Annotated in this window: 55 protein-coding genes, 1 tRNA gene and 2 pseudogenes (1 of these 58 running past the window's edge); 30 read left to right on the forward strand and 28 right to left on the reverse strand. The window is 63.9% G+C overall.

From position 1 onward, the window contains the following. Positions 1-385: 385 nt before the first annotated feature. The gene (locus EN859_RS23680; protein WP_127855243.1) at positions 386-1330 is read right to left on the reverse strand and encodes an AraC family transcriptional regulator; all 945 of its coding nucleotides are present in this window, start codon (positions 1328-1330) and stop codon (positions 386-388) included. A gap of 138 nt (positions 1331-1468) precedes the next feature. On the opposite strand from EN859_RS23680, the gene EN859_RS23685 reads away from it, so the two are divergent. Next, positions 1469-2323: an NmrA family NAD(P)-binding protein gene (locus EN859_RS23685; RefSeq protein ID WP_127855242.1), complete on the forward strand. Its 855-nt coding sequence runs from the start codon at positions 1469-1471 to the stop codon at positions 2321-2323. Positions 2324-2457: 134 nt separating this feature from the next. After that, positions 2458-2889 carry a nuclear transport factor 2 family protein gene (locus EN859_RS23690; RefSeq protein WP_127855241.1) on the forward strand — a complete coding sequence of 144 codons (432 nt, stop codon included), beginning with the start codon at positions 2458-2460 and terminating at the stop codon, positions 2887-2889. Between the two features lie 292 nt (positions 2890-3181). On the opposite strand, the gene EN859_RS23695 is transcribed toward EN859_RS23690, so the two are convergent. The 3 genes from EN859_RS23695 to EN859_RS23705 form a co-directional block, all read right to left on the reverse strand. Next, positions 3182-3994 (reverse strand): YiiX/YebB-like N1pC/P60 family cysteine hydrolase, encoded by an 813-nt coding sequence (locus EN859_RS23695; RefSeq protein ID WP_127855240.1) that lies wholly within the window; start codon positions 3992-3994, stop codon positions 3182-3184. A 67-nt stretch (positions 3995-4061) separates the two neighbouring features. After that, entirely contained in the window at positions 4062-5003 is a 942-nt protein-coding gene (locus tag EN859_RS23700; protein WP_127855239.1) for a CHAD domain-containing protein, read from the reverse strand. After that, a complete protein-coding gene (locus EN859_RS23705; protein WP_127855238.1) occupies positions 5000-5473 on the reverse strand; it encodes a CYTH domain-containing protein in 474 nt (157 codons plus the stop codon). Before EN859_RS23705 ends, EN859_RS23700 begins: the two co-directional genes overlap by 4 nt. Positions 5474-5565: 92 nt before the next feature. On the opposite strand from EN859_RS23705, the gene EN859_RS23710 reads away from it, so the two are divergent. Genes EN859_RS23710 through EN859_RS23725 form a run of 4 tightly spaced genes read left to right on the forward strand, consistent with a single transcriptional unit; the run spans position 5566 to position 9261 of the window. Next, positions 5566-6261, forward strand: coding sequence for a CerR family C-terminal domain-containing protein (locus tag EN859_RS23710; protein ID WP_127855237.1), 696 nt, complete (start codon positions 5566-5568; stop codon positions 6259-6261). Next, positions 6258-7211 (forward strand): HlyD family efflux transporter periplasmic adaptor subunit, encoded by a 954-nt coding sequence (locus EN859_RS23715; protein WP_127855236.1) that lies wholly within the window; start codon positions 6258-6260, stop codon positions 7209-7211. The genes EN859_RS23710 and EN859_RS23715 overlap by 4 nt, the downstream gene beginning before the upstream one ends. Then, positions 7208-8128, forward strand: coding sequence for an ABC transporter ATP-binding protein (locus tag EN859_RS23720; protein WP_127855235.1), 921 nt, complete (start codon positions 7208-7210; stop codon positions 8126-8128). The genes EN859_RS23715 and EN859_RS23720 overlap by 4 nt, the downstream gene beginning before the upstream one ends. Continuing rightward, entirely contained in the window at positions 8125-9261 is a 1137-nt protein-coding gene (locus EN859_RS23725; RefSeq protein ID WP_127855234.1) for an ABC transporter permease, read from the forward strand. Before EN859_RS23720 ends, EN859_RS23725 begins: the two co-directional genes overlap by 4 nt. 96 nt (positions 9262-9357) lie before the next feature. On the opposite strand, the gene EN859_RS23730 is transcribed toward EN859_RS23725, so the two are convergent. After that, positions 9358-10341 (reverse strand): threonine/serine dehydratase, encoded by a 984-nt coding sequence (locus tag EN859_RS23730; protein WP_127855233.1) that lies wholly within the window; start codon positions 10339-10341, stop codon positions 9358-9360. A 167-nt stretch (positions 10342-10508) separates the two neighbouring features. Continuing rightward, a complete protein-coding gene (locus tag EN859_RS23735; protein WP_127855232.1) occupies positions 10509-10832 on the reverse strand; it encodes a hypothetical protein in 324 nt (107 codons plus the stop codon). A gap of 177 nt (positions 10833-11009) precedes the next feature. Between EN859_RS23735 and mbfA the strand changes: the two genes are divergently transcribed. Further along, positions 11010-11993, forward strand: coding sequence for an iron exporter MbfA (mbfA, locus tag EN859_RS23740; protein ID WP_127855231.1), 984 nt, complete (start codon positions 11010-11012; stop codon positions 11991-11993). 184 nt (positions 11994-12177) lie between these two features. Here the strand turns inward: mbfA and EN859_RS23745 are convergent, their stop codons facing one another. The 3 genes from EN859_RS23745 to EN859_RS23755 all read right to left on the reverse strand — a co-directional run bounded on the left by EN859_RS23745 (position 12178) and on the right by EN859_RS23755 (position 13164). Further along, positions 12178-12522, reverse strand: a complete 345-nt coding sequence (locus EN859_RS23745) for an antibiotic biosynthesis monooxygenase (RefSeq protein ID WP_127855230.1) — start codon at positions 12520-12522, stop codon at positions 12178-12180. Next, the gene (locus EN859_RS23750; RefSeq protein WP_127855229.1) at positions 12519-12851 is read right to left on the reverse strand and encodes an NIPSNAP family protein; all 333 of its coding nucleotides are present in this window, start codon (positions 12849-12851) and stop codon (positions 12519-12521) included. The genes EN859_RS23745 and EN859_RS23750 overlap by 4 nt, the downstream gene beginning before the upstream one ends. A gap of 94 nt (positions 12852-12945) precedes the next feature. Beyond that, a complete protein-coding gene (locus EN859_RS23755; protein WP_127855228.1) occupies positions 12946-13164 on the reverse strand; it encodes a DUF1127 domain-containing protein in 219 nt (72 codons plus the stop codon). Positions 13165-13232: 68 nt separating this feature from the next. On the opposite strand from EN859_RS23755, the gene EN859_RS23760 reads away from it, so the two are divergent. Continuing rightward, the gene (locus tag EN859_RS23760) at positions 13233-13907 is read left to right on the forward strand and encodes a winged helix-turn-helix domain-containing protein (protein ID WP_127855227.1); all 675 of its coding nucleotides are present in this window, start codon (positions 13233-13235) and stop codon (positions 13905-13907) included. Positions 13908-13979: 72 nt separating this feature from the next. On the opposite strand, the gene ligD is transcribed toward EN859_RS23760, so the two are convergent. The 3 genes from ligD to EN859_RS23775 form a co-directional block, all read right to left on the reverse strand. After that, positions 13980-16481 (reverse strand): DNA ligase D, encoded by a 2502-nt coding sequence (ligD, locus tag EN859_RS23765; RefSeq protein WP_127855226.1) that lies wholly within the window; start codon positions 16479-16481, stop codon positions 13980-13982. Between the two features lie 12 nt (positions 16482-16493). Further along, on the reverse strand, positions 16494-17360 hold the full coding sequence (locus EN859_RS23770; protein WP_127855225.1) for a Ku protein: 867 nt from the start codon (positions 17358-17360) through the stop codon (positions 16494-16496). Positions 17361-17528: 168 nt separating this feature from the next. Beyond that, positions 17529-18032 carry a ferritin-like domain-containing protein gene (locus EN859_RS23775; protein ID WP_127855224.1) on the reverse strand — a complete coding sequence of 168 codons (504 nt, stop codon included), beginning with the start codon at positions 18030-18032 and terminating at the stop codon, positions 17529-17531. Positions 18033-18445: 413 nt separating this feature from the next. On the opposite strand from EN859_RS23775, the gene EN859_RS23780 reads away from it, so the two are divergent. Both EN859_RS23780 and EN859_RS23785 read left to right on the forward strand, forming a co-directional pair. Continuing rightward, entirely contained in the window at positions 18446-18592 is a 147-nt protein-coding gene (locus tag EN859_RS23780) for a hypothetical protein (protein WP_127855223.1), read from the forward strand. A gap of 236 nt (positions 18593-18828) precedes the next feature. After that, complete coding sequence (locus EN859_RS23785) at positions 18829-19209, forward strand: DCC1-like thiol-disulfide oxidoreductase family protein (protein WP_245525677.1); 381 nt, start codon at positions 18829-18831, stop codon at positions 19207-19209. A gap of 67 nt (positions 19210-19276) precedes the next feature. Here the strand turns inward: EN859_RS23785 and EN859_RS23790 are convergent, their stop codons facing one another. From EN859_RS23790 to EN859_RS23800, 3 genes are all read right to left on the reverse strand, one after another. Further along, positions 19277-19666, reverse strand: coding sequence for a DUF1850 domain-containing protein (locus tag EN859_RS23790; RefSeq protein ID WP_127855222.1), 390 nt, complete (start codon positions 19664-19666; stop codon positions 19277-19279). Beyond that, positions 19663-21765, reverse strand: a complete 2103-nt coding sequence (locus tag EN859_RS23795) for a TRAP transporter permease (RefSeq protein WP_127855221.1) — start codon at positions 21763-21765, stop codon at positions 19663-19665. The genes EN859_RS23790 and EN859_RS23795 overlap by 4 nt, the downstream gene beginning before the upstream one ends. Positions 21766-21923: 158 nt before the next feature. Beyond that, entirely contained in the window at positions 21924-22883 is a 960-nt protein-coding gene (locus tag EN859_RS23800; protein WP_127855220.1) for a TAXI family TRAP transporter solute-binding subunit, read from the reverse strand. Between the two features lie 252 nt (positions 22884-23135). On the opposite strand from EN859_RS23800, the gene EN859_RS23805 reads away from it, so the two are divergent. Beyond that, positions 23136-23504 carry a YciI family protein gene (locus EN859_RS23805; RefSeq protein ID WP_127855219.1) on the forward strand — a complete coding sequence of 123 codons (369 nt, stop codon included), beginning with the start codon at positions 23136-23138 and terminating at the stop codon, positions 23502-23504. A gap of 7 nt (positions 23505-23511) precedes the next feature. Continuing rightward, complete coding sequence (locus EN859_RS23810) at positions 23512-24786, forward strand: DUF6596 domain-containing protein (protein ID WP_127855218.1); 1275 nt, start codon at positions 23512-23514, stop codon at positions 24784-24786. 186 nt (positions 24787-24972) lie between these two features. Here EN859_RS23810 and cysK read toward each other — a convergent pair whose 3' ends face one another. From cysK to hrcA, 5 genes are all read right to left on the reverse strand, one after another. Then, positions 24973-25953 carry a cysteine synthase A gene (gene cysK / locus EN859_RS23815; RefSeq protein WP_127855217.1) on the reverse strand — a complete coding sequence of 327 codons (981 nt, stop codon included), beginning with the start codon at positions 25951-25953 and terminating at the stop codon, positions 24973-24975. Between the two features lie 178 nt (positions 25954-26131). Continuing rightward, positions 26132-26749 carry a LysE family translocator gene (locus EN859_RS23820; protein ID WP_127855216.1) on the reverse strand — a complete coding sequence of 206 codons (618 nt, stop codon included), beginning with the start codon at positions 26747-26749 and terminating at the stop codon, positions 26132-26134. Positions 26750-26882: 133 nt separating this feature from the next. After that, complete coding sequence (locus EN859_RS23825; protein ID WP_127855215.1) at positions 26883-28232, reverse strand: sorbosone dehydrogenase family protein; 1350 nt, start codon at positions 28230-28232, stop codon at positions 26883-26885. Positions 28233-28383: 151 nt separating this feature from the next. Next, positions 28384-28581 (reverse strand): hypothetical protein, encoded by a 198-nt coding sequence (locus EN859_RS23830; RefSeq protein WP_127855214.1) that lies wholly within the window; start codon positions 28579-28581, stop codon positions 28384-28386. Between the two features lie 21 nt (positions 28582-28602). Next, complete coding sequence (gene hrcA / locus EN859_RS23835) at positions 28603-29688, reverse strand: heat-inducible transcriptional repressor HrcA (RefSeq protein ID WP_127855213.1); 1086 nt, start codon at positions 29686-29688, stop codon at positions 28603-28605. 138 nt (positions 29689-29826) lie between these two features. Between hrcA and rph the strand changes: the two genes are divergently transcribed. The 7 genes from rph to EN859_RS23875 all read left to right on the forward strand — a co-directional run bounded on the left by rph (position 29827) and on the right by EN859_RS23875 (position 34864). After that, a complete protein-coding gene (gene rph, locus EN859_RS23840; RefSeq protein WP_127855212.1) occupies positions 29827-30543 on the forward strand; it encodes a ribonuclease PH in 717 nt (238 codons plus the stop codon). Between the two features lie 183 nt (positions 30544-30726). Further along, positions 30727-31137: a VOC family protein gene (locus EN859_RS23850; RefSeq protein ID WP_127855210.1), complete on the forward strand. Its 411-nt coding sequence runs from the start codon at positions 30727-30729 to the stop codon at positions 31135-31137. After that, positions 31137-31799, forward strand: coding sequence for an RdgB/HAM1 family non-canonical purine NTP pyrophosphatase (gene rdgB, locus EN859_RS23855; protein WP_127855209.1), 663 nt, complete (start codon positions 31137-31139; stop codon positions 31797-31799). The genes EN859_RS23850 and rdgB overlap by 1 nt, the downstream gene beginning before the upstream one ends. Then, on the forward strand, positions 31796-32959 hold the full coding sequence (gene hemW, locus EN859_RS23860; RefSeq protein ID WP_127855208.1) for a radical SAM family heme chaperone HemW: 1164 nt from the start codon (positions 31796-31798) through the stop codon (positions 32957-32959). Before rdgB ends, hemW begins: the two co-directional genes overlap by 4 nt. 58 nt (positions 32960-33017) lie before the next feature. After that, positions 33018-33152: a hypothetical protein gene (locus tag EN859_RS39560; protein WP_348632942.1), complete on the forward strand. Its 135-nt coding sequence runs from the start codon at positions 33018-33020 to the stop codon at positions 33150-33152. Between the two features lie 415 nt (positions 33153-33567). Continuing rightward, positions 33568-34494 (forward strand): 16S rRNA (cytidine(1402)-2'-O)-methyltransferase, encoded by a 927-nt coding sequence (gene rsmI / locus EN859_RS23870; RefSeq protein ID WP_127855206.1) that lies wholly within the window; start codon positions 33568-33570, stop codon positions 34492-34494. Then, entirely contained in the window at positions 34487-34864 is a 378-nt protein-coding gene (locus EN859_RS23875) for a YraN family protein (RefSeq protein ID WP_189502194.1), read from the forward strand. Before rsmI ends, EN859_RS23875 begins: the two co-directional genes overlap by 8 nt. Positions 34865-34971: 107 nt before the next feature. Here the strand turns inward: EN859_RS23875 and EN859_RS23880 are convergent, their stop codons facing one another. The 4 genes and pseudogenes from EN859_RS23880 to EN859_RS23895 form a co-directional block, all read right to left on the reverse strand. Continuing rightward, the gene (locus EN859_RS23880; protein ID WP_127855204.1) at positions 34972-36222 is read right to left on the reverse strand and encodes an NAD(P)/FAD-dependent oxidoreductase; all 1251 of its coding nucleotides are present in this window, start codon (positions 36220-36222) and stop codon (positions 34972-34974) included. Between the two features lie 301 nt (positions 36223-36523). Continuing rightward, a complete protein-coding gene (locus tag EN859_RS23885; RefSeq protein ID WP_245525678.1) occupies positions 36524-37789 on the reverse strand; it encodes an Ig-like domain-containing protein in 1266 nt (421 codons plus the stop codon). A gap of 857 nt (positions 37790-38646) precedes the next feature. Next, positions 38647-39686, reverse strand: a pseudogene (locus EN859_RS23890) (zinc-dependent alcohol dehydrogenase family protein). 22 nt (positions 39687-39708) lie between these two features. Further along, positions 39709-40287: pseudogene (locus EN859_RS23895) on the reverse strand (MFS transporter); the annotation flags it as partial. A 155-nt stretch (positions 40288-40442) separates the two neighbouring features. Here EN859_RS23895 and EN859_RS23900 point away from each other — a divergent pair. Then, positions 40443-41336, forward strand: coding sequence for a LysR family transcriptional regulator (locus tag EN859_RS23900; protein ID WP_127855201.1), 894 nt, complete (start codon positions 40443-40445; stop codon positions 41334-41336). Between the two features lie 119 nt (positions 41337-41455). Here the strand turns inward: EN859_RS23900 and EN859_RS23905 are convergent, their stop codons facing one another. Then, complete coding sequence (locus EN859_RS23905; protein WP_127855200.1) at positions 41456-42262, reverse strand: undecaprenyl-diphosphate phosphatase; 807 nt, start codon at positions 42260-42262, stop codon at positions 41456-41458. 161 nt (positions 42263-42423) lie between these two features. Here EN859_RS23905 and EN859_RS23910 point away from each other — a divergent pair, with 161 nt between their 5' ends. The 9 genes from EN859_RS23910 (at position 42424) to EN859_RS23950 (ending at position 51114) form a co-directional block, all read left to right on the forward strand. After that, positions 42424-43116 (forward strand): glutathione S-transferase family protein, encoded by a 693-nt coding sequence (locus EN859_RS23910; protein ID WP_127855199.1) that lies wholly within the window; start codon positions 42424-42426, stop codon positions 43114-43116. After that, on the forward strand, positions 43097-44257 hold the full coding sequence (gene queG, locus EN859_RS23915; RefSeq protein WP_127855198.1) for a tRNA epoxyqueuosine(34) reductase QueG: 1161 nt from the start codon (positions 43097-43099) through the stop codon (positions 44255-44257). The genes EN859_RS23910 and queG overlap by 20 nt, the downstream gene beginning before the upstream one ends. Continuing rightward, positions 44254-45162, forward strand: a complete 909-nt coding sequence (locus tag EN859_RS23920) for an SDR family NAD(P)-dependent oxidoreductase (protein ID WP_127855197.1) — start codon at positions 44254-44256, stop codon at positions 45160-45162. The genes queG and EN859_RS23920 overlap by 4 nt, the downstream gene beginning before the upstream one ends. A gap of 59 nt (positions 45163-45221) precedes the next feature. Continuing rightward, entirely contained in the window at positions 45222-46304 is a 1083-nt protein-coding gene (gene mepA / locus EN859_RS23925; RefSeq protein WP_127855196.1) for a penicillin-insensitive murein endopeptidase, read from the forward strand. 149 nt (positions 46305-46453) lie between these two features. Then, positions 46454-47473 carry a glucokinase gene (locus EN859_RS23930; RefSeq protein ID WP_127855195.1) on the forward strand — a complete coding sequence of 340 codons (1020 nt, stop codon included), beginning with the start codon at positions 46454-46456 and terminating at the stop codon, positions 47471-47473. Between the two features lie 137 nt (positions 47474-47610). Further along, the gene (locus EN859_RS23935; RefSeq protein WP_245525679.1) at positions 47611-49446 is read left to right on the forward strand and encodes an ABC transporter ATP-binding protein; all 1836 of its coding nucleotides are present in this window, start codon (positions 47611-47613) and stop codon (positions 49444-49446) included. Then, positions 49443-50255, forward strand: coding sequence for a 4-hydroxy-tetrahydrodipicolinate reductase (gene dapB / locus EN859_RS23940; RefSeq protein WP_127855193.1), 813 nt, complete (start codon positions 49443-49445; stop codon positions 50253-50255). The genes EN859_RS23935 and dapB overlap by 4 nt, the downstream gene beginning before the upstream one ends. 33 nt (positions 50256-50288) lie before the next feature. After that, entirely contained in the window at positions 50289-50912 is a 624-nt protein-coding gene (locus EN859_RS23945; protein ID WP_127855192.1) for a 2,3-bisphosphoglycerate-dependent phosphoglycerate mutase, read from the forward strand. Positions 50913-51029: 117 nt separating this feature from the next. Beyond that, positions 51030-51114: transfer RNA gene (locus EN859_RS23950), tRNA-Leu, on the forward strand. Positions 51115-51253: 139 nt separating this feature from the next. Here the strand turns inward: EN859_RS23950 and EN859_RS23955 are convergent. Next, positions 51254-51496, reverse strand: a complete 243-nt coding sequence (locus EN859_RS23955; protein WP_127855191.1) for a DUF1127 domain-containing protein — start codon at positions 51494-51496, stop codon at positions 51254-51256. Positions 51497-51645: 149 nt separating this feature from the next. Here EN859_RS23955 and EN859_RS23960 point away from each other — a divergent pair, with 149 nt between their 5' ends. Next, a complete protein-coding gene (locus tag EN859_RS23960; protein ID WP_245525680.1) occupies positions 51646-53667 on the forward strand; it encodes a BTAD domain-containing putative transcriptional regulator in 2022 nt (673 codons plus the stop codon). A 75-nt stretch (positions 53668-53742) separates the two neighbouring features. Here EN859_RS23960 and EN859_RS23965 read toward each other — a convergent pair whose 3' ends face one another. Together EN859_RS23965 and EN859_RS23970 are read right to left on the reverse strand one after the other, a co-directional pair. Next, positions 53743-54561: an aspartate/glutamate racemase family protein gene (locus EN859_RS23965; RefSeq protein WP_127855190.1), complete on the reverse strand. Its 819-nt coding sequence runs from the start codon at positions 54559-54561 to the stop codon at positions 53743-53745. A 74-nt stretch (positions 54562-54635) separates the two neighbouring features. Next, positions 54636-55028, reverse strand: the 3' portion of a protein-coding gene (locus EN859_RS23970; protein WP_127855189.1) for a D-amino acid dehydrogenase. It continues 849 nt past the right edge of the window; the window shows 393 of its 1242 coding nt (coding positions 850-1242); its start codon lies beyond the right edge, outside the window — the gene reads right to left on this strand; the stop codon is at positions 54636-54638.

Genomic DNA, 55028 nt, shown 5'->3' on the forward strand with positions numbered 1-55028 from the left:
GACCCGCTAATCGAAGGCTTCAGACATTTCGTCTCCTCCATGCCTGCTCCGATTGCTTCCGGCTGGAGCGGTTGCCGGGTGGGGTTTGCACCCACTGGAAAGTGCCGCCTTGTCACGGCGCACACCCAAAGCGGTCACTCACCGGCGGCTGATGCACAACGGCCGAGCGACGGCGCAGACTTGGCTCTGATGCCTAAGAGCATCCGCGCAGGCAGCGATCGCGAGGGCAGCCGGTCGCCTGTTCGGGTGGAGAAGGTAATAGCCGGAAACCGGTCCGGCGTTGCTTCTATGACGCCTTCTCGCAAGGCGCAGCAACTGAGCCCCTCGGGCCGGCGGCATCACTTGGTGACCTCCGATCCGGGTGGTAAGCCGAGGCGTGCGCGCGTTAGCCGAGGTGGATCTGGTCGCTTGCTCCCGGCCCGCTGCTGTGGATCGACTGCTGTTGCCGCCATGCTCCGGGCGGGTATCCGTGGTGACGTCGGAAGGCTGCGGCGAACGCATATGGCGAGCCGTAGCCGATCAAGTTGGCGATGTCGGCCAGGTCCATTTCGCTACTACGCAGGTAGTCACGAGCCAAGGTCATTCGCCAATCCGTCAAATATTGCATGGGGGTCTGGCCGAGCGCATCGCCGAAAGCTCGTGCAAAGGCGGCGCGGGACAGTCCGCTGATCTTGGCGAACTCGGGTACCGACCATGGACGCCCGGGGTCCTCGTGTATCACCTGCAACGCCGCTTTCAGCCGGGGATCGGCCGACGCTCGGTACCAGCGGGGCGTGGTGGCGCTCTGGCGGAAAATGGCACGGATGGCGAGAACAAGAAGTATATCTAGGAGCCGGTCCAGCACTGTATTCTGGCCAGGCTCAGGGGAAGCCAGCTCGCGGGACAGCAGGCTAGTCACGTCGCGCAAAGGATCGCCGATTGGTGGCGAGAGTGGCATAACTTGGGGCAGCGCACTGAGCAGGCCGCTGCCGATGTCCCCCAAAAGCCGGTAGGTGCCGCACAGGAACACCGTTGCCTGCGGGTCATCCGAGAGGCGGTCAGCTCCATGGCGCGCCCGGAACTCCTCGGGTTCGAGGCAGTCGGCGCCGGGTTCATGCCCGATGTAGTGATCGGGCCCGCCGCGAACGAGTATCACATCGCCCGGCGAGAGCTGTATCGGGCTCTGCGAGGGATCGTCAAACCACAACCATCCCCGCCCCTGTGCGACAGCATGTACGGCGAGCTGGATAGAGCCGCCGAGCCGCAGCCCCCAAGGGGGCTTGGCGACGGTTCGAGCGAAAACGGCACCGGAGGCGCGCGCTCTCGTGAGGTGGTCAACTAGCAAATCCATGTTTCAATCACTAAGCAGGACAATCACCTCTGTCAACTGTATGAGCGTTTGAATTAAAAAAATGAGAGTTTGACGCATTGATCCGCTCGACGTTCGTTCTCATCATGCATTCACAACTGACAAACGGAGGAACGACATATGACAGCTTCACAGCGGACAGCCCTTGTGCTCGGCGGTACCGGACGAACCGGAGCGCTCGTGGCGCAAAAACTTATCGAGCGAGGCCTGAATGCACGCACGGCCTCGCGCCGTGGCGCAGACGTGGTGTTCGACTGGGATGACAAGACGACGTATGCCCCGGCGCTGGACGGCGTTGACCGTGTCTACCTCGTCACGCCCATCATGCGGATCAAGTTCGCCCGCCAGACTGCGGAATTCCTCGACCTTGCCGCCGTCGCCGGGGTTCGCCACGTGACGTATCTCAGCACCTACCGCAGCGACCAGGCACCCCCGGAGGTCGACATCCGGGCCGTCGAGCTAGACCTTGCGCGCCGGGGGAGCTTCACCCATTCCATACTGCGTCCGTCATGGGTAATGCAGAACTTCAGCGACGAACATTTGCCCCTCATCGACGGTGCGATCACGGTGCCTACCGGCGACGGGACGGAAGCCTTCGTTGATGCCGCGGACATTGCGGCGGTCGCGGTTGAGACGCTGGTCAACCCTCACGCCCATGCCGGCGCGGTATACGCGCCAAGTGGCCCTCAATCGATTACGATCAGCGAGGTCGCCGGCATCATTGCCAGCGTAATCGGCCGGCCCGTCACCCATAACGACATTGATCCGGACGTGTGGATCAGCGGTGCGGTCAAAGCTGGCATCGTGCCTGCCGACTATGCAGTCATGCTTCGCTGGCTGACCGGGACGATCATCGCCGGCAACGGTTCACGACCGAACGACGACATTGAAAAGGTCACGGGCCGGGCGGCAACCAGCTTCCAGGACTTCGCCCGGCGAAGTGCAGCTGCGTGGGCACTGGAAGCGGCCAAGTGACCCTGCCCGTAATGACCGGGACGACTTCGCAGCGTCGGGCCTGTTTCCGCATCATTCATCGGGCAAAGGCACGCCGGTTTCGTCGACAGGCGGCACCTTGACAAGTAACCAGCAAAACACATGGAGAGATCAGAATGCCTAGCAAGAAATATTCTGCCTATGAGGGTGCCGAGCCCTATTTCGAGCTGGTCCGAAGGGCACTGGGGGACCTCGTCGACGGCGAGCACTTCTTCGACATCGCCGCCGACGATATCGCCTACGAGGTCCGCTACGACTTGGGCTGGCCGCGTGTGGTCCGGGGACGCGCCGATCTGATGGGCCAGTTCGGCGGATATGTCGGCAGTATCAGGATCCGGTCCGCAGACAAGTTGATTGTCAACAGAGCGGACAACGGCCGCGTCGTCGTCATCGAATACGAAGTCCATGGGACGATTCTCGCGACGGGTGCCAAGTATGAGAATCGGTTCTGCTCGATCATCGAACTTGAAAACCGGAAGATCACGCACTGGAGAGACTACATGGACTCGCACGCGGCCTGGAACGCATTGACGGCGAGCATTGCCTGACTGCGGCATGGATAGCTATTAGGTTCTCGACTGCGATTGCTTCAAGCTACTGGGTGTGGCCCACTCGCTTCGCATTGACAAGGCGATCCAGCGCCTCAGGCGACTGCGGTTCTGCTCGTGCGAAATGTCTGCTGTTGGCACTCTGTGCTCGTTGCCGCAGGCCGATTCAAGCGGCAAGGTTCCGTGCATCTCGGCTATTGGCGGCTGATTGAGTTTTGACCTCAGAGCATCGGTCCAAAAAGTGGAAATCGGTTTTCGGAAGATCCGATGCTCAAACAAAAAGATCGAGCTGCTATTCGGCGGCCTTCGTCTCCGTAGCGGCAGCCGTCGCCTTGTCGTCCCAGATCATCTGCCGGTAGTCGAAACCGTATTCCAGCGTCGGCTTGACGATGCGGAAATAGGGCGACAGGTCGAAGTCGCGCGGGGTGTAGAGCGAGTGATGACGGATGTGCAGGATTTCCTTGCGCATATAGGTCGACTGCGCCGAGGCGCGGCCGGGCGCCTGGGTGATCTCGGGCAGGATCGGATAGCGGATCTGGCCATAGGCCTCGGCAATGAGCGAGGAGCAGATTGCCCGCGTCGGATCGCCTGAGCCGAAAGCCAGCATGCGGCGGCGCCAGCGCACCGGTACCGGCGGCGTCGGGAAGAAATAGCGCAGCATGTCGAAGATGTTCTTGAGATCGTATTTCAGGCCAAGCTTGCCGATCATGAAGGCAACGACCTTGTCGCGATCTTCGGGCGACAGGCCGCTCGCCCGGCAGATGCGCGTGTTGTAGGTGCGGTAGCGCGACAGCGGCACGGCGATGCAGCCTTCGCCGAGCGTGACCTCGATCAGGCGCCGCCGTTCCGATCCGTCCTCCGGTTCAGCCAGGGCATCGCCGACATAGAAGGCCGCATGCGACCAGGTCGACTGGGTGAGGTATTTAATTGCCGCCGAGATCTTCTGGTTGCCCTCGATGAGCAGGATGTCGCCGGGCTCGAGCGTCCGGCGCAGCGTTTCGGCATCGGACGGCGTGTAGGGCTCATAGCCGGAGGATTCTTCCTGCAGCCGGCCGGCAAGCCAGCGGCCAAGTCGATCCAGAAGCGTGTCGCTGGTCTCGGTCATGCCAGACGGCGATTACCATAGGCAGGCAGCAGGACGCCAGCCGCGCCTGTTCTTCGCACTTTGTCCGTCAGCCGGCTGCAGGCGCGCTTGCGTCTTCTTGCGGCGGCACCAGATCGTCGCGCATCTTGCGGGCGAGTTTCTTCGTCGAGCGCTTGGGGCTGTCGCCAAACACGTCGGCTGCCTCGGCGAGACAGGCCTTTTTTAGGGCTTTTTCCGAACGCTTCAGAAGTTTGTCCAGAAGCCGCGTTTCTTCCGGGGCACCGAGCGGCTGGCCGTCGGCGTCAAGAAGCGCACGCATGACGAATACGTCGTGCAGTTCGCCCAGCTGTTCGCCCAGTTTGTCGACCACCTTGCGCCGGGTCTTGATCGGCGTCGGCCAAAGCCTCCCGAGCAGCGACAGGTGCATGCCGTGGGTCTTGGCCGCCTTGCGCAGGTTGTGGAAATCGTCGGCTTCGCCACGCGATCCGGCCTTGTCCAGCGCCTTCCTGGCGCGGCGCAGCGTAATGCGGGCGCCTTCGGCGAGCACGTCGGCGGCCTGCTCCGGCTGATCGGGCAGGAGAAGCGTGTCGATCCGGCTTATACCCTCCTCGCAGGCGGTGATCGCGGTGTCTATCGCGGCACCGAGACCCACATCGCCATGCACATGTTGCTGGCGGGCGACGAGCCTGTCGCGCACAGCATCGAGACCGCCGCCGGCGCTCTGTTCAGGGAAGCTCGCCGCCAGCCGGTCGATGGTTTCAACCAGCGCGGTCGCCTCGCGCGGGCCGGCAAGCAGGGCAGCAACGTCGCGATAGCATCGGTTCTCCGCCCCGTAGAACGTTTCGTTTCCGGAACGGACGAGGCGAAGCAAGGCGCGGGCGTTCTTCAGCCGCTTGCGGCATTTGTGCAGCGCCTGTTCCGGCCTGCCGGACGCGGCGTGCAAATGGAAAAGGGCCTTGCCGACCTCCTCGGCAAGGATACGCCTGACCTCGCCGGTCAGCGGCAGGCGCGGATCGATGCGAAAGCTCATGCGGCGATCTCCGGAATCCCCCCAAGGGCGAGCGACGCGTTGTAGAATCTCTGCTCGCCGGTGACTTCACGGCCGAGCCAATCAGGCAGCTTTTCGTCCGGAACATCCTCCGGCGTCTCGAGCTCGGCGACCACCAGCCCCGCAAGCATCCCGCCGAAGACATCGACTTCATAGAGATAGCCGCGATGCCTAACATGATGGCGTGTCTTCTCGATGACATGTCCGATGGCGAAGGCCTGCATCTGCTGCGCCTCGGCCAAAGGGATCGGATATTCGAATTCGTCGCGCTCGCGGCCCGTGCCACCGAATTTGAGCGTCAACTCCGCCGAGGCGTCATCGCTGATGCGCACACGCACGGTACGGCCGGCCTCGGCCGTGAGATAAAACTGGCGAATGCGGATGTCCGCCTCGACCAGATTTCGCCATTCCGCACCGGAGACTAGGAACTTGCGCTCGACTTCCTTGCCCATGGCCAAACACTACGCGCGCGACGCCTGCCATGGCAAGCCGAGATCAAGCAGGAGGCTTGACTTTAATCATTCGATTGATTAAATCACCTATCATGAACCGGTCACCGAAAGCCAGAACCCCGCGTCGCGAGACATCTCCTGCCGACTTGACGCGCGCCGCACTTGTCCGCGCGGCGTTGAAACTGTTCGGGCGGCAGGGTTTCGACGGCACCTCGACGCGCGAAATCGCAGCCGAGGCCAAGGCCAATATCGGCTCGATAGCCTATCATTTCGGCGGCAAGGAGGGACTTCGGGCAGCTGCCGCCGACTATATCGTCGACACCATCCAGACCATTGCCGGCCAGGCGATCGGCAATCTCAAAGCACCCGCGGCGGCAATGAACGACCCCGAGGCGGCGCGCGCGCAATTGTTTGTCGCATTGGAGCGGATGGTGGCGTTCATCGTGGCACAGCCGGAAGCCGGCGAGATCGTACAATTCGTACTGCGCGAGCTGTCCCACCCGACCGCAGCCCTCGACCGCATCTATGACGGCGTATTCGAGCCGGCGCATCGCCGGCTCTGCCTGCTCTGGGAACAGGCGACTGGCGAGGCGGCCGAAAGCGAGCGTACCAAGCTCACCGTCTTCACGCTGATCGGCCAGGTCGTCTATTTCCGCATCGGCCGCGAGGCGGTGATGCGCCGCATGGGCTGGCACAAGATCGGCGATGCCGAGGCCACCAGGATGGCGGCGGCGGTGACGGCCAATCTCGGCGCAATCCTGGCCGCCCGGAAGGATCCGAAACCATGAGCTTGTTGTGTTCGCTGCCGCTCGCCGCCCAGCTTTTCAGCGCCTGTGCGCCGTCGGCGCCGCTCGCCGTCGGTTATGTCGAGGGCGACTATGTGCTGCTTGCGCCGATCGAGGTAGCGCAGGTCGAGACGATTTCGGTCAAGCGCGGCGACCGCGTCGAGCCCGGCACGCCGGTGGTGACGCTGGAAAGCGCCGACGCCGAGATCGCCGTCGCGCAGGCCGAAGCGGCGCTTGCCCAGGCCAAGGCGCAACTTGCCGACCTGCAGGTTGGCAAGCGGCCGGAAGAGATCGCGGTGCTTAAAGCGCAGGTCGACATGGCAAGGGCGCAAGCCGCCGATGCCAAGCGGAAATACGACCGCGCCAGCGACCTGTTCAAGCGCGGCACCGGCACGCAGGCCGATTACAACACCGCCTCGGCGACGCTGGAGACGGCCAACGCTCAGGTCGGCCAGGCGGAGGCCAATCTCGCCGTTGGCGGCCTGCCGGCGCGGGCCGAGACCATCAAGGCCGCCGACAACCAGGTCAGGCAAGCGCAATCGGCACTGGAGCAAGCACGCTGGCGGCTGTCGAAGCGGGTGCTGGCGGCGCCTTTGCCCGGCCGCGTCAACGACGTGATCCGCAATCCGGGCGACACGGCCGGGCCGACGGCGCCGGTCATTTCGATGCTGCCGGACGGCGCCGTGAAGCTCAGCGTCTACGTGCCGGAAAGCGCATTCCATTCGGTGAAGGTCGGCACGCTGCTCAACGTCCATTGCGACGGTTGCGGAACGGACCTGAAGGCGCGGGTCCGCTACGTGTCGCCGGATCCGGAATTCACGCCGCCGGTGATCTACTCGCTCGAGACGCGGCAGAAGCTGGTCTACCTGGTCGAGGCGCGACCCGAGGGCAATGCGAGTGCGTTGCAGCCCGGTCAGATCGTCGACGTCGAACTGGCGGATGTCGGAAAATGAACGTCATCGACGTCCACGGCCTGGTCAAGCGCTTCGGCGACAAGACCGTCGTCGATCATGTGACGATGACGGTGGCCGAAGGCGAGATCGTCGGCTTCCTCGGCCCGAATGGTTCGGGCAAGACGACGACCATCCGCATCATGTGCGGCCTGCTGACGCCGGACGAGGGCGAAGGCACGGTTCTGGGTTTCAACATCCGCACCGACAGTCTGAGAATCAAGCGCGAAGTCGGCTACATGACGCAGAAATTCTCGTTCTACGAGGACCTGACCATCGCCGAGAATCTCGAATTCGTGGCGCGGCTTTATCGGTTGAAGCCGCTTAACGAGTATGTCGGCAGGACGCTGGAGGATCTCGGCCTCACCTCGCGCAAGGACCAGCTGGCAGGAACACTGTCCGGCGGCTGGAAGCAGCGGCTGGCGCTGGCCGCCTGCATCATGCACCAGCCGAGATTGCTGCTGCTCGACGAACCGACGGCGGGCGTCGATCCGAAGGCGCGGCGCGAATTCTGGGATGAGATCCATCGGCTGGCTAACGGTGGGCTGACCGTGCTGGTCTCCACCCATTACATGGACGAGGCCGAGCGCTGCCACCGTATCAGCTATATCTCCTACGGCAAGATGCTGGCCACCGGCACGGTCGACGAGGTGGTGAGGAATGCCGGGCTGACGACGTTCATCGTGCAGGGGCCGCGTCTCGACCTGGTCGCGGCGGCGCTCGACGGTCGCCCCGGCGTCGACCAGGTGGCGCCGTTCGGCGCCACGCTGCATGTCGTCGGCTCCGACAAGCAGGCGCTGCAGGCGGCACTTGCCGACGTCGAGAAGCAGCACAAGGGCGTAACGGTGACGCCGGGCGAAACCAGCCTGGAGGATGTGTTCATCCAGTTCATGTCCGGCTCCAAGGACAATATGGCATGACCAGCGTCTTTTCCTTCGCCAGACTCGGCGCTCTGCTGATCAAGGAATTCATCCAGATGCGGCGCGACCGCATCACCTTCGCCATGATGCTGGGTGTGCCGCTGATGCAGTTGGTGCTGTTCGGCTATGCCATCAACAACGATCCGAAGAACCTGCCGGCGGTCCTGGTGGCGACGAGCAGCGATCAATACACGCGGGCCATGGTCTCGGCGCTGCAGACCACCGGCTATTACCGGTTCGACCATGTCGCGCAAAGTGCGGCGCAAGCGGAATTCCTGATGGCCCGGGGCGATGTCGCCTTCGTCGTCACCATCCCTGCCGATTTCGCCCAGCGGGTCGAGCGCGGCAACCAGCCGCAGATCCTGATTGAGGCGGATGCGACCGATCCCGCCGCCGCCAGCGGCGCCATCTCGACGCTGGGCACCGTCGCCAACCAGGCGCTGCTCAGGGCGCGCGGCATGCAGGCGACTGCCGCCGAAACTGCCAAGGAGCAGCTACAGGTGGTGGTGCACCAGCGCTACAATCCGGAAGCCGCGTCGCAATACAATATCGTGCCCGGCCTGCTCGGCGTCATCCTGCAGATGACGATGGTGATGATGACATCGATCGCGCTGACGCGCGAGACCGAGCGCGGCACGATGGAGAACCTTTTGGCGATGCCGTCCAGCCCGCTCGAAATCATGCTGGGCAAGGTGCTGCCCTACCTGGTGGTTGGCGCCGTGCAAGTGGTGGTGGTGCTGGCGGCAGCGAAGCTGTTGTTTGCCGTCCCCTTTATGGGCTCTCTATCGCTGCTGCTCACGGCAGTCCTCATCTTCGTTCTGGCGCTGGTGCTGCTCGGCTACACTATTTCGACGATCGCCCGCACGCAGATGCAGGCGCTGCAGCTCACTTTCTTCTTCTTCCTGCCGTCTATCATGCTGTCCGGTTTCATGTTCCCCTATCGCGGCATGCCCGAGTGGGCGCAGCTGCTCGGCGAGGTCCTGCCGCTGACGCATTTCCTGCGCATCATCCGCGCGGTGATGCTGAAGGCCGCGGAACTGCCGGCGGTCGCAACGGAAATCGGCTGGCTCGTGGTGTTCGTGGCGCTGTTTGCGGGCGTGGCGCTGGTGCGGTTCAGGCGGACACTGGATTAGGATCATGCCGTAATGCAGAGACTTTTGCTGCGGCGCGAAGGATCGCCACAGCTTTTATTCTGCGCCCGCGGTATCCTTCAGCCACGGCCGCGCCACCTAAGCCGCTGCCATGATTTCCGCATAGGTGCCAAAATCGACATTGCCGCCGGACAGCACCACGGCAACGCATTTGCCTGTTAGCTCGATCTCGCCCGACGATAGCGCGGCCAGCCCGACGCAGCCGCCGGGCTCGACCACCAGCTTGAGATAGGCCATGGCGTCGCGCATCGCCTGTGCGGTCGCCTTGTCGGAGACGGCGATGCCGCCGGCAAGATTCCTGCGGTTGATCTCGAAGGTGATCGCGCCCGGCTCGTGGGTGAGGATCGCGTCGCAGATCGACGTGTGGCCGGGCTCGTTCGCAACCCTGGCACCTTTTATCAGCGAGCGGCGAGTGTCGTCGAAATACTCGGGCTCCACGGCCCAGACGGAAGTGCCCGGCGAGGCATCCTTGACGGCGACGGAAATGCCGCTGCTCAAGCCGCCGCCGCCGCAGGGTACCACGACCGCGTCGAGGCTGACACCGAGCCGTTTCGCCTGCGCCACCAGCTCAAGGCCGATCGTGCCCTGGCCGGCGATGATGGCCGGGTCGTCGAAGGGCGGCACCAGAACCATGCCGCTTTCCATGTAAGGGCGGACCACCGTCATACGGTCATCGCGAAAACGGTCGAACGGAACCACTTGCGCTCCCATTTTCCTGACATTGCCGACCTTCATCGCCGGCGCGTCGGTCGGCATGGCGATGACGGCCTTGACGCCGAACATCGCCGCCGATGCGGCGACGCCTTGCGCATGGTTGCCGGACGAGAAGGCAACGACGCCGCGGCTGCGTTCCTCGTCGCTGAGCGACGACAGCTTGTTGTAGGCGCCGCGAAGCTTGAACGAGCCGGTGCGCTGCAGCGTCTCCGGCTTGAACAGGATCCTGGCGCCGAAGCGCTTGTTCAGCTCCGCCGATTCGATCAGCGGCGTTTCGACGATCAGGCCGGACAAACGCGCCGCGGCGCGGCGGATATCGGCGATACCGGGAGGCGTGGTAGCGGTCATGGCGAGATCCTGCGGAAATGCAATCGTCTCATGGTGCACGGAAAACCGGGCTGCGCACCAATAAAAAAATGTGACCGTTACAATTCCTGGACGGCGAGAAGAGTGTGGTGCCTTTCATCAGCCGCCCCCGGACCTTTGAGATTGGCCGAAGCCTCCCCCGCCGCTCCTCACCCCAAAAGCGCCCTCTGCCGCTTGCTGCCGCCGAGCTTGCGCCAGGTGTTGAAGCGGTGGGTGGCGGCGGCGAAGGAAATCTTCATCTGCTGTGCAACCGAATAGCGCGACTTGCCCTCGTCGAACATGCGGTAGCAGCACTCGACGCCTTCCTCGGTCAGCTTGCCGTCGGGCGCTTTGTTGTGCGGATTGGCGGGATCGAATTTTTCGACCTGCTGCTCGACCAGGCCTTTCAGGCGCTGCAGGTCGGCCTCGATGTTGGCGATGAGGTCGAGAACGGGTTTCGGATCAAACGATTGTGGGTGCTGTTTTGCCGGCATCTACGGTCCTTCCTCTTGGCTTAGGTTCAGCTATATAGGTGAACATTTGCCAATAATGAAGGGCGCCGTTGAGAATTCCTGGGTCAAATAATTCTGACCGCCCGGCCGAGATGCGTGATTGACCGAGAGCGCATCAGACCCTAGTTTAGAATCATTCTAAACTAAGGTGAATTTCTCATGCTTTCCCGTGTTTTCGGCCTAGGCCGCCGTCCTTTCGAATCGCTCTCGGAAAAAGAGATCCTGGCGCTGGCTATCTCATCCGAGGAGGATGACGGGCGCATCTACCGCGCCTATGCCGACGGGCTGGCGGAAAGCTTTCCGCAGTCGGCCAAGGTGTTCGAGGAGATGGCGGAGGAGGAGGACGGCCATCGCGACTCGCTGATCGAGCTTTTCCGCAGACGTTTCGGCGAGCGCATTCCCTTGATCCGGCGCGAGCATGTGAGGGGCTATTACGAACGCAAGCCCGACTGGCTGGTCAGGCCGCTCGGCATCGAGCATGTGCGCAATCAGGCCGAAGCGATGGAGCGGCAGGCCTATCGGTTCTATGTCGAGGCGGCCAAACGCACCAGCGACGCCTCGACGCGGAAACTGCTCGACGATCTGGCGGTTGCCGAACAGAGCCATGAAACGCAGGCGCAGCGGCTGGAGCAAAAGCATGTGCCGGGCGCGGTCAAGGAAGAGGAAGCCGCGGCCGAGCAGCGACAGTTCATCCTGACCTATGTACAGCCGGGGCTGGCCGGGCTGATGGACGGATCGGTGTCGACGCTGGCGCCGATCTTTGCCGCGGCCTTTGCCACGCACGACACGTTTCAGACCTTTCTGGTCGGGCTTGCCGCCTCGATCGGCGCCGGCATTTCGATGGGCTTTACCGAGGTCGCCTCCGACGACGGCAAGCTGTCGGGCCGCGGCTCGCCGGTCAGCCGCGGGCTGACCGTCGGCGTCATGACCACGCTGGGCGGCCTCGGCCATGCGCTGCCCTATCTCATTCCACTTTTCTGGACGGCGACGGCCGTCGCGGCGGTGGTGGTGTTCTTTGAACTGTGGGCGATCGCCTTCGTGCAGAACCGTTACATGCAGACGCCATTCTGGCGCGCTGCCTTCCAGGTGGTGCTGGGCGGCGCGCTGGTGTTCGCGGCGGGGGTGCTGATCGGCAACGCTTAGCTTCTTCCCTTCTCCCTTGTGGGCCCCTTGGGGGAGAAGGTGGATCGGCGCGTTAGCGCCAAGACGGTTGAGGGGTGTTGGACGGAGCGCGGTCGGCGCCAAGCTGGAGCACTCCTCATCCGACCGAGCTTCGCTCGGCCACCTTCCTCTGGGGAGAAGGGGAGAGCCGCTGCACAAGCAGCTCTCACCCGTTCACTTCTCTGCTATCCCTTGGTGCCTCGGCCCGTTCGGTCAGACCGTAGTCGCGCATGACGTGGGCGATACGTAGACGATAGTCGGCAAAGATACCGCCACGGCCGGCCTTCTGCGCCTGCCGGTGCTCTTGCGTATTGCGCCAGGCTTTCACTGCTTCCTCGTCGCGCCAGAACGACAGCGACAAGATGCGGTTCGGATCGGCAAGGCTCTGGAACCGCTCGATCGAGACGAAGCCGTCGATGCCGTCGAGCAGCGGGCGCAGGTTGGCGGCAAGGCCGAGATAGGTGTCGCGCTGGCCTGCCGCCGGCTCGACCTCGAAGATGACCGCGATCATGGCAGCGCCAACTTGGCATGCGGCCTCGAAGCCAGCTTCAGGAAGATGCGATCCTCTTTGAGGATGAATTTTTCGCGCCGGGCAAATTCGTAATTTGCCTTGCCGGCCGGATCGGCGGCGAGCTTGGCGCGATAGGCTTCATAGGCCGCGAGGCTGTCGATATTGTAGGCGGCATAGGCGGTGGTGGCCGAGCCTTCGTACGGCGCAAAATAGCCGATCAGATCGGCGCCGCAGCGCGGGATTGCCTGGCCCCAGTTGCGGGCGTATTCCTCGAATGCCGCCTTGCCGAACGGATCGATCTCATAGCGGATGAAGCAGGTGATGGTCATTTTCGCCTCCTTGGCGGTTTGATATTCCTTGCGCCGACAGTTCAAGCGCGATCGAAACGTTCGGTCGATCGATGTGCTAGGCAATTCTCGCTGGTCATATTTGCCAGAAGGATTTCGCGCATTCGCGGCGCACGTCCTGGGGCGTCAGGCCAAGGTCGCGCAGCAAATGGTCGTCGATCTCGGCGAGGTCGAGGCGCTGCAGATGACGGTCGTACCATCGCGCCAGGAGTCGCAGGCGAAACCGGCGTAGGCTCACGAACGGGAACGGCAGGCGATTGGCCAGCGCGGCGCTGGGAGCGGTTCTTGCGGTCATCGTCACCTCCTTGATCTGAGCGGAGAATAATGATTACCTGACGAGAATGCTTCGATGAGGAACGAACTATGCGTGAAGGACCCGACATAGCCCGCATCGCCAGCCTGGTCGGCGATCCGGCACGGGCGAACATGCTCACCGCGCTGATGGGCGGCACCGCACTGACGGCGACAGAACTGGCGCTGGAGGCCGGCGTGTCGCTGCCGACCGCCAGTTCGCATCTGTCGAAACTGATGGAGGGCGGATTGCTGACGCTGGCGAGCCAGGGGCGGCACCGCTATTACGGCCTCGCCGGCCCGCAGGTGGCGGGCATGATCGAGGCCATCACCGGCGTCGCCGCCTCGGTCGGACCGCAGCGGGTGCGGCCGGGCCCCCGCGACGCGGCCATGCGTGTGGCGCGGGTCTGCTACGACCACCTCGCCGGCGAGCAAGCGGTGGCGATGCTGGATCGTCTGGTCGCTAGAAAAATCCTGGTGCGAGATGACAACGAGATCAGGCTCGGCCAGTCGGCGGCCTCGCATTTCGCCGCGATCGGCATCAATGTTGAGCACAAGGCCAGGCGGCCGGCGTGCCGCGCCTGCCTCGACTGGAGCGTGCGGCGCTCGCATCTGGCCGGCACGCTCGGCGCGGCCATCCTCTACAAGATCCTTTCGGAAAAATGGGCGCGGCGCGAGAAGGACAGCCGCGCGGTGATCTTTTCGCCGACTGGCAAGCAGGCGTTCGAGAAGGTGTTTCTCGGCTGAATATCTTGTTGTTTGACCATGATCTTTTCCGAAAACCGGGTTCCACTTTTCGGGATCATGGTTCTAGCCGGATCAACCGCGCTTGAGTGGCTTGCCCTTCTGGAAAAAATCGGCCCAGGCATCGGCTTCCGCCAGCCGCTTCAGCGTCGTTCTGTCGCCGATCGGGAAGGCGTTCGGCGCCAGCCCGGCTTCGATCTCCGCCCAGGTCACCGGCATCGACACCGCGGCACGCTTCTTGGCGCGCGACGAATAGGGCGCGACCGTGGTCGCTCCGCGGCTGTTGCGCAGATAGTCGACGAAGATCTTGCCGGTGCGCGCCTTCTTCGACAGCGTCGCCGTGTAGCGATCGGGCGCGGCCTGTTCGAGGGCGCGGGCAAAATCATGGGCGAAGGTCTTTACCGCCTCCCAGTCCGCCGACGGTTTCAGGGGTATCAGGACATGATAGCCCTTGCCGCCCGATGTCTTGACGAAATTCGGCAACGACAGTTGGTCGAGCCGGGCACGGATGTCGAGCGCGGCCGCGCGCACCGCTTTCGCCTCGACGCCCTCGTCGGGGTCGAGGTCGAAGATGATCTGGTCCGGCCTCTCCAGCTCGTCGATCGTGCAGCCCCAGATATGGATCTCGACCACTCCGAGCTGGACCAAGGCGGCAACGCCTTCAAAATCACGGATGAACAACAGCTCCTCGCCGTCCTTGGGGTCCTTCATTCTGTCGATCTTGTCATGCATGCCGGGGGAAGCGTGCTTCTGGAAGAAGCGCTGGCCGCCGACGCCGTCCGGCGCCCGCACCAGGCTGAGCGGCCGATTGACGACGAATTGTTGCATGCGCGGCCAGACCGTCGCGTAATGGTCGAGCAGGTCCTGCTTCGATACCTTCTCCTCGGGCCACAGCAGCTTGTCCGGGTGGGAAAGCGTCACCTCGGTTTTCGCAGCCCCAGCGGATTTGGTGGGCGCGGATTTTGCCTTGGCCTCGCCTGCGGATGCTTTTGGCCTCTCCTGCACGATTTCCTCCGCCGGCTTGTCCTCGCGCAATCCCTGGAACGAGGCATGACGTATTATACGGTCAGAGGTCCAGCTGCGGAACTCCACTTCGCCGACCAGCTCGGGCTTCACCCAAACTAGGCCCTTGCCCGCCGGTGCGGCCGTGTCGAAGGGCGAAGTCTTGGCTTTCAGCGCATCGAGTTTTTTCTTCAGGTCGCCGGCGGTCTTGGCGGAAAAACCGGTGCCGACGCGGCCGGCATAATGCAGCTTGCCGCCCTCATGGTAACCGACCAGCAGTGAGCGCAGCCCGCGCCCGGTCTTGTCCGACGGCAGGTAGCCGCCGACGACGAATTCCTGGCGCAGCGTGCACTTCGACTTTATCCAGGACAGGCCGCTGCCGCTGCGATAGGACGCGTCGGCGCGCTTGGAGACGATGCCTTCCAGCCCCATGCGGCAGGCGTGCTCGAGCATGACCTTGCCGGGTTCGGCAAAGTGCTCGCTGAAGCGCACGGCCGAGTTGTCGGGCTGCTTGCCAAGCAATTCCTGCAACGCCTGCTTGCGCTCGACCAGCGGCTCGCTGCGCAGGTCTTCGCCGTCGAGGCGCATCAGGTCGAAGACGTAGTAGATGAAACGATCCGTGCGGCCAGCCGACAGCTCCGCCTGCAGCGCCGGGAAGGACGAGACGCCGCTGTCGGCCAGCACGACGATCTCGCCATCGATGATCGCATCCTTGCATTTCAGACTGGCAAGCGCTGCGACAATCGCGTCTCCGAATTTCTTCGTCCAGTCGAGACCGGTGCGCGTCAAAAGCCGCACCTCACCGCCGGCGAGCTGCGCCTGCATGCGGTAGCCGTCGAACTTCACCTCATGCAGCCACTCCTTGCCGGGCGGCGCATCCCTTTGCAGGGTGGCGAGACATGGTTCGATGAATTCGAGTCGCTTCGCTGCCCTGAGCTTCGCCTTGCTGGCGGCTGGCTTGTTCGAATGCCAGACCCTTGGTTTCTTGCCGCTCGCGGTCTTGCCTTCGCCGACCTCTTCGACGGTCAGGCCGGACTTCACCGATTCCGGTGCCTCCTCCAGGATATCCTCGCCGGGGCGCGCGGCGGCATCGTCGGACTTGATCAGCAGCCAATTGTCGCGCTTGTCACCACGGCGTGGCCTCAGCCACGCCAGATGCCAGAGGCCGTGTAGCTTGTGGCCGTGCAGCTCAAAGCTGATATGGCCTTTCTTCATCGCCTGGGCCGGATCGATGTCCGGCGTCCATGTGCCTTCGTCCCAGACGATGACCGAGCCGGCGCCATATTCGCCTTCGGGAATGGTGCCTTCGAAGGACGCGTAGTCGATCGGGTGGTCCTCGACATGCACGGCAAGCCGCTTTTCATGTGGATCGAGGCTCGGGCCGCGGGTCACCGCCCAGCTCCACAGCACGCCGCCATGTTCCAGGCGAAGGTCGTAATGCAGCCGCGTGGCGGCATGCTTTTGGATAACGAAGATGCCGCCGGCCCCGCCCTTCCCGGCTCGAGCGACCTTGCCGGACGGCTCGGTGGTTTTCTTGAAATCGCGCTTGGCGTGGTATTGTTCGAGGCTGGCCATGAACCCTAAATCCTATGCCGACTTGCGCCGGGCGGCAGGCGTTTCCCGCTTCGCTTGCGGTTTGGCCTTTGCCGGCCGGGATGTCTTCGCGGCTGACCGCTCGCCCGACGAAAGGCTCTTCTTCGGCGCATCGAAAAGGTTGATGACATTGGAGGGTTGAGGAGCCGCCTTGGTCTTTGGCGCCTTCTTGCCGGCCTTCTTGGCTCGGATCAGCTCAAGCAGTGCGTTCTCGTATCGGTCCTCGAATTTCGACGGATCGAACCTCGTCCGTTTCTCATCAATGATGTGCTTGGCGAGATCGATCATCTCGTCATCCGTCTTCATTGCCGCGATGTCGTCGAAGATGGCATCCGGCTGGCGCACCGTATTGTCGTAGCGCAGCGTGGTCAGCACCATACCCTTGCCCAGCGGCTCGATGACCGCCGGGCGTTCACGCTGGTACAGCACGATGCGGGCAAGCCCCGCCATCTTCCTGCCGGCCATGGCGTCGCGGATGACGGCGAAAGCCTCCTCCGAGACTTTGTCTGCCGGCGTGACGTAGTAGGGCGTGTCGAGATAAATCTGCTGGATCGAGGACTTTTCGACGAAACCGTCCAGGTTCGTCGTATGCGAGGATTCGATCTGGACCGCCTCGATCTCGTCTTCCTCAATGTGGATGAACTCGCCGTCCTCGACCTCATAGCCTTTGACCTCGTCGCCCTCGCCCAACGGCTCGCCGGTTTCGGAATCGACATAGACGCGCCTGACGGCGTTGCCGGTCTTGCGGTCGAGCACCCGGAACGAGACCTTTTCGGTATGGGTGACGACATTGGTCAGTTCAATGGCGCAGGTGACCAGCGAAAGCTTCAGATAGCCTTTCCAGGCGGGACGCGGCGCCATGACAAGCTCCTAGCGCTCTCCGGTTCTACCGAGAACGGACAACACCCATTCCGGTTCCGGCCGCGCAAAGGCAAAGCCAGCAGCATTCGCGGCCGCACGGACGCTTCAAGTCTCTATTTTATGCATGTCGTTGCCCCAAACCGCTGCGTTTTTGGGCGACATACATCATCAGGCGGCCTGAAGATTGACCCTGTTTTCGGCAATCTCGGTGAGCTTGCGGTCGGTCGCCTGCTCCTCCTTGAGATTGTTTGCCAGGACATTGGCGCAATCGCTGCGACCCAACTGCTTGGCCCAGGCGATCAACGTGCCGTAGCGGGTTATCTCATAGTGCTCGACCGCCTGCTCGGATGCGATCAAGGCGGCGTCGCGCACCTCCTTGTCGTCGATGTCGCTGCTGACTTCGTCGGCTTCCTCGAGAATGCCATTGATAGCGGGACAGTTGACCGTCTTGGCCTTGACGCCAAGCAGTTCGAACACCTGCTCGAGGCGCTGGATGTGACCCTTGGTCTGGTCGAGATGTTTCTCGAACCTGGCCCTCAGTTGCGGATCGGTCGCGTTGTCGATCATCTTCGGCAGCGCCTTTTCGATCTGTCGTTCGGCATAATAGACATCGCGCAAAGTGTGCACGAAGAGGTCGTCCAGCGTCCTGATGTCTTTCGAAAAGAGACCCATGGCTTTTGCCTTTCCGTTGCTCTTGCTGTGTCGGGATTTTTGACGGCGGCTCCGCCTTGGAGACGGCCGTCCGTTCGGCCGGGAGCGCGCCCAGCCTCGATAGTCAACGTGCGGGTCGCGGGACGGGTTCCTGAGTTTCCGGCGGCAAGCACGGATATTTCGCAATGCGGCCAAGATTGAAACAGAACCGCACCCTGAGCGGCATTCAGGCGAAACATATGTGATGCAAAAGTCACATCGATCGAAATGCTGACGAACTGCACGGAAACACCCCGAATCAGCCGCAATCCGGCCACGAACCAAGGCGTTTTTGAGCAGAGATTAACATCGCGTTCACCGACTATTCACGCCTCGACGCTATGATCCCCGCAATTCGGAAGGGACATCCGAAATCGGGACAGGGACCAAGTAAAATGAACTTCTGGAATCACATCGCCGGCTATGCTGCCGCCATCCGCGAATTCGTCGCGCCGACCTATCGGCCTGAGCGCTATTACATGCGCGGCCCTGGCCCCGCCTGCGCGCGCCGCGGCAACTCACTCGGCGTCAGCGCACACTGACCATGACCCTTGAGAGCCATCATGACAGCCGGATCTGCAGGCCGGCCGCAGATCATCGCGCAACCACCTATCGTGCGGAGCGTCCCGCGCTGGCCGACAGGCGGCGTGCGACAACGCCAGGGCTTTGATACAGCCGCCGGCAGGCTTAATGTCCCAGGACATAAGCTGCCGAGCGCTACGTGACCATCAAGCCAAACCATCCTCCTGAAGTCTTCGATACAGGCCCGCCGTTGATCGTGTTCGACGGCGTCTGCGTGCTGTGCTCGGGCTTCGTGCGCATGGTGGTCAGGCTCGACCGAAAAAGCCGCTTCCGCTTCGCAACCGCGCAGTCGCCGTTCGGCGAAGCGCTGTTCAGGAAGCACGGGCTGCGCACGGATTCTTACGAGACCAATCTGGTCATCATCGACGGCGCCGCTTTTACTCGGCTGGACAGTTTCATTGCCGTCATGGCCGAACTGGGCTGGCCTTGGCGGGCGGCAAAATTTTTGCTGCTGCTGCCGCGCCCTGTTCGCGGCTGGCTTTACGACCGTGTCGCGAAAAACCGCTACGCCCTGTTCGGCAGAAAGGATCATTGCGAGATCCCTTCCGCCGAGATGAAGGGGCGAATGATTGATTGAGGTCGGGCTTTGAGAGGCTTCGGCCTTGCCGAATATGCCGGGCAGGTCGGCCGTCGGGGGTGTTGCGCTACCGCGGCTGGCTCGAACCTTCGGGGCCCAGTTCGCACGGCTCCAGCGAGATCGTGTCCCTTGCCGCCTTACCCAGTTCACGGCAATCCTGAGCCGTACACAGCGTCCAGCCTTCACCCGTCGCGCCGGAGGCGGCAAGCACGAGGCGCCGCTGCGGCCGCATCTCTGGCTTATAGACCCACCAGCCGTCTCTCAGCACCGAGCCTTCCGGCGGCTCCATACCGGCGCCCGAGCCCTTGATCCGCGCTTCGACAATCTGCAACCCGGATGGTGTTACCCGCCAGTCTTCCTGCCAACGGATCTTTTCCACCGAATGCGTCCACGAAAGCGTAAAGGCGGCGACAGCGAGCGTCACCGTCTTGCCAGCGGCCAGGATGCAGAGGCTCATGCGGCGCTGGACGCCTGCCGCGCCCGCCAATAGTGCCAGCCGATCCAGGCCAGCGACAGCGCCCAGCCGGTCTCGTCGGTGAGAGGCAACGCGGCAACCAGCAGCACGCCGGCGGCGAAGGCGACGAAGCGTTCCCACCAGGCCATGCGTCGGGCGAGAAACCCGACGGCAGCGGCGCCCCACAGGACGATGCCCATGCATGCCTTGACGACGATGTAGGCAACCTCGACGGGATAGCCGAATTGGGCGGCGATCGGGCCCGGATCCTGCAGCATCAGCGCCGGGGTGTAGACCGCCATGAACGGCACGACGAAGCCGGCGATGGCCAGCTTGGTGGCCTGGACGCCGATCTTGAGGCCGCTCTCCCTGGCCATCGGTGCTGCGGCGAAGGCAGCGAGCGCTACCGGCGGGGTGAGGTCGGCCATGATACCGAAATAGAAAACGAACATGTGGCTGACCACCAGCGGCACGCCGAGCGACAGCAGTGCCGGCCCGGCCAGCGACGAGGTGATGATGTAGTTGGGAATGGTCGGGATGCCCATGCCAAGCACCAGGCAGGTGAGCATGGTCAGCACCAGCGACAGGAACAGATTGTTCTCGCCGATGGAGATAATCCAGCCGATGAAGGTGGAGGCGATACCAGTCAGGGTCAGCGTGCCGATGACGATGCCGACAATGGCGCAGGCGATGCCGACCGGCAGTGCGTTCTTGGCGCCCTCGGCGAGCGAGTCGACGCAGATGAGCAGCGTCTCGCGTCCACCCTTGAAGGTGAAGCAGGCGACAATGAGTGCGGCGATCACCAGACTGAGGATGTTGACGCCGAACCTCATGAAAGAGGCGGCGGCAAGCCCGAGCGCCAGCCAGAAGACGACGCGGAAGGCAAGCGGCCCGATCAACGCCGCCAGCGGCGTGCCGAGGATGAGCACGATGGTCAGCGCCAGGCCCATGGTGCCGGCAAAGATCGGCGTGTAGCCGGCAAACAGCAGGTAGACCAGTGCAGCGAGCGGCAGCACCAGCGGCCAGTGTTTTTTCACCGCATCCCACGGATTGGGCAGGTCCGCCTTGGCCATGCCGTGCAGGCCCGCCTTGCCGGCTTCCAGGTGCACCTGCCAGAAACAGGCGCCGAAATAGAGCAGCGCCGGGATGATCGCCGCCTTGACCACGTCGGCATAGGGGATGTTCAGGGTCTCGGCCATGATGAAGGCGACCGCTCCCATGACCGGCGGCATGATCTGGCCGCCCATCGAGGAGGTCGCCTCAACGGCGCCGGCGAAGGCCGAGCGGAAGCCAAAGCGCTTCATCAGCGGGATGGTGAACTGGCCGCTGGCCACCACATTGGCGACGCCGGAGCCGGAGATGGTGCCCATCAGCGCCGAGGACAGGACGCAGACCTGCGCCGGGCCGCCACGCCACGAGCCGACCAGGCCGAGAGCAAAGTCGTTGAACAGCGCGATCATGCCGGCGCGTTCGAGAAAGGCGGCGAAAACGACGAAGATGAAGATATAGGCGGCCGAGACGTAGATCGGCGTGCCGTATATGCCTTCGGTGCCATAGGCGAAGGTATCGACGAGCTGGGCGAAGTCGTAGCCGCGATGGGTGAAGGGCGGCGGCAGGTGATTGCCGACGAAGCAGTAGGCAAGGAAGATGAAAGCGATGACAGCCAGCGGCAGCCCCATCAGCCGCCGCGCCGCCTCGAAGACCAGCACCACTAGCGCAGCGCCGACGATCAGGTCCGGCGTGGTGAGGAAGCCGGAGCGGCGGATGAGGTCGGCATAGAACACCCAATTGTACAGCCCGGTGGCGAAGCCGAGCACGCCGAGCGCCCAGAAGCCGGCCTTCGCTGGCATGCTGGTGGCGCGCAGGTTGGCGACCAGGCCAAAGCCGAGCAGCAGCAGGAAGCCGACGTGCATGGCACGCACCACCTGGCTCGGTAGGCTGCCATAGGCGGCGACGTAGAGCTGGAAGACAGAAAAGGCGATGGCGATGAGAAACGCCGCCTTGCCGGCGGCCCCTTCGCCAAAACCCGGCGGCAGGCCCTCGACGGGGGCCTCGGCGGAAGGCGAAAGCACGGTCGGGGTTTCGGGACGGACGTCGGTCATTGGCGGCTCCTGGCGGGCGGTTTCCCTCCCTTGAGGGGAGGGTGGACAGCCGCCGAAGGCGGATGGGCGGGTGGGGTCGTTGCGGCAGTGCACGGCCTGAACAGACCCCACCCGCCTCGCTTCGCTCGGCACCCTCCCCTCAAGGGGGAGGGCACGCCCTACTTCATCAGTCCCTTTTCCTTGTAGTACCTCTCGGCGCCCGGATGCAGCGGCACCGGCATGCCGGTGAGCGCCTTGGCCGGATCGATGGCCTTGGCGGCAGCGTGGGCGGCGACCAGCTGATCGAGATGCTCGAACAGAAGCTTGGTCATCTGATAGGCGGTCTCGTCGGAGACATCGGCGCTGGTGATGAGGAAATTGCCGACGGCCGCGGTCGCGACATCCTCGTCCTGGCCTTGATAGGTTCCCTTGGGAATGACCACCGAAAGATACGGCAAGCCGATCTTGGCGACGTCCTCTGCCGGCACGGCGACAACGTTGATCGGCACCGAGGTGGCGAGGTCGCGGATCGAGGCGACACCGAGGCCGGCCGACTGCAACGTGGCGTCAAGCTGGCGGTTCTTGATCAGCTCGACCGATTCGGCGAAGGGCAGGTACTCGACGCGTCCGAGGTCTTCGTATTTCAGCCCGGCGGCGGCGAAGATGGTGCGGGCGTTGAGCTCGGTGCCGGAGGCCGGCGCGCCGACCGACAGGCTCTTGCCCTTGAGGTCGGCGAGCGTCTTGATGCCGGACTCCTTGCTGGCGACGATCTGGATGTAGTTGGGATAGACGGCGGCGATGCCGCGCAGCTTATCGAGCTTGCCAGGGAAACCGGCTTCGGCGTTACCCTCGGCAGCCAGCTTGACGGAATCGCCGAGCGCGAAGGCGATCTCGCCCTTGCCCTGCTGCAACAGATTGAGGTTCTCGACCGAGGCTTTCGTCGCCTGCACCTGGGTGCGGGCGCCTTCTATGCCCTTGCCGTAAATTCCCGACAGCGCGACGCCGAGCGGATAGTAGACGCCGGAAGTGCCGCCGGTCAGCACGTTGATGAATTCCTGCGCCCCGGCCGACACCGCACCGAGGCCGAGCGCCAGCGCCACCGCGCCGGCGGCAACAAATTTCGTCCTGAAATTAAGCATACGATTTCCTCCCTGAAATATTGGCATCGCACCGCCCTCCCCAGCACGAACCGGGGCGAGTTTAGACAGCGGGCGGGAAATGCCAACCGACAATTGCGGGCATTAGACGAACGGTTGAGCGATGCGCAACCCGCTTGCGCAAGACGCTATCCGAGCCGAAGATTTCTTCGATGCCTGTCGAAATCGGACAAGGCCGCGCGACATATGTCCGGCCCGCAACGACGCGGCCTTCAAAAACAACGGAGAAGAACCATGCGCTACATGCTTTTGATCTACAACGACGAGGCCGCAATGGCGTCTGCGCCGACCGAGAAGACCTACGAGATCAGCGCGGCCTATGGCGCCTATACCGAGGCTTTGAAGAAATCCGGCGCCTGGCTCGCCGGTGATCGGCTGAAGCCGACCCAGTCGGCCACCTCGGTACGGATGGCCAATGGCAAGACCAACGTGCTCGACGGCCCCTATGCCGACACCAAGGAGCAACTTGCCGGCTTCTACATGATCGAGGCGACGGACATCGACACGGCCATCGAATGGGCTGCGCGCTGTCCGGCAGCCAGCACCGGCACGGTCGAGGTGCGACCGATCTGGGAAATGACCGAGTACCTATCTGAGAAATGACGATGTGATGGACAATCGCCCGGAGATCGCGCGGGCGGCGGCGGAAGCGGCCGCTCGGCAAAGCTACGGCAAGCTGGTCGCCTATCTCGCCGCGCGCACGCGCGACGTCGCCGGCGCCGAGGACGCGCTGGCCGACGCTTTTGCGGCGGCACTCGAACGCTGGCCGCAAACTGGTGTGCCAGACAGGCCCGAGTCCTGGCTGCTTGCGGTGGCACGGCGGCGGCGTGTCGACGCGGTCCGACGGCGGCTGACCAGCGAGGCGGGCCGCGACCATCTCAGGCTGGTCGCCGAGGAGGTGGAAGCACGCACGGCTGACGAAGACTTCCCTGACGAGCGGCTGCGGCTGATGTTTGCCTGCGCCCATCCGGCGATCGACGCGAGCGCGCGCGCGCCACTGATCCTGCAAACCATTCTCGGCTTCGACGCGGCAACGATCGCCTCGGCTTTCCTGGTCTCGCCGGCAACGATGGGCCAGCGCCTGGTGCGCGCCAAGGGCCGTATCCGCGAGACCGGCATCCCCTTCCGCGTTCCGGAACGAAGCGAACTCGGCGAGCGGCTCGACGCCGTGCTGGAAGCGATCTACGCCACCTTTGCCGAGGGCTGGTCCGATCCGGTCGGCACCGAGACGCGAGGGCGCAACCTCGCCACCGAAGGCATCTGGCTTGGCCGGCTGGTGGCTTCGCTGATGCCGGAAGAGGCGGAGGCCCTCGGCCTGCTGGCGCTGATGCTGTTCGCCGAAGCACGCCGTGCGGCACGGCGCAGCCCCGAAGGCAACTTCGTGCCGCTCGCCGAGCAGGACACCGCGCTGTGGGACGACACGCTGATCGACGAGGCGGAAGCGCTGCTGGGACGCGCCGCGGCCAAGGCGATCATCGGCCGCTACCAGCTGGAAGCTGCCGTGCAGTCCGCCCACACAGCGCGGCGGCGAAGCGGCCGCACCGACTGGACGGCGATCCGCCAGCTTTACGACGCGCTGCTTTCGATTGCCGGCTCGCCGGTGGTGGCGATCAACCGCGCCGTGGCGATTGCCGAGGCCGGGGGCGCCGCCGCGGGTCTCGACGCGCTCGACGCGATCGGCGACGACAGGCGGCTCGCTGATTATCAGCCCTATTGGGCGGCGCGCGCCGGCCTCCTGGCCAAGCTCGGCAAAACTCAGCAAGCGGCCGCAGCTTACGAGCGGGCGATCGGCCTCGAGCGCGATCCCGCCTTGCGCCGCTTCCTGCAGACGGAACGGTCGAAGCTCACCAGGAACCGAGGCGAGGCCACAACTCCCTCAAGTTGAGCGCGAACGGCAGAGCTTTTCAAGAGTTTCAAGTCTACCAACGCCGGCGGGGCAGAGGGGGCGCGAAGGATCGCCATAGTTCATTCTGCACCACGGCATTCCTCGGCCACCGTCACAGCATTAGATCCCAGGGTCTGCGCTCCGCTTCGCGTTCGCTCCGCCCTGGGATGATGAAGGGAGGATCACCTAAGCTCCGAGCCCTTCGAACAGGATCGTCGACAGATAGCGCTCGGCGAAGGACGGGATGACGACCACGAGGTTCTTGCCCTTGTTCTCCGGCCGTGAGCCGACGACGATCGCCGCCTGCAGGGCGGCACCAGACGAGATGCCTACCGGCACGCCCTCAAGGCGGGCGACGAGGCGGGCATTGGCGACCGAATCCTCGTTCGAGACCCTGACGATCTCGTCATAGATCGTGGTGTCGAGAATCTTCGGCGCGAAGCCGGCGCCGATGCCCTGGATCTTGTGCGGGCCGGGCTGGCCACCCGACAGCACCGGCGAAGCTTCCGGCTCGACGGCGACGACATGCACCGAGGGCTTGCGCTGCTTAAGCACCTGGCCGACGCCGGTGATGGTGCCGCCGGTGCCGATGCCGGCGACGAAGATGTCGACTTCGCCATTGGTGTCATTCCAGATTTCCTCCGCGGTGGTGCGGCGGTGGATTTCCGGATTGGCGGGATTCTCGAACTGCTGCGGGATAACAGCGTCGGGCAGCGTCGCGGCCAGCTCGTCGGCCTTGGCGATGGCGCCCTTCATGCCCTTCGGCCCTTCGGTCAGCACCAGCTCGGCGCCGAGCAGCGCCAGCATTTTTCTGCGCTCGACCGACATAGTTTCGGGCATGGTCAGGATCAGCTTGTAGCCCTTGGCGGCGGCGGCGAAGGCAAGCGCGATGCCGGTGTTGCCGGAGGTTGGCTCGATCAACGTGGTCCTGCCGGGCGCAATCCTGCCCGATGCCTCCAGCGCCTCGATCATCGACACGCCGATGCGGTCCTTGACCGAGGCGATCGGATTGAAGAATTCGAGCTTGGCCAAAAGATTGGCGACGACGCCCTTTTCCCTGGCGAATTTGTCGAGCCGCACCAGCGGAGTGTCGCCGATCGTCTCGGTGATCGAATTGTAGACGCGGCCGCGGCCGGGCACGCGCGCGGAGGTGACGGGCTTGTTCATTTGGTTTCGCTCCCAGGGGTCCAGGCAGGTAACAGGGCTGACAGGATAGTGCTTTCAGGCGCGCAAGATAGGCTGTCGCTTGAAAATATCCGAGTGGGGTGCATGCTGAAAACATCTTCACCCCGGAAAAGCATTTCCCGGAGTGCCTTGATTCCGGAATGGTTTGGCCGAAACAGGGCTATTGGCGGGCGGCGATCGCTGCCGCTGCCCCGACCATGAAGCCGGCGGCGGTGCGATTCAGGGCCCTGAGAGCCCGCGGCGATTTCAGCAACCCGCGCGCCTTGGCCGCCAGCGCCAGATAGGGCACCAGCACCACCAGCAGGACGATGACGGTGAGTGCGACAAGGATGCCGTAGTCGGCGAGCGTGATGGTCTTCAGGTCGACGATGGTCGGCGTGATGGCAAGATAGAAGATCATCGTCTTCGGATTGCCGAGGGTGACGGCGAGGCCGGCAATAAAACTCGACAGCAGCCCGCCCTTGCCTTTCCTGGCCTCGATCGTTTCGGGCGTGATGCCGCTGGTCCAGAAGCGCCAGCCAAGGAAGGCGAGATAGGCGACGCCAAGCCATTTGATCGCCAGGAAGACCATGCCGAAGGTCTGCGCGACGAAGGCGAGGCCGAGCACCACCGCGGTGAGATAGGTGAGGTCGCCGAGCATCAGACCGAAGGACATGGCAAGTGCCGAGCGGAAACCGGAACCAAGCGCACGCGCAATGAGCGCAGTGAGCCCCGGACCGGGAATGGCGGCGGCGATACCAAGGGCGGCACTGTAGGCAAGGAATCCGGTAAGGGTCATATTTGGCCTTGGCGGATGACCCCGAGAATCGGAATCGTTTTAAGACGGCACCTTGTCGCACCAAGGAAGACAGGCGTGAATTCCCTGAGGGCCTAAATCGATTGCGCCAAAGCGCTATCGGGGACGCTGCCGGTCAGGACCGGCCGTCGTCATAGGTGACGCGCCAGATGCTGCCGTTGCCGTCCTCGCTGACGATCAGCGCGCCATCCCTGGCCACCGCCACGCCGACCGGACGGCCCCAGACCTCGTCATTCGAGATGACGAAGCCGGTCATGAAGTCCTCGTATTCACCGGTCGGCTTGCCATCCCTAAACTTGAGCCGCACCACCTTGTAGCCAGTCCTGACATCACGGTTCCACGAACCGTGCAGGGCGACGAAGGCATCGCCCTGATAATCGGCCGGAAAATTCTTGCCGTCGTAGAAGGCGATGTTGAGCGGTGCAGAATGCGCCTGCATCAGCACGTCTGGCAGGGTGACCTTGCCGGCAAGGTCGGGGCGCTCGCCCTGATGGCGAGGATCCTCATTGTCGCCGATATAATACCAGGGCCAGCCATAGAAGGCGCCGTCCTTGACGGTCGTGGCGTATTCGAACGGCACATTGTCGCCGAGCTCGTCGCGCTCGTTGACGACGCACCAGAGCGCGCCGGTCGCCGGCTGCACGGTCATGCCCGAACAGTTGCGCAATCCGGTGGCGACGGTCCGGCCATTGTTGCCATCAGGGTCGTAGGCCAGAACGTCGGCGCGGCCGTCCTCCGAACCCCAGGCAGCTCCGAGAGGCTTCGACTTCGTCCAGGCATCGAAGCCGCCTTCCGGCTCCGCTCCAATGTCCTCGGCAACGTTCGAGCCGGAGCCGACGGAGAGAAACAGCGTCTTGCCGTCCGGCGAGAAGGCGATGTCACGGGTCCAGTGATGCGTCGAAGGAATATTGTCGACGATGGTTTCCGGCCCACCGGAGGCCTTCAGGTCGCCGTCGCGATAGGGGAAGCGGACGATGCTGTCGCTGTTGGCGACATAGACCCATTGCGGCTTGTCTCCCGGTGGATAGAAGGCGATGCCGTAAGGCTGGGTGAGGTTCCTGGCGAAGATGGCTTTCTCGGCAGGCTTCGCACTGCCCTCGGCGAGGCGATAGACGCGTATCTGGTCGGCCTCACTGTCGGCGACGAACAGGTCACCGTTCGGCGCGACACGGACGACGCGCGGATTGTCGATGCCGGAGACGATCATCTCGGCCGAGAAGCCCGGCGGCAATTGCGGCCCGGCGCTTGTGGCCCTTTCCACGGGGCTGGCGCTGTTCGATGAGGATTGGCTGACGTCAGGCGCCTGCAGATCGTCAGGCGTGATCAGGCGGCGCACGCCAGGCCTGTCGGCCTTCCAGCCGCCGAAGGCTGCCTTGCCTTTTAGTACCGGCTGGTCCGCCTGTTGCGCAAACGCGGTTGTCGCAAGAAGCAGGGCAGCCGCCGCAAAGCCGGCAAATCGGATCATCCTTCCTCCGGGTTTTCACCTAGCCCTTTGCGCATCCCCAAAGGGCGCGACGCCGTAGGAAACGGGAACGGCCGGGCTCGACGGTCGTTCCGCCTCACGCGTCCAGTACACGGGGAATTGAAGAGGCTTCGGCCGTTCTGGTTCTCGGGTATCAGTTTCCGGCCGCGTAAAAATCGTCGTCGAGCCGCTTTTCCAAGGCGACGAGATCGGCCGGCAACGGCAGGCCCATGGCGCGCATTTCCCTCAGCTTTTCGCGCAGCTGCTCCTGCACTTCATGCTGATCCTCGGGCTGGTTGATCATTTCCTCAAGCAACAGGCTGATCTGGGCCTTGAACGATTCCAGCGCCATCTTGTCTCCTCGCGGCTCCCCTTAGCGCAGCATGCGGGAAATAAGCTGCGCCGTATAGTCGACCATCGGCACGATGCGGGCATAATTCAGCCGCGTCGGGCCGATGACGCCGAGCGCGCCGACGACGCGGGCATCCTTGTCGCGATAGGGCGCGACGACAAGCGACGAGCCCGACAGTGAAAACAGCTTGTTCTCCGAACCGATGAAGATGCGCACGCCGGGCCCTTCCTCGGCGAGGTCGAGAAGCTGGATCAGGCCGTCCTGCGTCTCCAGGTCCTCGAACAAATGCCGCAGCAATTCGATGTCGGCCTGGGCAGTGACATTTTCCAGCAGGTTGGCGCGGCCGCGCACGATGAGACGCGCCGGCAGGCCGCTTTCGGCGCCCGCCCAGACCGCCAGGCCCTTTTCGACCAGCTCCTGCGACAACGTGTCGAGTGCGGCCCTGGTCTCTTCCTTGATGCGGGCGATCTCCACCCGCGCCTCGGCAAGCGTGCGGCCACGGATATGGGCGTTGAGGAAGTTCGAGGCTTCGTGCAATTGCGAAACGGTGACGCCGGCAGGCAGGTCGATGACGCGGTTTTCGACATCGCCGTTCTGCGAGACCAGCACGGCCAGCGCCTTGGTCGGCTCGAGCTGGATGAATTCGATGTGCTTAAGCGCCGCCTCGTTCTTGGCGGCGAGCACGAGGCCGGCGCCGCGCGACATGCCGGATAGCATCTGGCTGGCCTCGGTGAGCATGTGTTCCAGCGTCGCGCCCGAGCCGGACGCGCGTACCTGCGCCTCGATGATACGGCGCTCCTCGTCTGAGAGGTCGCCGAGCTCCATGAAGGCATCGACGAAGAAGCGCAGGCCCGCCTGGGTCGGCAGCCTGCCGGCCGAGATATGCGGCGCATAGATCAGGCCGAGATGCTCGAGATCGCTCATCACGTTGCGGATGGTGGCCGGCGACAGCGAGGACGGCAGGATACGCGACAGGCTGCGTGAGCCGACCGGATCGCCATCCTTGAGATAGGAATCGACGATGCGCCGAAAGATGTCGCGCGAACGCGTGTCGAGCGACTGGAGTGCGGACAACTGCGAACCGGGATCGGCGACTGCTTTGGTCATTCGAGCCAAAAACCTCCGGCCCAAAGATATAGACTCAGGCAGCGCCCGCGCAACCCGGTCCATTTTCCTTTGCGCCTCACGTCCCGTGCGGCTACAAGCCGGCCACGATTCCGAAATAATGACATGAAAGAAGCCTGAATGCGCCCCTCCAAACGCCAAGCCGACGAAATGCGCGCCATCTCCTTCGAGCGCGGCGTCTCCAAGCACGCGGAAGGCTCGTGCCTGGTGAAGTTCGGCGACACGCATGTGCTGTGCACGGCAAGCCTGGAGGAGAAGGTGCCGAGCTGGATGCGCAATTCCGGCAAGGGCTGGGTGACGGCGGAATACGGCATGCTGCCGCGCTCGACCGGCGAGCGCATGCGCCGCGAGGCTTCCGCCGGCAAGCAGGGCGGGCGCACGCTGGAAATCCAGCGGCTAATCGGCCGTTCCTTGCGCGCCGTGGTCGACCTGCATGCGCTGGGCGAACAGCAGATCACCGTCGACTGCGACGTGATCCAGGCCGATGGCGGTACCCGCACCGCCTCGATCACCGGCGGCTGGGTGGCGCTGTACGACTGCCTGCGCTGGATGGAGGCCCGGCAGATGGCCAGCGTCGCCAAGGTGCTCAAGGATCATGTCGCGGCGATTTCCTGCGGCATCCATGACGGGCAGCCGGTCATCGACCTCGACTATCTGGAGGATTCCTCGGCCGGCACCGACGCCAATTTCGTCATGACCGGCAAGGGCGGCATCGTCGAGATCCAGGGAACGGCCGAGGGCGAGCCTTTCTCGGAAGAACAGTTCGCGGCGCTGATGGGATTGGCCAAGAAAGGCATTCAGCGCCTGGTCAGCCTGCAGCAAATGGCTGTAGCGTAATCCTCAAATGCCGAGCTTGTCCGCCCCCCTCTGGCCTGCCGGCCATCTCCCCCTCAATGGGGGAGATCGGATGCCCGGCTGGCCTTCGCCAGTTGTCGGCGGTGCAGGGTGTGCGGCGGCGCCGAAGCTGCCAATCTCCCCCCTTGAGGGGGAGATGGCCGGCAGGCCAGAGGGGGGGGCTTCGTGACTCCCTCCGCAATCCTGGAATCCGCTCTCTACGTCACCGACTTGCAAGCTGCCGAGCAATTCTATCGCGACGTGCTCGGGCTGGAGGTAGTGGGCAAGATCGAGGGCAGGCATGTCTTCTTCCGCTGCGGGGAGGGCGTGCTGCTCCTCTTCAATGCCGAGGCGACCAAGGTGCCGCCGGCGCCTGACGCCAGGCTGAAAGTGCCGCCCCACGGCACGGTCGGCGACGGCCATCTCTGCTTTGCGGCAAGCGCAGATGAAATCGCGCGCTGGCGTGCGCATCTCCAGGCGAAGAAGATCGCCATCGAAAGCGATTTCGAATGGCCGCAAGGCGGCCGTTCGATCTATATCCGCGACCCCTCCGGCAATTCGATCGAATTCGCCGAGCCAAGGATCTGGGGCCTCTGATGCATTCGCTCAATGGACACAAAATTGTCGTCGCCAGCCACAATTCAGGCAAGCTGCGCGAATTCGCCGAGCTGATGGCGCCGTTCGGCATCGAAGCCAAGTCGGCCAAGGAATACGGCCTGCCGGAGCCGGACGAGACCGGCACCAGCTTCGAGGAGAACGCCTTCATCAAGGCGTTGGCCGCGGCCAAGGCGACCGGCCTGCCGGCACTGTCGGACGATTCCGGCCTGTGCGTCGACGCGCTCGATGGGGCGCCCGGCGTCTACACCGCCAACTGGGCCGAGACGCCGGACGGCTCCCGCGACTTCGGCGTGGCCATGCAGCGCACGGAGGTGGCGCTGCAGGAAGTCGGAGCGGTCGACCCAGCGCAGCGCAAGGGCCGTTTCGTCGCCGTCATCTGCCTGGCTTTTCCCGACGGCGATGCCGAATATTTTCGCGGTGAGGTCGAGGGCACCCTGGTGTGGCCGCCGCGCGGCGAGCTCGGCTTCGGCTACGATCCGGTGTTCTTGCCGGACGGTTTCGAAAAGACCTTCGGCGAGATGACGGCAGCAGAAAAACATGGCTGGAAGCCCGGCCAGCCGACGGCATTGTCGCACCGCGCACGCGCCTTCCAGAAATTCGCGCAAGCACGATTGAATTCGGCACGATTGGGCTCGACATGACCATGCTGCTCGACCGCAGCCCCGGCTTCGGCGTCTACATCCATTGGCCGTTCTGCGCGGCCAAGTGCCCCTATTGCGACTTCAACAGCCATGTCCGCCACCAGCCGGTCGACCAGGAGCGCTTTGCGCGCGCCTTCGAGGCCGAGCTTGCGACGATGCGCGCCCGCACCGGGCCGCGCGAGGTGACCAGCATCTTTCTCGGCGGCGGCACGCCGTCGCTGATGAAGCCGGAGACCGTGGCGGCGGTGCTGGATGCAGTGGCGAAGAACTGGACGGTGCCTGATGGCATCGAGGTGACGCTGGAAGCCAACCCCTCCTCGGTCGAGGCCGAGCGCTTCCGCGGCTACCGTGCGGCGGGCGTCAATCGGGTGTCGCTCGGCGTGCAGGCGCTGAACGACAGCGATTTGCGCTTCCTCGGCCGCCTGCACAATGTCGATGAGGCGCTGCACGCGATCGGGCTGGCGCGCGAGATCTTTCCGCGGCTGTCCTTCGACCTGATCTATGCGCGGCCGGGCCAGACACTGGGCGCCTGGCAGGCGGAACTCGAACAGGCGATCGGCCACGCCGCCGACCATCTGTCGCTCTACCAGCTGACCATCGAGGAAGGCACGCCGTTCCACGCGCTGCATGCAGCGAAGAAATTCACCATTCCCGACAACGATCACGCCGCCGACCTCTATGCGCTGACGCAGGAGATCACCGCGGCGCATGGGCTGCCGGCCTACGAGATTTCCAACCACGCCAGGCCCGGCGCGGAAAGCCGGCACAATCTCACCTACTGGCGCTACGGCGAATATGTCGGCGTCGGCCCCGGCGCGCATGGCCGCTTCGTCGAGCACGGCCGCCGTACGGTGACGATCGCGGAGAAAATGCCGGAAACCTGGGCCAATCTGGTCGAGGCCAAGGGCCACGGCGTCACCGGCGGCGAGACCCTGACGCGCTCGGAAGAGGCGGACGAATTCCTGCTGATGGGGCTGAGGCTGGCCGAAGGCATCGACCTTTCCCGCTATGAACAGTTTTCCGGGCGCGGTCTGTCGACGGCGCGGCTGTCGGTCTTGCAGGAAGAGGGGCTGGTGGCGCCGATCGGCAATGCCCGCCTGCGCGCCACGCCGGCCGGCATGATCGTGCTCGACGCTGTGGTGGCGGACCTGGCGCGGTAGGCCTTATGCCTCGTCATTCTAGGGCGGAGCGAACGCGAAGCGGACTGCAGACCCGAGGATGACGACGGAGCTAGGCGTCGTGCTTGTGGCGGTGCTTGGCGCGCTCTTTCTCGGCATGCGCCTCGCCGGACCGGGCCGGCTTGGCATCGCTTTTGTCGCGGCGGGCGCTATGCTGGTCGCCTGCGGGATGTGATGGCGCGCCATCCCTGGCACTTTTTGTTTCAAGGCGGGTGATGAAGATATCGAAGCGATTGGGCATCGTCCGGTCAGTGCTCCGTCGTGCTGTCGGTTTCGTTCGAAGACCTGGCGTCTGCATGCAGACGGCGCAGGATAAGATCCGCGGGCAACGGTTTCGTTCCCTAGTGTGGCAAAGGCATGGCGGCCACTTCACATCGGCTCGGCTTTTGCAACCGGGCGTGAGCCGTGCCAAACAGGGTCGAACGCATTCAAAGTGTTAGAGCGTCCTTTGCGCATCCAGCGGACGCGCGGCGCTCTTCAATGTGCTAGAGCGTCCTTTGCGCGTCCAGTGGACGCGCGGCGCTCTTCAATGTGCTAGAGCGTCCTTTGCGCGTCCAGTGGACGCGCGGCGCTCTAGTGGAGGGGCACTGGTGACAGGCGAGTCGTCGAAACGCAGCTATGTGATCGGCCAGACCGAGATATCAGCCCGGCCGCTCGCGCCGGCGCTCTACCTGGTGGCGACGCCGATCGGCAATCTCGCCGACATCACGCTGCGCGCGCTGGAAACGCTTGCCGCCGCCGACATCGTCGCCTGCGAGGACACGCGGGTTTCGCGCGTGCTGCTCGACCGCTACGGCATCCGCCGCCGCACCACGGCCTATCACGAGCACAATGCCGGCGAGGCGGGGCCGAAGCTGATCGCAGCGCTTGAAGCCGGCCAGAGCGTGGCGCTGATCTCGGACGCCGGCACGCCGCTGATCTCCGACCCCGGCTACCGGCTGGTCGGCGAAGCTCTCGATCGCGCCATACGCGTCGTGCCGATCCCCGGCCCGTCGGCAGCCCTTGCGACGCTGACGGCATCCGGCCTGCCGTCCGACGCCTTCCTGTTCGCCGGCTTCCTGCCGGTGAAGACAGGGCAGCGGCTGACGCGACTGGAAGCGCTGAAGACGGTGCCGGCGACGCTGATCTTCTTCGAATCGCCGCGCCGGCTGGCCGAGACGCTTGGCGCGATGGCCGAAGCGCTGGGCGGTACACGCAAGGCGGCGATCGGCCGTGAGCTGACCAAGACCTTCGAGGAGATGCGGACTGGTACGCTGCAGTCGCTCGCCGACCACTATGCGGCGGCCGACACGCCGAAGGGCGAAATCGTCATCTGCGTCGGCCCGCCCGAGGCAACGGCAGACGAACCCGCTGATATCGACCGGCTGTTGCTTTCGCTGGCCGCCGAGATGCCGGCCTCCAAGGCGGCGGCGGAAGCCGCAAAAATGACCGGCGGTCAGAAGCAGGCGCTTTACCGGCGGCTGCTCGAACTCAAGAATGCAGGCGGGGACACCCCTGGGGAAAACGGCCGTGGCTGAGCGCCCGGCCGTCAGCCTCCAAAGAGCCTATCGACGCGGCCATCGCGGTGAATGGCTGGCGGCAGCGGCGCTGATGCTGAAAGGCTACCGGATCCTCGCTCGCCGCCACCGCACCAGGCTCGGCGAGATCGACCTGATCGCGCGGCGCGGCGACCTGGTGCTGTTCGTCGAGGTGAAGGCGCGCCACACGCTGATGGAGGCGATGGAGGCGATAGCCCACGAATCGGAGCGCCGCATCGAAGCGGCCGCCGATCTCTGGCTTTCGCGCCAGTCCGACTACGGGAAATTATCGGCACGTTTCGATATGGTGGCGGTGCTGCCATGCCGCTGGCCGGTGCATGTCGAGAACGCTTTTTACGGGCGAAACTAAAAGCGGCGGTCCGTCAGCGCAGCCGCTGAGACGTAGCCCTGGCGTTTCGTTGCGGTCGAATCGGCAACAAAAATCCTGTCCTTCACGTCCGGCGGGTAAGAGTTCGTTTAGGTGTCGTTCCGTGGCAAGTCGGCTCCGCTTTTGGCGAGCCGCTCGACGAGGCGAGCCGCTTCCTCTGCAATAGCTGGTATGGTGCCCGATTTCCGCGTCGATCCGAAATCGAGGCCGGCGAAAAAGAGGCCCGGAATAGCGCCGACGCCGTCTGCATGGACGGGCTGACCGGCTGCATCGAGGGAGCCCGGGAGTCGGACCCATGAGAAGTCGCCGGTAAAGCCCGTGCACCAGACCACTGATCTGATGCCGCTCGCCGTCCAGTCGATCGAGCGGATCGGAGGATCGGGCAAGCGCGGTTCAACCGTCTCGGCTGGATCATCCTCGGCCGGCGGCGCATCGAGGCCGGCGCGCTCGACGTACTCGTCGATCACCCGCTTGGCATTCGCGGAGACCTCGTCGGCAAACCGCATATGGTCGTCGAGCTCGTCGCCGAAGACCAGGCTGCCATTCTGGATGCCCCTGAAACGGCCGAGCAGTACCACCCCTTGCGCGCTCAGCGATTGCAGGCTGATCGTATGGGTCGCGCCGACCAGCGCGCGGGCCTGCACCTTGCCGGAGGGGAGGACGAGTTCCTTGCGCGGAACGTCGAGAAAACCGGACAGTGTCAGCCAACTAAGTATGTTGCCCCCGCGGTAGCGCCGCACCCAGCGGCCGTTGCGGCTGGTCGCCAAAAAGACCACGCGTCCGGCCAGTGCCAGATCCTCGGCGATCTGGCCGCCCGACTGGCCGCTGCCGACCACCAGCACCGCGCCATTCTCGAGCTCGGCCGCGTTGCGATAAGCCGAAGAATCGATTTGGCGAACTGCGGCAGGCAGGTCTGCCGACCCTGGTGGCCGGACCTGGCGGTTTTGGTCGCCGGTGGCGATCACCACATTGCGCGCCAGAAGCGCGCCGCGAGCCGTGGTGACGCGAAAGATTCCATTGTCTCTCGTCAGCTCCTGCACCGGACTTTGGGTGCTTACCGGCAAGCAGTGCCGCTCTGCGTAGCCTTCGAGGTAGGTGACAAACTCATGGTGGGTTATCGCGCCCCAAGGCTCGGGTCCCTCGTAGGAATCTCCGGGCAAGATGGAGCGGATGGTCGGCGAGTTCAGTCGAAACGAGTCCCAGCGCTGCGTTCGCCACGTCTCGCCGATCCGGCTGCGATCGAGCACCTGGTGATCGCGGCGCTGCCGTTTCAAGAAATAGCTGACGCCGAGCCCCGCCGAGCCGGCGCCAATAACGAGGGCGTCAAGAACTTCGCTCATGCGTTTCCCCCTGCCAAACTACACGTCTACAAGATCGTATGGCTCGGCTTGAGGCAAGAATAGAGTTCCGTGTGGGAGGTCCGGCATGGGGGCAGGTGCTGGCTGGTTCTTGCTGCGCTGACCTTCGGTTCGGACAAGATCATGGTCAAAAGGAATAGAACCCTGGGTTCAAAACTCAATCAGCTGCCGCAAATGGCCGAGATCGGTGGATGTTGCCTATCGTTTCGTCGATGGAAACGAGCAAGTTGCGACATGAGCCGACTTTTCCGGCGCTTCTCCAGAGCCGCCGTTCCATGCGAGCCTAGAACACGAGGAAGTCGTCCACCGTGAGGAATGTGCTCGGGTCCACGGCGGCAAACTTGACAGCCGCCGCTCCTCCTGCCCCGTCCACGTCGAACAGCAGATCGCCGGTCTCCTTGTCGTAAATGATGTGGTCGCTGTCATCGATAGCGTGCTTGGCGACCACGAAAACCGCAGCGAAAAGCGAGCCGGCCGACAGCCCGACGAATGCGGCGCTGTCCAGCCAGAACACATCGTCGAGCGCATTGAAGTCTTCTATTCTGTCGTAGTTCGCGGGCCCAAGTGCGTCGAACACGAAGACATCCCTGCCAGCGTCACCGGCCAGCCGGTCGCGGCCGGCGCCGCCATTGAGGATGTCGTCGCCAGCACCACCCCGCATGTCGTCGGAGCCGGCGCCGCCGTCGAGGACGTCGTCGCCAGTGTCACCGCGGATGCCGTCTGTGCCCGCGCCCCCGCTGATCTCGTCATCGCCGGCGCCGCCCTTCAGCCAATCGGTGCCCGCGCCTCCAATGATGTCGTCGGCGCCCGCGCCGCCGAACAGCTGGTCGTGGCCGGCACCGCCGTCGAGCGTGTCGTTGAACGGGGTGCCGCTGATGCGGTCGCCGCCGCCCAACGCGGCGATGAGCACGGCATGATCATAGCTTCCATAGCTCACGATGTTTTTGGCGTCGGTCTGGGTGATCGATTCGGCCGGCGGAGTGACGGTGATCGTAATCGTCGCCACATTGCTGTTGCCCTGGCCGTCCGTAGCGTAGACCGTAAAGCTATCGGTGCCGATGAAGCCGGCCTCTGGCGTGTAGTCGAACAGGTTTCCGCTCAGAAAATCCGCATGATAGTGCAGGGTGGCGCCGTAGTGACCCTGGTGAAACGGGTAGTAGTTACCATCGAACCTCGTCTCCTGCTCTAGGGTGCCACTGTCCGGCCCGTCTACGACGATAAAGTTCAAGAGATCATAGTCGGCATCTGCCGCGCCGAACTGGACGTCGTCGAGAGATTGCGCCTGCGAAACCGACAAGGCCAGGTCGGCAACGGTGGGCGCGTGATTGACGAAGGTGTCGGGCTGAAGCACGCCTCCTTCCAAGATGATCTGATGCTGACCGTATTGGGTGTTTTCGCCGCCGAAATATTCGTTCGCCCCGATCCATGTCACCGTGATGTCGTCGGGGCTGTCGGCTCTGATCGAGACGATCTGGGCCGACAGGAAGGCCGCCTGGTCGGACACGGTGCGGAGAAAATTGCCTTCGTTGTCGAAGACCTGCGTTTCCACTGTCGTCCAGGTCTCGGTCCTGCCCTCGTGGGTGAAGCTGGTGATGGTGAAGAAGCCGTCGAAAACATCGACTGAAGCTAGTTCGATCCCACCGAGAGGGAAATCCGGCTTTGCCCCTATCGGTCCGATTACGTCGCCGTCTGTTTCCGTAATGCTGAAGAGGACCGCGTCAGGGCTCGGATTGGGATTCTCGGGTTCGTTCCATACAATGAGTTCACTGCCATTGCTTAAGGTAGGCATCCTGTCTCTTCCTTGCCTTTGCGCCTGGACGTGCTGCGGATGCCCCCGATTCCAAGGATAACATTTTACGCGAGACGGATCGGTGACAAACCCAACCGTACTTCGCCTTCTTCGAATGTGGTTAATTCTGACTCTCGGGCGGGGAGAGGCAGTCCAATGGAGCTCAATGTCCTTTCAAGGGGAGCGAAGGCTGGTCGATCGCGCCTCGATATCCTCTCGCGAGCTTTGGCGAAAAACCCCGCTGTGAAGCATCGGCACCGCTTGATGCTGCAAGGCAATTCATGCGGGGTAGGGAGCTGTTTTGGGCCATCTTACGGAAACACGTCGTGCCGCATGACGTGCAAATATCGCGAATGCGATCAGACCAGCTATTGATGGAAACGAGCAAGTCGCGCCATTTCCTGACATTTCCGCTGGACGGATCGAAGGTCGCGATCAGCACTCAACCCGGACGTTCCTCTGATCGGGCAAGAAGGTGCCAAATTGAAGGTCAGGCGCTGACGACGGGATAAATCAGCGGGTCTGGCCATCTCGGTCAGCACCCTTTTGGCGAGACCGTCGGACGGCCAACTTTGTCGGGCCTGAAAGAAACCGGATGGGGGAGCGCGTCCAGAGGTTCAAGCAGTTCGAGAATTTGCTCTCGCATCGACGGCGAGCAGGACCTTGATCGCGCGCCGCTCGTCCATGGCGCGGTAGCCTTCAGCGACGTCCGCCAGCGGCAGCTGGAGATCGAAAACCTTGCCGGGCTTGATCTTGCCCTTCAGCACGCGGTCCATCAGGTCGGGCAGGAAGCGGCGGACGGGCGCCGGCCCGCCGAGCATGCGCTTCTGGCCGAAGAAAAGCCGCTGGCCCTCGAACGTCACGCCGTGCGGCACGCCGACATAGCCGATCGTGCCGCCGGGGCGCGAGCAGGCCAACGCCTGATCGAAGGATTCCGCCGTGCCGACGCACTCCAGCACCGAGTCCGCACCGACGCCGCTGGTGAAATCCTTGATGCGCGCCACGCCTTCTTCGCCGCGCTCCGCCACGATGTCGGTTGCGCCGAAGTCGCGGGCGAGTTGCTGGCGGCTCTCGTGGCGGCTCATGGCGATGATGCCGCGCCCATTTCCTTGGCCGCAAGAACGCCCATCAGGCCGACGGCGCCGTCACCGACCACGACGACCGTCGATCCTTCCCGCACCTCGGCCGCGTCGGCCGCATACCAGCCGGTGCCGAGCACGTCCGAGACGGCGAGCAGATCAGGCACGAGTTCGGCGGGCGGAACCTCGGACGTGGCCACCAGCGTTCCGTCCGCCAGAGGCACGCGGGCATACGGGGCCTGAGCGCCCGACATGAACTCGCGCTGCATGCAGGATGACTGGAAGCCGAAGCGGCAGTGCGGGCAGGTGTTGTCGGAGATGCAGAAGGAGCCGACGACGAACTGGCCGGGGCGGATCGTGCGCATCTCGCTGCCGACCTCGACGACGATGCCGCAATATTCGTGGCCCATATGCATCGGGCCGTCCACCGGCTGGAGCCCGCGATAGGGCCACAGATCGGACCCGCAGATGCAGCTGGCTGCCAGCTTGATGATGGCATCGGTCGGGTGAATGATTTTGGGATCGGCGACTTCCTCGCAGCGGATGTCGCCTGGCTTGTGAAGAACGGTTGCAAGCATGAGAGAATGCTCCTTTCTATTGTGAGGCCATTCCCATCGCAACCGGGCGACGGCCAAGGCGCGACAGCACGTTGTCGGACACCTTCCTGTTGCGCGGAGGAAGCGGCGGCAGGCTGATCCACTGCCATACGAGGGCCAGCAGGCCGAGTGGGACAACGAGGAAGAAGGCGCCCCGCCAGCCCACATAGACGCCCAGGAAGCTTCCCAGCGGCGCGGCGATCGTGGCCGCGATGGCGTTGCCCGCGTTCATCATGGCAAGCCCCTGGGGGACGAGGTCTTCGGACACGAGGCGCATGACGATCAGGGCGGAGACGATGAGGAGCACCGTGAATCCGGTCACGACGATGCGTCGGTCGATCCGGCGTGTGAGGCTGGCGACCAGGAGGCTGGTCAGCACCGCGAATGCGCCCGACGTAGATATGGCCTGCCCCGTCTGGCCTTTGGTGATGCCGAGATCAGCCGCGATCGGGGACAGGAGGCTGACGGGCATGAATTCGGATGCGATCAGGACGGCGACGCACAGCGCCATCGAAAGCACCGCGCCCCATGCGCTGCGGGCATCGATAAGCCGTGTGTCGTAGGTGGTTTCCAGGCCAGGCATCCTTGCAGGGCGGCGGTTGGCCCGGTGGCCGGGTCACGATCGGAGGCTGTTGCCGCCATGCTCGGCAACTTATCTCTGTCACGCTTTTCTGACTAGCCGGGCTAATCTGCATGAACCTATCGATCTGTGATATGAATAGCGCTCAGAGGTGATCCATGCAGCGCGACGACATGAAGGATTTGCTCTGGTTCCTGGCCGTCGCCAGAGAGCGCAGCTTCACCAGGGCGGCTGCCAAGCTCGGAACGTCGCAGTCGAGCATGAGCCACACCATCATGCAGCTGGAGGCTCGTCTCGGGGTGCGGCTCCTCACGCGCACGACGCGAAGCGTCGCGCCCACCGAGGCCGGCGAGCGACTGTTCCAGTCGCTTGCCCCCCGCATTGAAGAGATCGAAGCCGACCTCGCAAGCCTGGTCGCGTTTCGTGACAAGCCTTCGGGAACGGTGCGCATCACGCTGTCGGATCATGCGCTGCAGACAACCGTCTGGCCGAAGCTCCGACCCGTCCTGCTCGACTATCCCGACCTCCGCGTCGAGCTCCACAGCGACAACAGCATGCGAAACATCGTGGAGGAGCGGTTCGATGCAGGCGTGCGGCTCGGCGAGAGCATCGACAGGGACATGATCGCCGTCCGTATCGGCCCGGACTGGCGACTCGTGGCCGTCGCGTCACCGGAATACTTCTCGCGCCACCCTGTCCCGACAACGCCGCAGGATCTCGTTCGGCACTCTTGCATCAATATGCGCCAGACCACGGTGGGCGGACTCTATGCCTGGGAGTTCGCGAAGGACGGCCGCGACCTGCGGGTCCGAGTGAACGGCCAGCTCACCTTCAACACGTCCATTGCCATGATCGACGCAGCGATCAGCGGCTACGGGATCGCCTACGTGCCGGAGGATCTCGTCAGCCACCATCTCTCGGAGGGCCGGCTGGCGCTCGTGCTTGACGACTGGAGCCCGCCCTTTGCAGGCTATCACCTATACTATCCGAGCAGGCGGCAGGTCTCTCGGGCGATGTCGGTGATCGTTGATGCGCTCCGCCATCGGAATTAAGAAGTTGCAATCTCGCTAGCCAATAACGGCACCGCATAAATGGCTGCTTGGGGGTCAACCGGCCGTTCAGAGTGATTGGGTTTGACCCCAGGGCGACCGTTCCGAATGGCTGCGCCAGATCAGCCCCAGATGAGCAGCGCCGTCAGCCCGACGACGCCGACGCCCAGCCGCCACCAGCCGAACAGCGAATAGCCGTGGCGCGAGACGTAATCGAGCAGGACGCGGACGACGATCAGTGCCGCGACGAAGGCGGCGAGGAAGCCGACGGCGATGACCGGCAGATCGGCGCTGGTCAGCACATTGCGGTTCTTGAAGAGGTCGAAGGCGAAGGCGCCGACCATCGTCGGTATGGCAAGGAAGAAGGAGAATTCCGCGGCCGCGCGCTTGTCGACGCCGAGAAGCAACGCGCCGACGATCGTCGAACCGGAACGCGATGTGCCGGGGATCAACGATAGGCACTGGAACAGTCCGATCTGCAGATAGAGCCTGGTCGGGAAGCGCTCGACGTCGTGGTAGAACGGCTTCAGCTTCATGCGGTCCAGCAGCAGCAGGATGACGCCGCCTATGATCAACATGATGCATATCAGCCTTGGCGACTCGAACAGTATCGTCTTGATGAAATCATGTGCCAGCGCGCCGATGACGGCCGCGGGCAGGAAGGCGATGAGGATGCCGTGGACGAAATGCCGCGTCAGCCGGTCATGCGGCAGGTCGATCAGCATTTTCCACAAGCGGCGGAAATAGACGCTGAGGATGGCCAGGATGGCGCCGAGTTGGATCAGGATCTCGAAGGCCTTGCCGGTCGAATGGAAGCCAAGGAAATGGCCGGCGAGCAGGATGTGACCGGTCGAGGACACGGGAATGAACTCGGTCAAGCCCTCCAGCAGGCCGAGCAGCAGTGCTTCGACGATGGTCTGGCTTTCCATGGCAACCTCGGCGTTGGAGGGAAGGCTTGAGAAAACGGCTTGCTTGTCATGGCGCGGAACTCCCCCTATAGGTCGCAGCATCCTGACAGCCCGCTTTCCGGGCGGCCAAGACTTACCGGCGCAGGCGACGATTCGCCAGTGCGCCTTATTATCGCGGGACCATGCTGACGCTTTTCCACCACCCGATGTTCGCCACCTGCCGCTTCGTCCGCCTCGCTTTCGGCGAATATGGCGAGGAGTTGGCCCTGATCGAAGAAAAGCCGTGGACGCGGCGCAAGGAGTTCCTGGCGCTGAACCCGGCCGGCACGCTGCCGATCCTGCTTGCCGAAGGCGACGTGCCGATCGTCGGTGCCATGGTCATTGCCGAATATCTCGACGAGACACGCGGCGTGCTGAAGCGCGACAAGCGGCTGTTCGCCGAGGATCCGATGGAGCGCGCCGAAATCCGGAGGCTGACCGACTGGTATCTGAGCAAGGCCGAAAGCGAGGTCACCCGGCATCTGGTGCGCGAGCGCGTATTGAAGCCGGTGATGCCTGAAACGGCTGGCGGCGGCTCGCCCGATTCGGCGGCGATCCGCGCGGCGCGCGCCAATATCCGCCAGCATATGAAATACACCAACTGGCTGGCCGGCACCCGCCACTGGCTGGCCGGCAACAAGGTCACCTATGCCGACCTCGCGGCAGCGGCGGCACTGTCGGTGCTCGACTATCTCGGCGAGGTCGACTGGCGCGAACACGCTGCTGCGCGCGAATGGTATACTCGGGTGAAATCACGGCCATCATTCCGGCCGCTGCTGTCCGACCGGGTGCGCGGCCTGTCACCGGTGTCGCATTATGCGGATCTCGACTTCTAAGACGAAAAGCTTGCGCGCGATGATCGATCGCGAGGCGCGGCGCGCCGGTTTCGATGCCGTCGCCGTCACCACCCCCGACACGATCCCGCAGGCGCCGGCCCGGCTCGCCGAATTCGTCGCCGATGGCTTTCACGGCTCGATGGGGTGGATCGCCGAGACGCTCGAACGCCGGGGCGACCCGACCGCACTTTGGCCCGAGGTTCGCTCCATCATCGTGCTGGCCATGAATTACGGCCCCGATCGCGATCCGCGCGATATTCTGTCGCGGCGCGATCGTGGCGCGATCTCCGTCTATGCGCAGAACCGCGACTACCACGAGGTAATGAAAGGCCGGCTGAAGGAGATCGCCGGCAAGATCGTGGCACACGCTGGCGGCGACGTAAAAGTGTTCGTCGACACCGCGCCGGTGATGGAAAAGCCGCTAGCCGAAGCGGCCGGACTCGGCTGGCAAGGCAAGCACACCAATCTGGTCAGCCGCGAACATGGCTCCTGGCTGTTCCTCGGCACAATTTTCACGACGGCCGAACTTGTGCCTGACGCCGCGGAGGAAGACCATTGCGGCTCCTGCCGCGCCTGCCTCGACGCCTGCCCGACCAATGCCTTTCCGGCACCTTACCGGCTCGATGCACGGCGTTGCATCTCCTACCTCACCATCGAGAACAAGGGGCCGATCCCGCATGAGTTCCGTGAGGCGATCGGCAACCGCATCTATGGCTGCGACGACTGCCTTGCCGCCTGCCCATGGAACAAGTTCGCCCGAGCGGCCTCCGAGGCAAAGCTTGTCGCGCGTGACGATTTGCGCGAACCGCTGCTCGCCGACCTCCTGCGCCTCGACGACGCTGCCTTCCGGTCCTTCTTTTCCGGTTCGCCGGTCAAGCGCATCGGCCGCGACCGCTTTGTCCGCAATGTGCTGATCGCCGCCGGCAATTCCGGCGATCCTTCGCTTGCCGGCACCCTGCGCGGGCTGCTCGGCGATGCTTCGCCACTTGTGCGTGGGGCGGCGGTGTGGGCGCTGTCACGGCTGGTGCCGCGTACCGAATTTGCCAGGCGCGCCGCCGCTGCGTTGAAAACGGAAAGCGACGGGACTGTGCGAGACGAGTGGCTTCTGGCGCAGTCAAATCAGATCGAGGCGCATGCATGAGCGGCAAGCAGATTTTCATTTTCGGCGCCGGCTATTCGGGCAAGGCTTTTGCCCGCGCCAGCAAGGATGCCGACGCGACGATTTTCGGCACAACGCGTTCGCTGGAGAAATTCGAGACGCTGCGGCAAGCCGGCATCATGCCGCTGCGCTTCGACGGCGCGTTGACGCCGGAGATCGGCGAGGCATTGAAGACAACGACCCATCTCGTCGTCTCGGTCGCACCGGAAGAAGCCGGTGATCCCGTGTTGAATGCCGCGCGCCAGACAATCACGGCGGAGATGCCGTCACTCCGGTGGATCGCCTATCTCTCGACCGTCGGCGTCTATGGCGACCATAGCGGCGGCTGGGTGGACGAGACCGCCGAATACCGGCCGGTGTCGAAGCGTTCGGTGATGCGGGTGGCAGCCGAGCAGGACTGGCTGAAGCTGGGCGAAGACATCGGCCGGCCGGTGGCGATCCTGCGCCTGTCCGGCATTTACGGTCCGGGCCGCAACGCCCTGGTCAATCTGGAGAACGGCACCGCCCGCCGACTGGTCAAGCCGGCCCAAGTGTTCAATCGCATTCATTGCGACGACATTGCCGGTGCGCTGCGGCATCTTCTCGAAGGCAATCGCGGCGGCATCTTCAACGTCACCGACGACCTGCCGGCGCCGCCGCAGGACGTCGTCGCCTATGCCGCCAAGCTGATGGGCATCGAGCCGCCGCCCGAAATTCCGTTCGAAACCGCCCAACTTTCGCCGATGGCGCGGTCCTTCTATGGCGAGAACAAGCGCGTCGCCAATGCCGCCATCAAGGCGGCCGGCTACCGCTTTCGCTTTCCCGACTACCGCTCCGCCCTCGACCATATGTGGGCGAGCGGCGACTGGCGCGACGGCGAAGCGCGCAGCCCGATGAAACGGTCGTGATCGAAGCGTCGCGCGCGGCGTGATATGATCCGACTCAAAATAACGGAGGGGACTGCTTCATGAAGACGTTGAAGCGCTCGTTGCCCGGCAGAAAGCTGCTCCTGACCGGGGTACTGGCCGCGCTGGCCCTGACTAAGCCTGCAGCCGCAGAGGAACGGGCGAAAGACCTGTTCGGCGCAAGGAAACTGCCGGCGGTGGCGGCGCCGCAATCCTTCGGCTTCTATTCCAAGGGCTGCTTCGCCGGCGGCGTCGCCATCCCCATGGACGGCATGCACTGGGAGGTGATGCGGCCGTCGCGCAACCGCCGCTGGGGCCATCCGGCAATGATCGCGCTGATCGAGAAACTGTCGCGCGATGCCGCCGCTGACGGCTGGCCGGGCCTGTTGATCGGCGATATCTCGCAGCCGCGCGGCGGTCCGATGCTGACCGGCCATGCCTCGCACCAGATCGGCCTCGACGCCGACATCTGGCTGACACCGATGCCCGACCGCAAGCTTTCGACCGAAGAGCGCGAAAACATCAGCGCCACCTTGATGGTCGATGAAAAGACCCATCTGGTGAAGGACGGGCTGTGGATGCCGATGCATACGCGGCTCTTGAAGCGCGCGGCGAGCTATCCCGAAGTCGAGCGCATCCTCGTCAATCCGGGGATCAAGAAGAAGCTCTGCGACACCGTCACCGGTGACCGCTCATGGCTGCGCAAGATCCGGCCGTTCTGGGGCCACGACTATCATTTCCACATGCGCATCGGCTGCCAGCCCGGTTCATCCGACTGCAAGCCGCAGGCGGATACGACGCCTGGCGACGGCTGCGACAAGTCGCTGGCCTGGTGGTTCACCGAGGAACCGTGGCGCCCCAACAAGAAGCCGGATGCGCCGAAGGCGCGCGACCTGATGACGATGGCGAACCTGCCCAGGCAATGCCAGTTCGTGCTCGACGCGCCAGATCCGGCTTCGGCGGAAGCGGTCACCTATCATGGCGATGGCGTGCCGGTCGCAGCTGCCGCCCCACCTCTCCAGCCGGCTTCCGCGCCGGCACTGACAATTACAAGCGGCGCGGCGGCGTTGCCGGCCTCTGTGAATGCTTTCGCGCCGACCCCCAAGATCGGCATCCCGCTGCCGCGACCGCGGCCGGGAAACTGACGCCGAAGCGGCCTTTGATGAAACCCGTTGGGCACATTTGTGCATCGCCGATTCCAAGTCGAGGGTAAAAACCGATTTCCCTTTCCAAAGTCATGCGCTAGTCAACAAGAGAACAGCAGAGCGCGGCCGGAATGGGAACAGACGAGAGCATGCCAGGCGAAGACGACACAGCGCTGCGGTTTCCGGTCCTGATCGGCGATATCGGCGGCACCAATGCGCGCTTTTCGATCGTGCTCGACGCGAACTCGGAAGCGAGCGAACCGCAGATCGTCCAGACGGCCAATTTCAACACCATCGACGAGGCGATCCAGGCAGCCGTGCTCGACCGCTCGTCAGTGCGGCCGAACTCGGCGGTGCTGGCGGTCGCCGGCCCTGTCGACAGCGACGAGATCCAGCTCACCAACTGCCCGTGGATCGTCAAGCCGAGAAAGATGCTTGCCAATGTCGGGCTCGGCGACATCGTCGTGCTCAACGATTTCGAAGCGCAGGCGCTGGCCGTGGTCGCGCTCGGCGAAGAGCATATGGAAAAGATCGGCGGCGGCGCGCCGGAACCCAATGCCGGGCGGGTGGTGCTCGGTCCCGGAACCGGACTCGGTGTTGCCGGACTGGTGCATGCCCTGCATCACTGGATACCGGTGCCCGGCGAGGGCGGGCACATGGACATCGGACCGCGCTCGCCGCGCGATTTCGAGGTTTTTCCGCATATCGAGACGATCGAAGGCCGCATCTCCGGGGAACAGATCCTGTGCGGGCGCGGCCTCGTCAACGTCTACCGGGCGGTGGCCAAAGCGGACGGCAAGCCGGCTCCGTTCAAGACGCCGGCCGAGGTCACCGCCGCGGCACTGGCGAAATCTGATCCGGTGGCGGAGGAGGCGCTGTCGATGTTCGTCACCTGCCTCGGGCGCACGGCCGGCGACCTCGCGCTGGTGTTCATGAGCCGTGGCGGCGTCTTCCTTACCGGCGGCATCGCGCAGAAGATCGTACCGGCGCTGAAAGCGGGCAATTTCCGCGCCGCCTTCGAGGACAAGGCGCCGCACAGCGAACTGATGCGCAGCATGCCGGTCTATGTGATAACCCATCCGCTGGCAGCGCTCTCCGGGCTTGCCGCCTATGCCAGAAACCCGTCGCTGTTCGGCGTCCAGACGGCAGGGCGGCGCTGGCAAACCTGATCCGCGACGAAGTTTCGCCGCCTTCTGCCATAGGCAAGCCGCCAGCGGGACGCTAAGAGGTGCCTGACGCAGCCCAGCTGCGATGCCGAGCGACATCACGGAACGGTCCCAACTTGAATCATTCGCCCAGACACCAAGTGAAAGCCCGGCCCGGCGAGATCGTGTCGGTGATCCGCCGCATCGTCGCCGAGAACGGCCGCGACCATCGCTGGTCCTATGTCTTTGCCGTGGTCTGCCTGATGCTGGTGGCCGGCACGACCGCCTTCACCGCCTGGATCATGAAGGACGTCGTCGACCAGATCTTCTATCAGCAGCGCGGCGACCTCATTGCGCTGATCTGCTTTCTTATCCTCGGCGCTTTCATCCTGCGCGGGCTGGCGACCTATGGCCAGGCGGTAACGCTGGCCAAGATCGGCAACGATCTGGTGGCGCGCTATCAGAAGCGTATCTTCGCTCATGTGATGAAGCTCGGCGTCGGCTTCTTCAACGACACCCGCTCGGGGCGGCTCGCCGCGCAGATCAACGAGAACGTCAACGGCATCCGCGACCTTCTCGGCATGACGCTGACATCTTTGGCTCGCGACGTGGTGGCGCTGATCGCGCTGATCGGCGTCATGATCTGGCAGGACCCGGTGCTCGCCTTGATGTCGCTGTTGATCGGGCCGCCGCTGATCTACACCGTCACCTACCTGATGCGCCGCGTGCGGCGCATTACGCGCGAATCGGTGCAGATCAATTCGCGCCTGATCGGTGCAGTGCAGGAAGCCACGCACGGCATCGCCATCGTCAAGGCCTTCACCATGGAGGACGAGCTGTCGCGCCGCATCGGCAAGCTCGCCGACAACGCCGAGCAGCGAGCAAACAAGATCGCCCGTGTGTCGGAGCGGCTGACACCGATCTCCGAAATGCTGGCCGGCTTCGCCGTCGCCGGCGTCATCGCCTATTCCGGCTACCGGGCCGCCGTCGGCGGCCAGCCCCCAGGCGCGGTGTTTTCCTTCATCACCGCGCTGCTGCTCGCCTACGATCCGGCCCGACGGCTGGCGCGCATGCAGGTCGGCATGGAACGGGCGTTGGTCAACGCGCGCATGATCTATGAGCTTCTCGACCTCGAGCCGCAGCAGGGCGATGCGCCCGGAGCGATCGAAGCGAAGGTCACCAAGGGCGAGGTGCGCTTCAACAACGTGTCGTTCGGCTATGTCGCGGAGACGCCGGTGCTGCAGGATCTGAGTTTCGTCGCAGCCGCCGGCAAGGTCACGGCCATCGTCGGCGCCTCGGGCGCCGGCAAGACGACGCTGGTGGCGCTGCTGCAGCGCTTCTACGATGTCGACGCCGGCAGCATCGAGATCGACGGCCAAGACATCTCGAAGGTTACCAAACAGTCGCTGCGCGGCTCCATCGCCTATGTCTCGCAGCAGCCTTATTTGTTCGAGGGCACCATCCGCGACAACATCCGCTACGGGCGGCTGAGTGCCAGCAACGCCGAAATCGAATTGGCGGCGCAACAGGCCGAGGCCGATGGCTTCATCCGCCAGCAGCCCGAGGGCTACGATACCCCTGTCGGTGAAGGCGGCGTGACGCTGTCCGGCGGCCAGCGCCAGCGCGTGTCGATCGCCCGCGCCATCGTTCGGCAGGCACCGATCCTGCTGCTCGACGAGGCGACCTCGGCACTCGACAACGAAGCCGAAGCCCGCGTCCAGCAGGCGCTGACCCAGGTGATGGAAGGGCGCACCACCATCGTCATCGCGCACCGGCTGTCGACAGTGGTCAACGCCGACCACATCATCGTGCTGGAACAGGGCCACCTGGTCGAGCAGGGCACGCATGCCTCGCTGATGGCCGACCCGCACAGCGTCTATGCCCGCTTCCACCGGGTGCAAGGCAAGAAGGGGCTAGGGCTTGTCGATGACGCCAAGCCAATTCAAACTCCGGTGCAGCGCAGCCGCGCGAAGAAGGCAGTCGGGAGATCTTCATGAGCGATATGGGAATGGTGGTGGTGGGTGCGGCCGGCCGCATGGGCCAAGCGCTGATCCGCGCCATCCATACGATCCCTGGCGCACGTGTCGCCGGCGCGATCGAGCGAGCCGGATCGCCCCATCTCGGCAAGGATGCCGGCGAGCTTGCCGGCATCGGCAGCATCGACGTGGCGATCGGCGACGATCCGTTGCCGGCCTTCGCCAAGGCCGACGGCGTGCTCGATTTCACGGCGCCGGCGGCGACCATCGAGTTCGCCGGCTATGCGGCGCAGGCGCGCATCGTCCATGTCATCGGCACCACCGGCTGCTCGGCCGAGGACAATGCCAAGATCGCGGCGGCGGCGCGCCACGCGACGGTGGTCAAATCCGGCAATATGAGCCTCGGCGTCAATCTGCTGGCGGTGCTGGTGGAGCAGGCGGCGCGGGCGCTCGATGCCGACGATTTCGACATCGAGATCCTCGAAATGCATCACCGGCACAAGGTCGACGCCCCCTCGGGGACGGCTCTGCTGCTCGGTGATGCCGCGGCCACCGGCCGCGGCATCGCGCTTGCTGGCAACGACGTGCGGTCGCGTGACGGCCACACCGGCGTGCGAAAAGTGGGCTCGATCGGCTTCGCCACATTGCGCGGCGGCTCGGTGGTCGGCGATCACAGTGTGGTGCTGGCCGGCACCGGCGAGCGCATCACGCTCGCCCACCATGCCGAGGACCGGGCAATCTTCGCTCGCGGCGCGGTCAAGGCCGCACTTTGGGCGCGCAGCAGGAAGCCGGGACTGTATTCGATGCGGGACGTGCTCGGGCTCGCCTGAACGACCCTATCCACAAACCCTAGAGGAGCAAAAATGTCGGGAACTCTCGTGCTCGTGCGCCATGGCCAGAGCGAATGGAACCTGAAGAACCTTTTTACCGGCTGGCGCGACGTCGATCTGACCGAACAGGGCCATGCGGAGGCCAAGGAGGCGGGCGCGAAGCTGAAGGCACGCGGCTTCAAATTCGACATCGCCTTCACCTCGGCGCTGATCCGGGCGCAGAAGACCTGCCAGCACATTCTCGACGCGGTCGGCCAGAGCAGCCTCGAGACCATTCGCGACCAGGCGTTGAACGAGCGCGACTATGGCGATCTCTCCGGTCTCAACAAGGACGACGCGCGCAAGAAATGGGGCGAGGAGCAGGTACATATCTGGCGCCGCTCCTATGACGTGTCGCCACCCGGCGGCGAAAGCCTAAAGGACACCGGCGCCCGCGTCTGGCCTTATTACCTGCATGATTTGCAGCCGCATGTGCTGCGCGGCGGCACGGTGCTGGTGGCGGCACACGGCAATTCGCTGCGCGCGCTGATCATGGCGCTCGACGGCAAGTCGGGCGAGGAGATCGTCAGACTGGAGCTCGGCACCGGCGTGCCGGTCATCTACAAGCTCAACGCCGATTCGACCGTGGCTTCGAAGGAAGTGCTGGAGAGCGCATGACCCCGAGGTTCGGAAAGGATCATGCGCAGATTCAACTACGCTAGCCGGCAGCGGATCGCAGCTTTCAAAAAAGCGCGTTGACACTCATCGTCCACCCGCTTACATGAGCCCGCACCAGCCCAGATGGCGGAATTGGTAGACGCGCACGGTTCAGGTCCGTGTTCCGCAAGGAGTGGAGGTTCGAGTCCTCTTCTGGGCACCAAAGTTCTGTTTGTGGCCATCCACAAGCCTCTCAAAAGCCCGCGAAAGCGGGCTTTTTTCATGTTACGTCGAGTTGAGGTGCAGCGCGCTTGGCTCGGATCCTGAGACGTCGCCTTCCACTGGGCAGTTGGCATGTCGACCTACCTCATGGACATCAAATTCGTGATCAGGCCTGCCTTAACATCGAGCATGGCTCGGGGAGTCTCGGGATAGCCGATGTCCTTCAACTCATAGGGGGTTAAATCTGCTATAGCCCTGCGTCTTGCGACGGTGCGCCTCCACGCCCTGAGTGCGGCGATAATTGTCACTATGTGTTTCAGCTTCGACCCAAGCTGATGCGTTTTCCTGGTTCGGTGCTCGGCGCGAGTTTCCGTGTGAGCCATTTTGGCCTCCCGTTTCCGGATTGCGAGCAGAGCTTGCCATACGAATGCTTTGCGGCTGTTCGGCTGCGCGCAAACAGCAGGCAAAAGTCCGAGGGCTGCCGTTAAATCTGCGTTAAATCGATCGACGGAATGCTATTCTACGAGGGTCAATGGAGGCGATCGTGCGCATCCGGTTGTTTGGCGACCTCGAAGTCACTTCCCCGGAGCACCGGCCCGTTCGCTTCGCCACGCGCAAGTCTTCGCTGCTTTTTGCTGCCCTGGTCCTGGCAGGCCGCCGCGGTCATCGTCGCGAGCAGCTTGCAGAAGTGTTTTGGCCGGGACGGAGCGATGCGCAGGCACGCAATAATCTGCGGCAGGCGCTGGTCGACATCAGGCGGTGGTTTCCGACCAGCAGTGATGCCGCCATCTACGTCGAAGGGGATCAGGACGCCATCTCGCTGATAGCCGGTCCGGATGAGGCGGATATTTGGATCTTCGATCGGAAACTCGAGGGCGGCCGGAATGCCGACCTTGTCTTCGCCGCCGACCTGTACCGTGGCGACCTCCTTGCAGGCGAGGCCATTCCTGACGGACTGGATGAGTGGTTTGCACCCTATCAAGCCAGATATCAGCGGAAGGCTTGGCAGTTGGTGGAGCGCCTGAGCCTTGCGCTCCCTGCGGCCGGAGCTGCGGGAGAGACAGCCTGCGAGGACCTCGCGGAGAGACTGCTCGCGTCAGACCCCACCGCCGAGGCCGCCCATCGGGCGCTGATCCGGATTCACGCTCGTCGGGGCCATGAAAACGCGGCCTTTCGCCAATTCGAGCTTTGTCGGACTGCGTTGAAAAGGCATCTGGATGCGCAACCTGAGGCCCAGACGAACGCCCTGGTGGCTTCGCTGCAATTACGGGAACAAACCGGATATCAGCAGCCCGCGCCGGAGCCCGACATGACATCGCAGCCGCAGGTCTTCTCGGTCCCGGCCAAGCAGCACGACCAGCCATCGGTTGCAGTGATGGCATTTCAGAACCTGGGTGGCGACACGGAGCAGGAATATTTTGCCGACGGCATAGTGGAGGACATCGTCACTGCCTTGGCCCACTTCCGACACCTGTTCGTCATCGCACGGAATTCGAGTTTCGCTTACAAGGGCCGGGCCGTAGACGTGAAGCAGGTTGGGCGCGAGCTCGGTGTCCGCTATGTGGTCGAGGGAAGTGTGCGCCGGGCCAGTGATCGCCTGCGCATTACTTGCCAGCTCATCGATGCCTCGACAGGTGCCCACCTCTGGGCTGACCGTTTCGATGGAACTCTGACGGAGGTCTTCGATCTGCAAGACCAGATCGCCTCGAGCATAGTCGGTGCGATCACGCCGAAAGTGGAACAGGCTGAGATCGAGCGTGCCAAGCGCAAGCCGACAGAGAACCTGGAAGCCTACGACTATTACCTTCGTGGGCTGGCGATCTCTGACCGGACGATCAGCAGGGGGGCTGCCAACGACGCCCTGCGACTTTTCAAAGAGGCAATCGCCCGTGACCCGGAGTTTGCTCTGGCCTATGGCAGGGCGGCGCGGTGCTACGCCACTCGAAAGAGCAACGGCTGGATGATCGATCGTACCGAAGAGATTGCCGAAGCCACTCGACTGGCCACGAGAGCGGTTGACCTTGGCAGAGAGGATGCGATGGCGCTTTCTTTCGGAGGCTTCGTCCTTGGGTACGTTAGTGGCAACCTGGAGGAGAGTGCCGCCTGCATCGACCAGGCGCTCGTTCTTAACCCGAATTTGGCCGCGGCCTGGGGCTATAGTAGCTGGGTGAATATCTGCTTGGGCGCGCCCGACAAGGCTGTCGAACACGCTGCGCGTGCCATGCGCCTAAGTCCGCTCGATCCGCGCCTGTTCTCTTGGCAGTTTTGCACCGGACTCGCTTACTTCTGTGGCGAGCACTATGATGACGCTGTTCTGTGGGCAGAAAAGGCATTGCGATACCAGCCCAACTACGCAAGCGCGATACGCGTCGCGGCGGCGAGTTATGCCCTGGCAGGGCGGGCTGAGGAAGCAAAGGAAAAGATCGCTCGCCTCTGCGAATTGGCTCCCACATTACGGCTTTCGAATCTCGCTGATGTGCTGCCGCCGTTTCGCCGATTAGACGATCGGAATAGGTATATCGAGGCTCTTCGGAAGGCGGGACTACCGGAGTAACGCCCTACAGCGCAGAGCAAGGCCGACGTGTCTCGGCTTCTGGTCCGAGCTGACGCTACTCGGAAACCTGAACGGTCACTTGCGCGGCAATCCGAACAACCTGCCGCCGGGCAGGACGTCGTTCACGCCTGCGAGCCGCAGGCAATGCCAGGCCATGGCGTGGTTGCTGGAGGTGACGGGTATGCCGATGCGCTGTTCCAGCCCTGCAGCCGCTTCGGCAATGCGAAGGCTGGTGCAGGATATGAAGATCGCATCCACCCCTGGCGTTGCAGCCATCCGCTCGGCCGCGACCTCGATCGATGCGACCGAGATGCGGGCGGCTTCGCGGTCGTCGCGCCGGTCGAAGGTGGCGACGGCGGCGATGTCGACGCCACGGCCGTTGAAATAGGCGACGAGGTTTTCATTGATCTCGGGCGCATAGGGCGTCAGCAGGCCGATGCCCTTGGCGCCGAGCGCCTTGAAGGCAGCGAGTGCTGCGGTAACCGGCGTGGTGCAGGCGACGTCGGGACGCGCCTTCCTGATCTCGGCGAAAACCGCTTCTTCGCCGAGCACCATGGTCGCCGAGGTGCAGCCGAAGGCAACGACGTCGAGTGGGATGCTCGGCAGGATGAGGTCGACGCTCGGCGCGATCCTGGGACCGATAGCGCGCAAGGTGTCGGGCGTAATGTCGTTGTCGCTGAAGACCCGGGATTCATAGAAGGCGACACCGGGCTGCCTGACGAGCGCCCGGAATTCATGCTCCATGGTCTGGTCCGTGGCCAGCACGACAAGGCCGATCGCCGCGCGCGAGGCAAGACCGCCATCAAGCTCGGACGGCAGCACGCCAAGGTCGACCGGTTTGGAATCGACCGGTCCGGAGGACGGACGGAGGGTGGCGGCTGGGCTGAGAGACATGGCGTTCCCCTTTCAATCCATCTTCTTATTTGCACATTGTCTTTTCCGAAGACCGGTCCTTTTCGGGATCATGCTCAATTCAAAAGCCCATCCATGGCAATGGCCGGCGTCCGGCCGGCGATGAGGTCGGCGGTAATGCGGGCCGAGCCATGCGACATGGTCCAGCCGATGTGGCCGTGCCCAGTATTGAGGAACAGGTTGCGAAAGCGGCGGCGGCCGACGGCGGGAAGATTGTTCGGGGTCATTGGCCTGAGACCAGCCCACATTTCGGCGCGGTCGTAGTCGGCGCCCTCGGGGTAGAGATCCTCCGTCACCCGTTTCATGAAGGCGAAATCGGCGGGCTTGTGGCTGGTGTCGTAGCCGGCGAACTCCGCCGTCGCGGTGACGCGGATGCGATCGCCGAAGCGCGAGATGGCAACCAGATTGTGCTCATCGACGCAGGCGATGGTCGGCGGCAGCGGGCGATT

It is taken from the genome of Mesorhizobium sp. M00.F.Ca.ET.216.01.1.1 (assembly GCF_004010325.2).
Taxonomy (GTDB): domain Bacteria; phylum Pseudomonadota; class Alphaproteobacteria; order Rhizobiales; family Rhizobiaceae; genus Mesorhizobium.

What these genes read in the sequence shown, in the direction of transcription:
- EN859_RS23790 (WP_127855222.1), bottom strand. Translation starts at nt 19,666, where the DNA reads ATGAGCCTCTGCATCCTGGCCGCTGGCAAGACGGTGACGCTCGCTGTC.
- EN859_RS23820 (WP_127855216.1), bottom strand. Translation starts at nt 26,749, where the DNA reads ATGACCCTTACCGGATTCCTTGCCTACAGTGCCGCCCTTGGTATCGCC.
- dapB (WP_127855193.1), top strand. Translation starts at nt 49,443, where the DNA reads ATGAGCGATATGGGAATGGTGGTGGTGGGTGCGGCCGGCCGCATGGGC.
- EN859_RS23880 (WP_127855204.1), bottom strand. Translation starts at nt 36,222, where the DNA reads ATGAGCGAAGTTCTTGACGCCCTCGTTATTGGCGCCGGCTCGGCGGGG.
- EN859_RS23695 (WP_127855240.1), bottom strand. Translation starts at nt 3,994, where the DNA reads ATGACCGAGACCAGCGACACGCTTCTGGATCGACTTGGCCGCTGGCTT.
- hemW (WP_127855208.1), top strand. Translation starts at nt 31,796, where the DNA reads ATGACCATGCTGCTCGACCGCAGCCCCGGCTTCGGCGTCTACATCCAT.
- hrcA (WP_127855213.1), bottom strand. Translation starts at nt 29,688, where the DNA reads ATGACCAAAGCAGTCGCCGATCCCGGTTCGCAGTTGTCCGCACTCCAG.
- EN859_RS23830 (WP_127855214.1), bottom strand. Translation starts at nt 28,581, where the DNA reads ATGGCGCTGGAATCGTTCAAGGCCCAGATCAGCCTGTTGCTTGAGGAA.
- EN859_RS23715 (WP_127855236.1), top strand. Translation starts at nt 6,258, where the DNA reads ATGAGCTTGTTGTGTTCGCTGCCGCTCGCCGCCCAGCTTTTCAGCGCC.
- rph (WP_127855212.1), top strand. Translation starts at nt 29,827, where the DNA reads ATGCGCCCCTCCAAACGCCAAGCCGACGAAATGCGCGCCATCTCCTTC.
- EN859_RS23690 (WP_127855241.1), top strand. Translation starts at nt 2,458, where the DNA reads ATGCCTAGCAAGAAATATTCTGCCTATGAGGGTGCCGAGCCCTATTTC.
- EN859_RS23745 (WP_127855230.1), bottom strand. Translation starts at nt 12,522, where the DNA reads ATGATCGCGGTCATCTTCGAGGTCGAGCCGGCGGCAGGCCAGCGCGAC.
- EN859_RS23800 (WP_127855220.1), bottom strand. Translation starts at nt 22,883, where the DNA reads ATGCTTAATTTCAGGACGAAATTTGTTGCCGCCGGCGCGGTGGCGCTG.
- EN859_RS23965 (WP_127855190.1), bottom strand. Translation starts at nt 54,561, where the DNA reads ATGTCTCTCAGCCCAGCCGCCACCCTCCGTCCGTCCTCCGGACCGGTC.
- EN859_RS23750 (WP_127855229.1), bottom strand. Translation starts at nt 12,851, where the DNA reads ATGACCATCACCTGCTTCATCCGCTATGAGATCGATCCGTTCGGCAAG.
- EN859_RS39560 (WP_348632942.1), top strand. Translation starts at nt 33,018, where the DNA reads ATGACGACGGAGCTAGGCGTCGTGCTTGTGGCGGTGCTTGGCGCGCTC.
- EN859_RS23930 (WP_127855195.1), top strand. Translation starts at nt 46,454, where the DNA reads ATGCCAGGCGAAGACGACACAGCGCTGCGGTTTCCGGTCCTGATCGGC.
- EN859_RS23680 (WP_127855243.1), bottom strand. Translation starts at nt 1,330, where the DNA reads ATGGATTTGCTAGTTGACCACCTCACGAGAGCGCGCGCCTCCGGTGCC.
- EN859_RS23775 (WP_127855224.1), bottom strand. Translation starts at nt 18,032, where the DNA reads ATGGGTCTCTTTTCGAAAGACATCAGGACGCTGGACGACCTCTTCGTG.
- EN859_RS23910 (WP_127855199.1), top strand. Translation starts at nt 42,424, where the DNA reads ATGCTGACGCTTTTCCACCACCCGATGTTCGCCACCTGCCGCTTCGTC.
- EN859_RS23780 (WP_127855223.1), top strand. Translation starts at nt 18,446, where the DNA reads ATGAACTTCTGGAATCACATCGCCGGCTATGCTGCCGCCATCCGCGAA.
- EN859_RS23720 (WP_127855235.1), top strand. Translation starts at nt 7,208, where the DNA reads ATGAACGTCATCGACGTCCACGGCCTGGTCAAGCGCTTCGGCGACAAG.
- EN859_RS23760 (WP_127855227.1), top strand. Translation starts at nt 13,233, where the DNA reads ATGCGTGAAGGACCCGACATAGCCCGCATCGCCAGCCTGGTCGGCGAT.
- queG (WP_127855198.1), top strand. Translation starts at nt 43,097, where the DNA reads ATGCGGATCTCGACTTCTAAGACGAAAAGCTTGCGCGCGATGATCGAT.
- EN859_RS23795 (WP_127855221.1), bottom strand. Translation starts at nt 21,765, where the DNA reads ATGACCGACGTCCGTCCCGAAACCCCGACCGTGCTTTCGCCTTCCGCC.
- EN859_RS23900 (WP_127855201.1), top strand. Translation starts at nt 40,443, where the DNA reads ATGCAGCGCGACGACATGAAGGATTTGCTCTGGTTCCTGGCCGTCGCC.
- EN859_RS23710 (WP_127855237.1), top strand. Translation starts at nt 5,566, where the DNA reads ATGAACCGGTCACCGAAAGCCAGAACCCCGCGTCGCGAGACATCTCCT.
- ligD (WP_127855226.1), bottom strand. Translation starts at nt 16,481, where the DNA reads ATGGCCAGCCTCGAACAATACCACGCCAAGCGCGATTTCAAGAAAACC.
- EN859_RS23725 (WP_127855234.1), top strand. Translation starts at nt 8,125, where the DNA reads ATGACCAGCGTCTTTTCCTTCGCCAGACTCGGCGCTCTGCTGATCAAG.
- EN859_RS23700 (WP_127855239.1), bottom strand. Translation starts at nt 5,003, where the DNA reads ATGAGCTTTCGCATCGATCCGCGCCTGCCGCTGACCGGCGAGGTCAGG.
- EN859_RS23755 (WP_127855228.1), bottom strand. Translation starts at nt 13,164, where the DNA reads ATGACCGCAAGAACCGCTCCCAGCGCCGCGCTGGCCAATCGCCTGCCG.
- EN859_RS23685 (WP_127855242.1), top strand. Translation starts at nt 1,469, where the DNA reads ATGACAGCTTCACAGCGGACAGCCCTTGTGCTCGGCGGTACCGGACGA.
- EN859_RS23920 (WP_127855197.1), top strand. Translation starts at nt 44,254, where the DNA reads ATGAGCGGCAAGCAGATTTTCATTTTCGGCGCCGGCTATTCGGGCAAG.
- rdgB (WP_127855209.1), top strand. Translation starts at nt 31,137, where the DNA reads ATGCATTCGCTCAATGGACACAAAATTGTCGTCGCCAGCCACAATTCA.
- mepA (WP_127855196.1), top strand. Translation starts at nt 45,222, where the DNA reads ATGAAGACGTTGAAGCGCTCGTTGCCCGGCAGAAAGCTGCTCCTGACC.
- EN859_RS23945 (WP_127855192.1), top strand. Translation starts at nt 50,289, where the DNA reads ATGTCGGGAACTCTCGTGCTCGTGCGCCATGGCCAGAGCGAATGGAAC.
- EN859_RS23960 (WP_245525680.1), top strand. Translation starts at nt 51,646, where the DNA reads ATGGAGGCGATCGTGCGCATCCGGTTGTTTGGCGACCTCGAAGTCACT.
- EN859_RS23735 (WP_127855232.1), bottom strand. Translation starts at nt 10,832, where the DNA reads ATGCCGGCAAAACAGCACCCACAATCGTTTGATCCGAAACCCGTTCTC.
- EN859_RS23770 (WP_127855225.1), bottom strand. Translation starts at nt 17,360, where the DNA reads ATGGCGCCGCGTCCCGCCTGGAAAGGCTATCTGAAGCTTTCGCTGGTC.
- cysK (WP_127855217.1), bottom strand. Translation starts at nt 25,953, where the DNA reads ATGAACAAGCCCGTCACCTCCGCGCGCGTGCCCGGCCGCGGCCGCGTC.
- EN859_RS23730 (WP_127855233.1), bottom strand. Translation starts at nt 10,341, where the DNA reads ATGACCGCTACCACGCCTCCCGGTATCGCCGATATCCGCCGCGCCGCG.
- EN859_RS23955 (WP_127855191.1), bottom strand. Translation starts at nt 51,496, where the DNA reads ATGGCTCACACGGAAACTCGCGCCGAGCACCGAACCAGGAAAACGCAT.
- EN859_RS23905 (WP_127855200.1), bottom strand. Translation starts at nt 42,262, where the DNA reads ATGGAAAGCCAGACCATCGTCGAAGCACTGCTGCTCGGCCTGCTGGAG.
- EN859_RS23825 (WP_127855215.1), bottom strand. Translation starts at nt 28,232, where the DNA reads ATGATCCGATTTGCCGGCTTTGCGGCGGCTGCCCTGCTTCTTGCGACA.
- EN859_RS23810 (WP_127855218.1), top strand. Translation starts at nt 23,512, where the DNA reads ATGGACAATCGCCCGGAGATCGCGCGGGCGGCGGCGGAAGCGGCCGCT.
- EN859_RS23705 (WP_127855238.1), bottom strand. Translation starts at nt 5,473, where the DNA reads ATGGGCAAGGAAGTCGAGCGCAAGTTCCTAGTCTCCGGTGCGGAATGG.
- EN859_RS23805 (WP_127855219.1), top strand. Translation starts at nt 23,136, where the DNA reads ATGCGCTACATGCTTTTGATCTACAACGACGAGGCCGCAATGGCGTCT.
- mbfA (WP_127855231.1), top strand. Translation starts at nt 11,010, where the DNA reads ATGCTTTCCCGTGTTTTCGGCCTAGGCCGCCGTCCTTTCGAATCGCTC.